We start from the raw sequence: 57,474 nt of genomic DNA on the forward strand, positions 1-57,474 counted from the left end.
CAGGTAGCCGCCTTCCCTCCGTCAGAGTTACCCGACTTCATTGGTACTATGAGGCTATCCGACTTCCTTTAAGCATTTGACAGCCCTTGCTTTGTTATCACTTGTTCGTCATTACTTTTTCCTGTTTCCAGGAGAAGACTTAAAGGATCTCCCGAGTTGCCATAACATATCAATGTGTAACGTGCCGAGGTCATCGACTCCGGGAAGCCGTTTGTTTCTTGCCTTTATCGAAACAGACGGTGTTGCCTTCTGTACTCCTGAACACATCGGCCTTCCAATTGTGCACGAATTTCGGAGCTCAATCCCTTCAACCATACGGCTTACGGCCCATTACCTCGCTGTCTACGCTTAAAGGCAAAGTGTTGCCACTTGCCCTCCAAGACTCGCTACAAGTGAATGGCTAGTTCTTTCTCGACGGGAATCCCACCCGTTATATGTTATGACCTATGCTCGGTCGCTCCAGGAGTCTTCGTGCCTTCTACTCCAATCAACAGGGTTTTAAAACTTTTTGGGCGGATAAAATTCTCCTGAGAAAGACGGGGACACTCCATTTTGATATCTCCGTGTTTAATATTACTATTCCCAAAACATTAGGAAATAAGAATGCTTTCACCCATCCCTTTTAGCTGCAAATAGAAAGAGAGGCATGTCAGGCCTCTCTTGTTATCTTTCTATAAAAACCGAAGCTCCCATGCCTCCGCCGACGCAGAGGGAGGCGATTCCTTTTTTCAGTTCTCTTCTTTTCAGTTCGTGCACCAGGCTGACGATGAGTCTAGCTCCTGTGCAGCCGATCGGGTGTCCGAGGCTGATGCCGCTGCCATTGACGTTTACCTTGCTCCTGTCCAGGCCAAGCTCCTTTTCAACAGCGAGATATTGGGCTGCGAATGCTTCATTCACTTCGATCAGGTCTGCATCCTCCAGAGCCCAGCCAGTCTGCTGCAAGCCTTTCCTGACTGCCGGGACAGGTCCTCTCCCCATGATTTTAGGGTCGACGCCTGACACTGAAAAGCCGGCAATCCGGGCAAGCGGCGTGAGTCCTTTTGCCCTTGCCGTTTCTTCGGACATAAGCACCAGTGCTGCTGCCCCATCATTCAGGCTGGAGGCATTCCCCGCCGTCACGGTTCCATTTTCCCGGAAAACAGGCTTTAGGCCGGCAAGCTTTTCTGCTGTCAGATCAAGCCGCGGGTTCTCATCCCGGGATACAACGGTTTCCCCTTTCCTGTGCTTGACTGTTACAGGGACAATTTCTTCTTCAAAATAACCTTTTTCAATGGCGTTCAGGGCACGCTGGTGGCTCAGCAGTGCCATTTCATCCTGCTCTTCCCTTGTTATCCCATGAAGCTCTGCCAGATTTTCAGCTGTTTCACCCATCATGATATGGTGGATCGGATCCTCGAGGATTTCCCATACAGAATCGGTAATTTTACCATGCTGCATCCTCGCTCCCCAGCGGTGATCCTTCAGGAGGTAAGGGCTTGAACTCATAGCCTCCACACCGCCTGCCACTACGATATCAGATATGCCAGCCTGGATTTGCAGGGCTGCCGAAATGACCGCCTGCATGCCGGATGCACACTGCCTTTGGACAGTGAATCCCGAAGTCTCATCCGGAAGCCCCGCCAGCAGCGCTGCGGTCCTGGCCGTGTTGGGCTGGTCGGTCCGCTGGATGCAATGGCCGAGGATCACCTCATCGATTTCATGGTATTCCAGCCCGCTTCTTTTTACAGTCTCCTTAATGACTGGTACAGCCAGATCGGTTGGCAGGAGATCCTTGAATGCACCTCCAAAGGTTCCGACCGGCGACCTTGCAGCTGATACGATAACCGCAGTCCTCATTTTTCTTTCCCTCCCAGCAGACTTATTCTTACATCATAATGCCGCCGTCCACATGCAGGACGGTTCCATTAATATAATCAGATTCATCGGAGGCAAGGAATAAATAGGCATTGGCAATATCCTCCGGGCTGCCCAGGCGACCAAGCGGCACCATCTGTTTCATTTGCCCGATCACCTTCTCAGGCACCTTTGCTGTCATTCCTGTATGGATGAAACCGGGGGCAACGGCGTTGACGTTGATTCCTTTTCGGCCCAGCTCCTTTGCCCAGGTTTTTGTCATGCCCACAACACCAGCCTTTGCGGCAGCATAATTGGTCTGGCCGATATTGCCATACACGCCTGATACAGATGAAGTGCTGATGATCTTCCCTTTCCCCTGTTCAATCATGCTTGGGACAACAGCCTGGGTGCAATGAAATACACCGGTCAGGTTGACGTCAATCACTTTTTGGAAGTCCTCGGCAGCCATTTTGGACAGCATGCTGTCACGGGTAATCCCTGCGTTATTGATCAGAATGTCGATTCTCCCATACTCCTCAAGCACCTGCCGGACCAGCTCGTCAATGCTTTCCCTTTTGGATACATCTACCTGAATAAACCTGGCATGAAGTCCTTCTCTATTTAACTCCCCTTCTCTTTCCCTGCCGATTTCCTCATTGAAATCGGCCAGGACCACATTGGCCCCTTCTCGTGCAAATCTTTCGGCTGCGGCAAATCCAATTCCGTTGGCCGCCCCGGTAATAATGGCTGTTTTCTCTTTTAGTCTCACTTTAATACCTCCAGCTCTTTATCCAAAAATTCCGACACCGCATCAGTCAGCTGCCCGATATCATCGACAAGCGGTGAATGGCCGCAATCCTTCAATTCTGCAAAGTGTGCATTGCTTCCGATGTCCTCCAGGATTTCCCGGGCCATCCCCGCTGTTATTACCTGATCCCGGTCGCCTCTCAGGACCAGCACCGGCACCTTAATTTTATCCGCGTCCCCTGTTCCGGGTGCTGCACCATTCGGAACGGAACCTATATTGAAAATGTTAAGAGAATGATAGACTTCAGCAAGGTTCCGCTGTGTCAGCATATCATCCAGATACTCTTCATATCTTGCAGGCTCAGGCTGATTTTTATCATAAATAAGGGCATCCCACATCGCTCTTAAAAACATCCTGTCCCCTCTGTCATAAGCCGACTGCACAGGGATCGTCTTGCTTCTATCCGCCTTTACTTGTTCCAGGCTTGTCAGGCGTGCTGATGAATCAGGCACAGCATCCCCTGACGTCCCGTAAAACGGGTATCCCCTTGTGGAAGCTGAGGCCAAAAGAATCAGGCGATTGCATAGACCGGGATTGTCTGCAGCAAGCTGCATAGCAACCGCGCCTCCCGTCGACCAGCCGGCAACGGAAAAATCGGAGAGGCCAATTGCATCGCAAAACAGCTTTACATCATCCGAAAAGTCTTTGATGGAACGGATTGGCTCGAAATAACTGGATTGGCCGAACCCTCTAAGATCGATCGCATACAGCTTATATTTCGGGTCCAGATGTTCAAACACAAGGTCCCAATGCTTCGAGGAAGTCATATTGCCATGGATGAGCAGCAGCTTCTGCCTGCCGCCTTCCCTTTCCCTCCAGCTGATGGTTTCCCCGCTGCTCAAAGCAATCTTTTTCAGTTCTGCATTCCTGCTCACTTTCCATCTTCCCCCCATCTAATGACAGAAGCTCCCCAGGCATAGCCAATGCCTGCACTGACCAGGACAGCTATTTTCCCGGGGGCCAGCCTTCCCTCTTTTTCAGCAAGCTCCAATGACAATATTTGATCAAATTGGCCGATATGCCCAAAATCCTCCAGGTAAATGGATTGCCCCTGTCCAAGGCCAAGCTCCTGAAGGACAAAGTCGTGAGCAGACCTTTTCATATGGAGCATCGCAAGATAATGGATATCATCCTCTGCATAGCCGCTTTTTGCAACCGCTTTCCTTATTACCTTCAGGAAGTTTTCCATGGACTTCTGTTCCAGCCTTTGCTTCATTCCGACTGGATCCATCACATCAAGCTGATAGAGGCCTTGTTCCAGAGCCTCTGCCGTCAACGGGTTCCTGGTTCCTCCGGCCACCACCGCAACATCCTCTGAAAAAGATCCATCTGTTATGATGGCGCTTTCCAGCAGCTTGTTTGAGGATAATCCTTTTTTTAAAAGGATTGCACCGCCTCCTGCTCCCAGATTAAACATAAACCGGGTCCTATCATTTTCGTAATTGATGAAATCCCCGTTTCTGTAGCCGCCGGCAAGCAGGACTGTCGATATGCCGGGATCTGCTGACATCATATCCTTCGCTGTCTTCAGCCCCATTATAGCGGTTCCGCAGCGGAGGGCCATGTCAAATGCATAGGCATTATAGGCCCCGACTTCATGCTGAAGCTTAATGCCTGCGGTCCATAAGGGATATTCTTTATATTCTTCGCCGATATAAATGACCAGGTCGATTTCCAGCGGATCAATTCCAGCTTTTCCGATTGCTTCGCGGGCAGCCCTGATCCCCATCTCGCAGGTATGATCTTCTGCGCCTGGAACCGGCTTCTTTTTGATACCCATTTTATTTTCAACAATATCAAGCGGGATTCCTGCTTTTTTGGCAATTTCTGCACCAGTTATATATGTTTCCGGCAAATAAATGCCTGTTGCTGCTATTCCGATATCCAGATTTTCCGCCTCCTTATTGCACCGGCCCCATCACCCCGGCTGCCAATTTCATATAATCATTGGCTTCTTCCAGCGTTTCAAAGAATGTTTCCCTGTCTTCCTGCACATGCGTCACCTTAATCCTCCAATTTCTTTTGCCTGGTGTTCCTTCCTGATCACTCAGATAAATCCGGATAATGAACGAGGCAACCTGGCCATGAACCATCTTCTCCCCCCTAGCCGGCAATCTTTTCTTCTTTTTTGTCTGCTTCTTTTTCAGTGCGTTTCCACCTCTTCCCTTTAAGCGTCCCGAGAATCCCTTTCGGAAAGAACATCACGGCCAGTATATATATGATTCCAAAGAAGATGATCCACCGTTCAAAAATCCAATGGACCTTTGCCAGTTCTGTCAGCCAGTGGTGGGCAAATTCAATGATCCCCGCCCCGATGATGGCCCCCGCCAATGTTCCGACCCCGCCTATAATCGTCATCAGCAGGGCATCAAGAGTGATATCCATCGTAAATACGCTCGTGTTGACGAAGCGGAGGGATATGCTGTACAGCATCCCGGCAATCCCTGCTATAACACCGGCTGCAACACTTGCGGCAATTTTGTACTGAATCACATTATAGCCAAGGGACTCTGTGCGCTGTTCATTTTCACGGATGGCTTGGAGCACCTTTCCGAGCGGAGAATGGGTGAACCGCGACAATATCATAAAAACGAGAATCATAGCCGCCAGGCAGATAAAGTAGAAGTCTGTCCGGTCTTTCAATAGATCCGGGACCCGGAAGGTAAATCCGTCGTTTCCGTACGTAACAGTTCTCCACTTCTCGGCAAGAACCAGGAAAAGGCCGGCAAATGCCAGGGTCAGCATGGCATAAAAATGGCTTTTCAGCCTTAGTGTCAGAAGGCCGACTGCATAACTGAGGACAGCGGTAAGAACAATTGTCAGCAGCACAGCCAATAGAAGGTTCACCATTGTCGGTTCAAGCCTTTTCATCATCACGCCTGCTGTATAGGCGCCGATCCCGAAAAACATGGCATGGCCGAAGGAAACGATCCCTGTATATCCAAGCAGGATATCGTAGCTCATGGCAAAAATGGCAAAAATAAAAATTTGTGTAAACAAGATCAGCATTGTCCTTGATTCATATACAAATGGCAGCAGCATCAATGCCGCTGCTATAAACGTGTAGATCACGGCCTTTTTATTATCAATGGTATGCTTCATACTCCCCGCCCCTTCAATCTGAATAGCCCCTGCGGCCTGAAGATAAGCACAGCAGCCATCAGCAGCATGTTAACAGCCAGGGAAAGGGATGGAACATAGTAGGACATGAAAGCTCCCGCAAGCCCTACCAGAATGGCAGCAAGAATGGATCCCGAGAAGCTGCCCATCCCTCCAATTACAACAACGATGAAAGCAAGGATGGCAAACTCCATCCCCATCTCCGCATGGATGACACCCGAATACGGTCCTAAAAGCACCCCGCCCAATGCGGCCATTCCCGATCCTGCCATGAAAACAATCATAAAGACTCTTTTAATATTGATCCCCAGGGACTGGACCATCTCTTTATCCATGACACCGGCCCGTACAACGAGTCCGATTTTGGTGTTGCGCAAGATATATTGCACCCCGAGGAAAACGAGCAGGCCGACGATGATGATGAATACCCTGTATTTAATGATGATCACTCCGCCAAGCTCCCAGCTGCCGGCCAGGTAGGATGGCGGGGAGGCGGACAGCTGATTGGGGCCCCAGACAACTTTAAGAAGCTCGGATAATACAAGCATCAGTCCAAGTGTGATTAATATCTGCTGGACATGATTCCCGTATACCGGCTTGATGATCCACCGTTCCGTTAAAAAACCCAGTATAAGCCCGGTCACGACTGCCCCGATGATCCCGGCAGCAAAACTGCCTGTCTGGGCAAATATCCATGTCCCGCTGTAGGCTCCCCATGCAAACAGCCCGCCATGGGCAAAATTAAGGACATCCATCAGTCCGAATATGAGCGTCAGTCCTGCCGCCAGCAAAAAAATCAGCATACCGGTCGCAAGTCCGTTTATGCTAAGGTTAATAAGCACCTCCATCTTATACTCTCCTTTCTAGGCAATGCCCAAATATTTTTTCCTCATAGATTCATCTTCCTTCAGCACGGACATCGGCCCGCCCCCCACCGTTCTTCCATCATCAATAATATAGAAGCGGTCGCCAACCGCGCTCGCCATCATGAAGTTCTGTTCAACAAGGACGATCGTAGTTTTTTCCTTCATTTGCATGATAGAATCCATCACTTTTTCAACCATGATCGGTGCCAGCCCTTTGCTGGGCTCATCGATCAGCATTAAAACATTATCATTCACATAAGCCCTTGCGATGGAAAGCATCTGTTTCTGCCCTCCGCTTAAAAGGCCGCCCGGCTTTTTCCAGAAACGCTTCAAGTCCGGGAAAAGGTCCAGCGTCCAATCCAGCTTTTCCAAAGCGGAAGGAGTCTCTTTCCGCATGGCCACCTTCATATTTTCTTCAACCGTCAGCCCTGCAAATATCCCCTGGTCCTCCGGCACATAGCCAAGTCCTTTTCTCGCAATCTCATAGGGAGGCAGGCCGCCGATTTCTGTCCCTTTCCACTCTATGCTCCCTTTGCTCAGGACATTGTGCCCCATGATGGTTCTGAGGGTGGAAGTCTTCCCTGCACCGTTGCGGCCCAGAAGCACGGTGACTTCCCCTTTTGCCACTTCCAGCGAGACTCCCTGCAGGATATGGTACTGGCCTATATACGTTTCTACATCTGTCAGCTTAAGCTGAGCCTGCATGCTCAAAACCTCCCAGATATGCGGATTGCACCGTTTCATTTTCCATGATTTCCCGAGGGGTCCCCTTAGCCAGCAGGGAGCCATTGAACAGCACCATGACGCTGTCTGATAAATCAAGGATCATATCCATTTTGTGTTCAATCAGAATGATGGTCCTGCCGCTTTCCTGTTTAATTTTCCTGATGACTTCAAGAATGGCCGGAACCTCTTCCAGTGACATCCCTGCTGTCGGCTCATCCAGCAGAAGAACCTCGGTATTCAGGGCGAGGAGCATGGCAATTTCCAGCTTTCTTTTCTCGCCGTGCGCCAGATTGGCGGCGGCTGCATCCTGTTTTTTATCAAGCAATACCAGCTTCAGCCATTCAGACGCTTTTTCTTCAAGCTCTTTGTACCTTTTGAAATGGCGCAGCATTTGATAGCGGATGCCCGCCTGGGACTGGACCGCAAGCCTTACATTCTCCAATACAGTCAAACTTGGAAATACATTCGTAATTTGAAAACTTCTGCCGATCCCCCTTCTCGTCCTTTCAACAGAAGAAAGCTTTGTGATGTCTTCCCCCCGCAAATAGATCGATCCCCCTGTAGGGGCGAGCTGGCCGCTCAGCAGGTTGAAAAAAGTTGTTTTGCCTGCTCCATTTGGACCGATGATCGATAAAAATTCATTTTCCGGGACAGCAAGCGAGACAGAATCCACTGCTTTATGGCCTCCGAATGATATAGATAAATCTTTTGTTTCTATGATTGGACCCATTTGCCCACCTCCACTTTTATATTCAGCTGCCCGCAGCATACTAAAGGATGCCTGGGCATTGCCCGGACCCGCTTTGCAGCAATGGACCCAGGCCTGCTGCCGGAGTCCATCGCCATTACTCATTTTATAATCCGGTTTTCACTTACTTGTTCAGGACAGGAGGCGCTGTCTCTTCAGGAGACAGTTCCCTCACCAGCACCGGGACAGGGTATGGAACACCATCCTTTTTCTCCAGCTTGATTGCGTACAATGCCTGAAGGGCCTGGTGGTCTTCTGCCCTGAATGTCATCTTCCCCTTCGGCGTCTCGAAGCTCATTCCTTCCATTGTCTCAATGAGCGTGTCTGCATCTGTACTGCCCTCGGTTTTCTTCAGAGCTTCCACGATGGAGATCGCGGCGCTCATGCCTCCTGGAGTGAAGAGATCCGGCACATCCCCGTCAAACCGCTTTTTATGCTCCTCTACCAGCCAGCTGTTGATTTCGTTATCCGGAAGATCGTGATAATAGACAGAGAACCCTTCCATCCCGATCAATGGCTCCATTGTCGCTAGGGCAGCAATATCCGGCGCGCCTGTGGAAATTTTGATGCCTTTATCCTGGACCTTCATATCAGCGATCTGATTCCAGGGTGAGTTGGCCCCCGCCCAGATGACAAACAGATAATCCGGCTTGGAATCAATCACTTTCTGGATGTTTGCAGTAAAATCGGTTGCGGCAGGATCTGCGTACTCTTCATGGACAATTTCAGCGCCAAGCTTCACCGCTGCATCCCGGAATGCAGCCACACCGTCGCGCCCGAAAGAATAATCAGGGGCTAGCGTCGCTATTTTCACACCGTCACCCGCGATGGCTGCAGCACCAGCGACTGCATCCTGAGAAGAGTTGCGCGCGGTCCGGAATATATAAGGATTGAACTCTGATCCTGTGATGCTGTCAGCGACCGCCGGCTCGACGACCATGATTTTCTCATATTCTTCCGCCAGGGGAAGAACAGCCAATGTATCACCGGAGCTGGAGGATCCGACCAGGAAATCAACTTCATCTTCCTCAAGCAGCTTTGTCGCCTTTTGGACAGCCACTTCCGGCTTTGTTTCAGTATCCTCTACGATGAACTCAATCTTCCTTCCAGCCACTTCATTTTTGCCGTCTGTTGCATATTCCAGGCCCAGCTCAAAGCCGCGCAGTGTCTGTTCCCCATATGACTCGAGCCCGCCTGTCTGCGAGGCCAGCACGCCGATTTTGATCGGATCGCTCTTCTCATCCCCGCTGCCTCCCGATTCTTCTGAACTGCAGGCACTCGAAAAGACCACCATCAGCGACATCAGGCAGCCCAATGCCATTTTCCTTGTATTCTTTTTCATCCTTTCTCCCCCTTGAAATCAATTGTTTGCTGCAAATCTTCCTGCCTTCATCCTAATCAGCCCCAGTTACAAATCGGTTACAGCCAAGATATATTCTTAATTTCTATTGCCGGATGAAATAGACCTGCCCGATCTGGAAATTCCTGCAAATGGTTTAATACTTAAGAAAAGCGGAAAAGAGATAAGAAATCTATTGATCTTAATTTCCGTCTGAGAGGAGACGAAAGATAATGAAAACAGTTTATGGATTGATGACACAGGATGGAAGCGCAAATGAACTGCTGTGGGATTTAGGCTTTTGGGAAACAGAAGAGGCAGCCAATGAATATTTAAAGACCAATCTTCCGCTTTCAAAAGGCATCTGGGTGGAGCTTATCAAGGTAAATGACCCTATTCCTGAAACTGTTGAAGCATTCGAAGAAGACAAAATGGTTGCCTGCTCATTCTGTGATATTGAATACAATGCCGCCGACATCCTCATTGCCGACGTCAATGTCCACATCTGTGTATACTGCCAGCCTGCTTATAAGGCGCAGCTTGTTAAATAGAAAAGCGGAGGCGGCTTGCCCAGAGCCGACAAGCATAAGACGCGCAAGAATAAAAGGCGCTCTTTGCCTTTAATTCTTGCGTGGCTTATGACTCGAGGCTCTAGCCGCTGGAGCTGGACAAATAGAAAAGCGGAAAAGCCTTGCTCAGCCCCGACAAGCTTAAGGCGAGCAGAGCGAAAGGTTGGCTCTTTAACCTTTTGATCTGCTTGACTTAAGACCTCGAGGGGCTAGGCTTTGGAGCTGGACAATTAGAAAAGCGGAGGCGGCTGTTAAGGTGCGACAATCATAAGACGCTTTGGAATTGAAGGCGTTCTTTGCCTTCGGTTCCAAAGTGGCTTATGACTCGAGCACCTAGGAGCCGCAGCTGGACAACTAGAAATGCGGAAAAGCCTTGCTCAGCCCCGACAAGCTTAAGGCGAGCAGAGCGAAAGGTTGGCTCTTTAACCTTTTGATCTGCTTGCCTTAAGACCTCGAGGGGCTAGGCTTTGGAGCTGGACAAATAAAAATGCGGAAAACACACCGATTAAATTCTCTAATGCTAAAATGCGCCGGAGCAAAGGCTCCGGCGCAGGCAGATGCAGGTTAGAACAGCGCCCCGAAGCGGGCCGCTGGCATTATTCATTCTAAAATTAAATCTTTTCTACCCAAATTGGCTGTTATTCGTCCAAGAATTAGAATGATTCACCCCAGTTTTTCATTTATTCGCCCTAGAATTGGCGATATTCATTCCGCTTTACATTTTTTTCCACAAATCACCACTGCGCATGTCCCGCCACATTCCCCGATTCCATGATCATTTCATGCATATGGAGCGTAGGCTCCAAAGGCGCAACGCCCAGCTCTTCCTCAAGAACCTCACAGCATTTCTGAAACCATCTGATTGCCCGGGGGCGATTATTTTTGCTGTAATAACAGTACATCAGGAGCCTGTAAGCCTCCTCCCACGTCCGGTCCTTTTCTATTATTCTTTCGCACCATTCAATCGCCATGTCATAGTCTTCTTTCCTGACACAAAGCTGCGCGAGCTTTTCAGCACCTCTCAGAAAGTAGACCTGCAGCCTTTCTTTTTCACTGATGCACCAATCTTCATAGCGCCGCTCAGGCAGATAGTCCCCGGCATACAGTTTCAGGGCTCTTTCAAGTCTGTGGATGCTTTTCCCATGGTCTTTCTCTTCCAGCCCATCTTTGATCCACTCCTCAAAAAGGATGGAGTCCAAATCTATGACAGCTTTTGGATTTATCCCATAGGAGGTGCCTTCCCTGCTGATGAAGAATGGGTTCTTCCTTGGCTTGCGGTTTGGTTCAAGTACGTTATTGAGTGCGTTCAGGGCAACCTTAAAGTCTCTATCCGCACTCGCGGCATCCTGCTCCGGCCAAAGCATATCAAATATATCCTCTTTCCGGATAAGCTGGTGGAGGTGGGTGAGAAAAAGCTGGAGGAGCTCTTTGGCTTTTCCCCGCTGCCATCCCCCTTCGTCGATTTCTTTATCGCCCAGCCATACTCGGAACTGCCCGAGTGTTTTCACTTTGAGGGTGAATCCCGGGTGGGAATGAAGGTTGCCAAGATTCATTTCTTTTAGCAGCCTTGCAGTATAATCAGGCATAATGCTGCTTTTTTCTGCTTCAATTAGAATGGGTGCAAACATCTGCAGGTCCCTTGGGCCGAACAATGTCCTTCTGAACAGGAAAAACTCATAGTCCCCCCATTGCATCTGGCTGAGGAAAGACTTAAATGAGTGTTCAAAATCTTCCTGAAGCCCCTGCTGATGAGCAGAATAGGCTTTCCAGAATAAAGCCAGCATACAGCCGTAATCATCCCCGCACTGCTGAAGCATGCTTGATGCAAGGTCAAAATGCTTATCTGCTTCACCGAAGCGCCTTCCATAAGCAGAGCTGATGCCCATACTGATGAGGATCAGGGAAGACAGCCACATATCTTTCACTCTCTCGGTTTCCTGCAATCCTGCCTTCCCGGCATCCATCGATTTGCTGTAGTCATTCCGTTCTCCGTATAAAATGCATAATCCCATTAAAGGCTCTGCTTTTCCTCTTTCAATTTCAAGCCGGTCCATTATGTCCAAGGAAGTCCTGTAGCATTTTTCCGCAAGGGCAGAATCATATTCCCCCAGCAGCTGTGCCGCATGCCCAAGCCTGATCCAGCCGCAGGCTTCTACAAACGGTGCCTTTGTACTGATTCCCTGCTGGATGCCTTCCTGGGACAACTTTTTCGCTTCTGCCCCATTGCCTGTAAATGCCTCGATAAGGGCCAGCAGCAGATCTGTCTCCCGGTGCGATTTCGGGAGCGGTTTGCCCTCACTCTCTGTTTTGCGGCCGGACATCAAAATTTTCCGGCTTTCTGTCAATTTACCCGTTCTTAAATAAAGCCGGGCCAGAAGGCTTTTATCCAGCATTTGATGCCCCATGGATTCTGCCCTCTCCATCCATTTTTCTGCTTTGGCGGCCTGCCCGGCATTTATAAGGTTTTCCGCAAGCAAATGATACAGTCTCGCCGGCTCATCCCTTCCCCCGCGGATATTCCCTTCCTTCAGCTGTATTGCCTGGGATAAAATGCGCTCTGCTTTATGCGGCTGAATCGTGTCCAGATAGATCCTTGCCTTCCCTTCAAGTGCACGCGCCTTCCAAATCAGGTCCTTCTTACCGTCAGCCCCTGTTGCCGCCCTGTCATAGGCAAGCTCTGCTTCCTGGTACGAAGATCTGTAGCGCAATACTTCCCCTTCAAGGAACCAGACGGGATAAAATCTGTCCTTTGTCTGACCGGGGATGCCCGCAATCCTGTCTGACAGGCTTCCCAGCTTACCGGTTTCAAGCATCCTTAGCCCCTGGTCGCTTAATATAGACGCTATCTCTTCTGTTGAACCAATCTTCTCAAAATGCTTAAGGGCATCATCCCACTGAAGGCTCCGTACGAAATGGCGTGCACACCGCTCATTTAAAAGGCGGTAGCTATTCGGCTGGCCGGCTTTCAGCTGCTTTTCAAGGAATTCCTTAAACAGGGCATGGTATCTGTATACCTTTTCCCCTATCTTATGGATAAAAAGGTTCTTCTCTGTCAGCTGCTGAAGCATTGCCCCTGCCCCGGCGATCCCCATGACCTCATTGCAGAGCTCTTCTGTCATATCATCAAAAATACTTGTTTGTTCAAGGAATTGCTGGATAAGCGGCGGCTGCTTGGCAAATACCTCTGTGACCAGATATTGAAAAAGGTCTGCCAGGGAGCCGGACGATGCTCCGAATAAATTAGAAATGCTTTTTTTGTCTGTCAGCTGCTGTCCAATCATGCCCACAGCAATGACCCATCCTTCTGTAGCAAGGCAAATTCTGTCCAAATCCCCCTGCTTAATGGAAATTCCGTATAATTCATTCAAGAGCAGCTCCACTTCATCCCGGGAAAGGACCAGGTCCTCTTTCTTTATTTCAAGGAGCTTGTCTGTGACCCTCATCTTTTTCAGCAGCTTCCATCCCGGCCTGCTCCTGCTTGAAATAATAAGATGAAGATTCGGCGGAATATGTTCAAGTAGGGTTTCCATCCAGCAGTTGATCGTATAGGAGTGCTCAACCTGATGAAAGTCATCAAGGATCAGCAGTATATTTTCCCTATGAAGGGCTGCTTCATTTATAAATAAAGAGGCGAGTGAACGAATCTCTTCTTCTTTTACATACCGGTCCAGCTGCTCCAGGATGCTTAAGATCTCAGTCCCGAAATCAGGATGTGCCAACCGGACCGATGCCACAAGGCAGGATAAAAAAGGAATGATGTCATCATCCTCGGATGATATGGAATACCAGCTGCAAGGGAGCTTTTCATCGTGGACGAACAGGGCCAGGGCCGTACTTTTTCCATACCCGGCCCCTGACTCGACAATGCACAGCGGATATTCAGCAACCGCTTTCATTTTTGCCGAAAGCCTTGCTCTCCTTATATATCCTTCTTTGACTGGGGGCACCATCAGCTTGGTTTTGATGACAGGCATTTTTATCCCCCCTTTCCATTTTTATAATTTTTAGACTATTTTAGCATATTTGCATGCAAAAAGGACTTGAATTCTCCAAGTCCTTAGAATTTAATATCCATTTCATCTATCGGCCAGTAGCGAAGATTCACCTTTCCTACCACCTGGTCAGCATCAATGCAGCCGAAATGCCGGCCATCCCAGCTTTCCAGTCTATTGTCCCCAAGGACGAACAGCTGTCCTTCAGGCACTGTTTCGGTATGGGCCACTTCCTCCAGGGTAAAATCTCCGGTCAGGCGGCCGCCGAGCGTTTCTTTTCTGTATTTTTCAAGGAAAGGCTCCTCCACAAGCTTGCCGTTGATATACAGATGGTCATCTTTATAATCGACCCTGTCACCCGGCAGTCCGATGATCCTTTTAACAAAATCCTCTTTTTCATTTGCATGGAAGACTATGACATCAAATCTTTGCAGCTCCCCGATCTGGTAGCCGATTTTATTGACTACCAGTTTGTTTCCATCCTGCAGCGTCGGCATCATGGACCCGCCTTCAACCACATAATTTGAAAAGAAAAACATACGGATAAATACAAAAATGATGATTCCGATCGCGAAGGCCTTTATCCACTCAAGACCCTCCCGCTTAACCTCTTCTTTCACGCGGTCCCCCACCTCCCTGGTTTATTTGCTGCTGTCTTTATCTGCTCCCATATTTATCTTTACTTCAATCCTTTTCCCGACATACCAAAGAATAAAAATAACAGCAAGGACAATCACTGTCCTGATGGGCTGGGTAATCAATGACCTTATATCGTAGCCAATAAAGCTCATGGTAAAAATCATGACCATTTTGCCTGTCAGCACGGCAAGCATATACTGAGCAAAGCTGATTTTAGATAGGCCGGCCACTATATTCACAATGGCCGATGGCGTAAAGGGAAAACAAAGCAGGATGAACAGAGGGCCAAAGCCATGGCGCTCAATCCAGCTCATCAGCTGCTGCACCTTTGCATGTTTTCTCAAAAAAGTTAATATCCTCTTCTGCCCGTATGTACGGACCAGATAAAAAACAAGCATGGCCCCTGCACATGCACCTGCCCAGGATATCAGAAAGCCGAGCCACAATCCAAAGGCATTGGCATTTGCCATGACGAACAGGAACAGCGGCAGAAAAGGCAGGAAAGCTTCAAGCATTGGCAGCAATATTCCAGGCAGCGGCCCAAAAGAACGGTAGCGTTCAATAAGATCCATTATATTTTCCAGTGTCAGCCAATCCTTGAGCAAGTCAAAATCCATTGAAAAATCTCCTTAGTAAAAACAATTCGGTATTTATTCTTACCTCTGGCAAGGCGTCTTTACACCACAAATTGCTCCCTGTGCCTATTATTTCGACAAAAACTCACTGACCGCCTGCCGGTTTTGTTCCAGATTGACCCCGAGAACATCCGCCCCTCCCGGAGTTGTTTCATCCCAATAGGAACCTTCAACAGGGACCCTTAATGTCTCAATCTGCCTGCCTTCTTTAGACAGCAGGCTTTTGCCCATATATAAAATGTCTCCGGTATCCATATTTGTATTGATATACGGGGTGACGACACCTACCAGTTTAGGAAGCTTCGGCAATGTCTGGATGCTGGTGAACTGATCGGCAATTTCTGTCATCACCTTCTGCTGTCTTTCCACCCTGCCGAAATCGCCTACAGCATCATGCCGGAAGCGCACATATCCGAGCAAGTGCTCTCCGTCCAGCCCTTGAAGCCCCGGCTTCAGCGTTACACCTATATTATCCGACATCTCCTTTTCAACGTCCACTTCGACACCATTCGGAAATGCTTCATCTATAAGCTGAACAAATCCCTGAAAATCGACGATTGAATAATACTGGATATCAATATCAAAGTTCTCTTTGATCGTCTGCCTCAATAACTCCGGGCCTCCATACGCAAACGCAGCATTAATCCTGTTTTTCCCGTGGCCCGGAATGTCCACATAAGAATCCCTCATGATGGAAATGATTTTATAGGTTCCTTTATCAGGATGATATTGCCCCACCATGATTGTATCGGTCCGCGGCGTTTCTTCCCCGCGTGCATCGCTTCCAAGCAGCAGTACGTTCGTGCCTCCATATTTGTCTGTTTCGCCATTGAATTCATATTTTACTTCATTAGTATTTTTCACTTTATCTTCAGACTGGGCCACACCCTGATTAAACTGGTAGTATGCATAAGCAAGTGTGCCGGCAATAATCAAAAGCAGGAACAACACAGCCAGCTTCCATTTGCGCTTCTTCTTTTTCTGCTTTTTTTCGTATCGATCCGATCTCATCACAATTATCCTTCCATCATATAGTCAGGTCCGCAGCAGCTGTTATTTCCAGCAAGCCTGCAGAACCGCATTTTCAAAGCTCCGGTTTATAAAAAGAATAACCACTTTATATGACTCTGTCTGCGTGCAAAAGGTTTCGTTTGTCCTTCTGGCATTTTCTATTTTTCCTTGGCCGCTTGGCATTCTGAAGGACTGGCCTTTATTTTATTGTACACAAAAAACCGCAAAGACTCACAGCTTTGCGGTTGTTTTTCTGGATTATCCTGCTATTTACTGATAAAAAATTACAAATGCTTGTCAAACCAGCCTGAGATATAATCAAGGCGGCTGATCCGGAGCGAAGGTTTCCCGCTCCTGGAGAGCTCATGGTTGGATTCAGGGAACCGGACAAAGCTCGTTTCTTTTTTGCGGTGCTTCAGGCTGATGAACAGCTGCTCTGCCTGTTCAATCGGACAGCGGAAATCTTTTTCGCCATGAAGGATCAGCAATGGCGTATTCATCTGATCAACATATGCAAGCGGCGAGTGCTTCCAAAGCTTTTCGATATCATCAAGCCCCGCTTGGATCTGCCAATCTGTGAAATAATAGCCGATGTCGCTTACTCCATAGAAGCTGATCCAGTTTGAGATCGAACGCTGGGTGACGGCTGCCTTGAACCTGTCTGTGTGGCCGATGATCCAATTGGTCATGAAGCCGCCATAGCTTCCTCCCGTCACCCCGAGCCTGTCCTGGTCGATGAACGGATATTCTTTCAGCACATAATCTACTGCATCCATCAAATCCTCGTAATCCCTGCCCCCGTAGTCACCGCGGACGGCATCCACAAATTTCTGCCCGTACCCATGGCTGCCCCTCGGATTGATATAGAGTACAGCATAGCCTTTAGCTGCAAGGACCTGGAACTCATGGAAATAGGAATTGGCATACATTGCATGCGGTCCGCCATGGATTTCAAGGACCAGCGGATATTTCTTTCCTTCCTCAAAACCGGCAGGCTTCATCAGCCAGCCATGGAGATCCCATCCGTCAGCAGAAGTAAATTCAATCGGCTCTGCTGCGGAAAGGCCGGTTTTCTCCAGAAACTCAGAGTTGACAGCGGTCAGCTGCTCCAGCTTTCCTGTAGTGATTTCCAGCAGGAACAGGTCACCCGGATGGTCAGGCTTGCTTATAGCGACTACAGCCTTATCATTATTCCCTCCGGTTGAAAGGCCATAGACATGCTGCCTGTCCAGCAGTGCAGGGAACAGCTCTCCTTCAACCGTCCCGTAGTAGACTGCAGTGCTGCCATTATCAGTAGCAAGGAAATAGAAGCTTCGATTATCATTTGACCAGAGAAGGCCTGGGGAAACGGCTCCCTGCTGGAAGTCGCCGATCGCATAATCCCCGATCAGCAGGTCTGTATCTGCAGTCAGGCAGCGGAGTTCTCCCTGCTCACGGTCATACACCCATGCTTTTGAAAGAGTAGCATTTTCAAACTCCCTTTCATGTCCGATCAAACCAAGATAGCGGCTGTCAGGCGACCAGGTGATATTGCCGAAATAGCCTGTACCCTGGGTGATTTTCTCCTGCTCTTTCGTTTCAAGATTAATCAGGTAGGCATCGCTGCCATATGAAAAATCCTTGTCCTCGCTCAGGTCTGCTGTCACAGCCAAATGCTTTCCGTCCGGCGACCAGCTTTGAAGGCTGTAATCATTTTCCCCCTCTGTCACTTGCTCGATATTGCCGGTATCTGTGTCAGCAATGGCAATATGAGTGAATGTTCCGTTCCAGAAGCCCTGGGCATCTGATTTATACCTCATTTTATTCACTTCAAGCGGAACAGGCTTTTCATCCTTTTCCTCCCCGCCTTCGCGGTCATCAACCGTTTCTCCCTCTCCAAGGGAAACAGTAAAGGCGATTCTGGAGCCGTCTGGCGACCATACCGGATTGCCAGCCCCGTTCTTGCAGTATGTAAGCTGGCGGGACTCGCCGCCGGCTGCGGAAAGGATGTGGATTTGATTTTTCCCGCTGCGGTTCGATACGAATGCCACCCTGCTGCCATCCTGTGACCAGCGCGGCGAATGATTGCGCCATGTGCCGAATGTCCATTGGACAGGAGCGCTTTGTTCTTCCGTGTTTATGTAATAAAGATTGGAGCTGTATGCATCCTTTTCCTCCAGGATAACGGTTTCCGTATAGACACAATCCTTGCCGTTCGGCGCCAGCTGGGGGTCGGCCGCTGATTTTAAATGATGCAGATCTGTTGATGCAATGGTGTTTTTTGCCATGATAATCATCTCCCCTTTATATGTAAAACCATTCTACTTATTTCGACAACAGAAATACTTTTCCTGCCTGACTGGCATTTTTTCAGGAAAAATATTTTTTTTCTGCTCCAAATGAGCTCTATGCCCCAATCTGAGGAAGACTGTTATTGAGGGATGCTAAATTCGACTTGCATAGAAAGCAGGGATTCAGTAAAATAATAACGAACAAACGTTCTATTTCTGTTCGGAGGAGCAAGCTGATATGACAAGAATTCCAGAGGATGACCGAAATATTATGGAGCAGGCAATCTATCTTCCTATGGTATTGGTTGTGCTGAACAGGGACATAGGTGTGATTAATAATAGTCCCTTTAAACTCAAAAAGCCTTACCTGAATTTAATTGAAGATACGATGAAATTCATCCAGGCAGAGCTGGCAGGCGTAAAGCGCTATATGAAGGATAACCGCCTCCAGGTCCAGGAGATCAAGCGTGATGATGCATTTACGATGTTCATGTTCCTTTATAAAGGGTATGAAGAGCACCATAACTATTTTAATCCGAGGATCCGCAACAGGGTACAGGAGCTGATGGAATATTACTTGTTCAAACGCTGGACGATGCAGGAAGAAAGCCGCCTCCGTCTGAAGAGGCCAGGCCAGCCTCTGTAATTTACCGCATAGGCGCATGCCGGAGATCACTCGAGCTTCCTGTTCCGGTAGCTCCCGACGGGTTCTGAAGCCCTGTTGGGCCTCTGATTATCTGTGAAATAGAACATCTTCCTGCCATGCCCTTCGATCCGCTGATGAAGCTTTGTCCTTAGATGAGCTGTCCGGAGGAGCTGATTTTCAAATGAGCTGGATGATACAGGGAGGATCAGTGTATGTTTGTTTCCGAATACGACCTTGGTATGTGAGGGATCTGTACGATGGTGGGCTGCAATATGCTCATAAGAGATCCAGATGCAGTCGGGGTTGTTCGGGGAAGTTGTCGGAAAAAAATACAGCAGGTTTGTCGGGTCGATGACAATTGGGACTTTATGCGTCACGCCAATGATATCCTTGGTCGCATCCTTCCGTCCCTCATAAGAGGAGCCGAAGTAGCCGCAGCTTTTTTTGACGATATCAAACGGTTTGAACGGGGACAGGAATTCATCTTCAACCTCAAAGATCCGCGAGTAAATTTTTTTGCCGTATATCTGCGGCATGATGATCATCGTAGAAGGATTTATTTCGTATTCCTCCACCAATCTTTTTTTATGCATATCCAAGTGATTCATCTCCTTTGCTCTTCGTTTCATTTTATTATACCATCTTTATTCCAGATAATTGCAAATTTTTAGTCAATTATTGTCAAATGCCAAAAGCGCGGAATTAATTTTCTAAAAATTTAAATAATTTAGTTGAATTTTCCCCTGTTCCTCCATATAATATTAAAAAGCAGCAGGGGTGATTTTCATGAAAGAGAAGTCATATGCAGAGTCGATGAAAAAGAACACGATGAACCGCAAACAGCTCAAGGACACGTACGTCTTACACCTCTACATTGAAATGCTCTTGTCGGAAGTCCAGCTGATATCCGAAAAAGAAAAATTGGCCCAAAAAATCGATCAAGCCCTCGATGACCGCAACAAGGCCCTATTCACCCAGCTATCAAAAGAGTACAAAGAATTGAACGAACGATTTGGACACTAGAACACTGTAAACCCTCCGGCCCGGCCGGAGGGTCTTCTTAATTATCCACGGACCGTTCAGTGGCCCAAATACTCTACTCTTTTCTCTTTTAAGCTCTCAATCTCCCGTTCTGCAGCATCTTTCTCCGTTCTGAGTTCGTTTTCGAGGTCCTCAAGCACATTCAGGCATTCCTTCACTTTATCAGCAGAGGCATTGATTTTCTCCTGGACCATCCAATCGGAAAAGATATTATCAAAGAAAAGATCGGCAATGCCCAAAAAGCTTCCTACCTCAAGCTCGGCGGAAATGGAGCGGCCAAGGTCATCGAGCTCCTTCTGCAGCTTTTTCAGGTTGTGCTGTGCATCATGCAAGGACTCTTTTGCCTTGTCCATATATGACCTTTTCGCCATGGTCGAGAGGAAGTCGCCTCCCGCAAGGTCGAGAAAACCCCAATTCTTTGCGCTCGAAAGCTCGCCATCAGCTTTGCGCAAGGCTTCCCTTGCCTCCACTAAGGCACTCTCAGCTTCCCGTATTTCCTGAATCATCGCTCTCCTTTCCTCCAGCTGGTCTGATAAATGAAAAAGCATATCGCTGACAGCCCCGCCTTCCTGCAGGATCAGACGCTCTTTTTCCATCAGCAGCTCTTTGTACTCTGCCCCAGCCGTTTCCAGCCCTGCAGCTCTTTCTTTGTACGTACTGATGTCAGCTTCAAGATCATTCAGCTTTTTCAGGGACTCATCATACAGAATCCTTGCTTTATACGCTTCCTCTTTTTCTTTTTGCAGCCTTTCTTCCTTCTTGCCGCTGAGCATCAGAAAAAATCCTGACAATGATGGGCCTTCGAGCTTATCTGCTTCCTTCAGTTCTTTCTCCCAAGTTTTCTTCAGTCTATCTGACGAAGCCTTTTCCTGATCTTTTTCAGTCTTCAGCGCATCAAGGCGCCTGTTATATTTCACGTATTGCTGTTCCCGCTGTCTTGCTTCAGCAATTCTTTGATCCAGATTCATCACCAGGTCCCCTTTTTTTGGTTTGTATAATAATCATACGGATTCGGCTGTGAAAAAGATTCAACAAACAAAGAGGCCCCGGCTCGGCCGGGTGCCCCTCTGCTTAACAGCTGTTATTCGCTGCCGGATCCAGTTCTTTTTTTCATTTCATACTCTTCCAGCATGGAAATACGCTCCAGCATGGTCGGATGCCCGTACCGGAAAATTTTCACAAGCAGCGGCGGCTTTACCTGGCTCAAGCCTGCCTTCGTCAATTCCTGGAATGTCCCTATTGCGGCTTCCGGATCATCGGTCATTTCAATGGCATACCGGTCAGCTCTCATTTCCTGATATCTTGAGACAAGGTTGGTAACCGGACTGGCAGCAAACAGCAGTACCGAAAGGAGCGCAAGGAACAGAGGGAGTGAGCGGATGTCGGAAACCTCCTGCAGCTTAAAGGCTCTCCCCCATCTTGCAATCACCAGATTCATCAGCTTCGATATGAGATACAGGCCGATCAAGGAAAGCACTAAATATCCTGCAATCCCTATGTATATATGCTTCTCTACATAGTGGGCCATTTCATGAGCCATGATGAACAGGATCTGGTCATCACTCAGCCGGTTGAGTGTTGTATCCCACAAAACGATCCGTGAGTTTGAACCGATGCCTGTTACATACGCATTAAGCGAGTTGGTTTTCTCTGCCATGTTCACTTCAAACACATGCTCGGCAGGAATATGTGCCTCACCCGCTAATTGAAGGATCTTTCCTTCCAGCTCTTTATTTTTAAGCGGATAGAAATCGTTGTAAAGCGGATCGATCACAACAGGCTGCAGGAACATCATGAACAGTGTGAACGGCACCGATAACAGCCATGCATACAGCCACCATCTTTTTGTGCTTTTTTTCATCAGCCAATACAGCACTGAAACCAGGATGAACATCGTTCCGTAATTGACCCAGAAGTCGATCAGTTCATCTTTCATCCAGGAGCTGAAGGTCTGTGTTGAGATATTATAGCTCTTGGACAGCGAATAGCTGATATAGCTTAAAGGGAAAGTGGCGGCGAACGCAAAGACTGAGAGCCATAGCAGATAGATGGCCGTCTGCAGAGCCTTCGCCCGCGCCGACTTCCCAGCCCACTTCTTCATGGCCGAAGACAGGCCGGTCACAAGGACAAGAACATAAATCACCCATTCAAGGGGGGTGGACAAAAAGAACAGCAGGTTCCTTATCCTGGAATACTCTTCGCTCAGCATGAGCTCCCGCCCGTTCAGAAAAGCTTCCGGGTCTGCCTGTGTTCCCTGATACTCAAAAGGCAGGCTTGTATTCGCAAAATAAAACAGATACCAGTAAAAAAACAGCCCGTAGACTACATATCCAATGACTGTGTAAAAGCCGATTTTCCGAGCCATTTCGATTCCCCCTTTCTTCTTGGCTGCTATTTCCGCAAAAAGCGGGCAGTCTGGACGGGCTTTCTTTGTACAACCTCTCCCTACAGTGTAGTACCGATTGTTTATTTTAGAACAGCAAAATGGAGGAGCCTCAATTATATATTCTCCCAAACCGCTTTCAATCCGCTGCCCTCAATAGAAAAACCAGGCTCAGCAGCTTGAGCCTGGCAGTCACGCTAGAAAAAATAGGAGTATACCGACAGTACAGCGATCGACCCGAGGACGACCACGATGACGTTTGCTCCAAGGTAAGCTGCCAGGAAAGCTGCAGCTGCCCCGAGCAGGCCGTACCAGATATCTTCCTGGATAAAGAGAATTCCAGGGAAAATAAGCGCTCCCAGTGTCGCATAAGGGACATTTCTCAAAACACCCTGCCAGAATGCAGGCAGCTCCTTCCCTCTGAACAGGACGAAGGGAAGCATCCTCGGAATATAGGTGACGGCCGCCATCCCGATGATCATCATAATGATTTGGCTATTCATGCCGCTTAACTCCCCTTCTCTTTTTCAAAGTTTCCACAGCTTCAGTAATCAGTGCTGACAAAAGTGTAGCTGTGACAATGGCCCACCCTGTCGACAGCAGATCTGCCATTGTGAATATCGTATTGAATCCTGCTGCAAGCACAGCAAGGAACACAACCTTTGCACTGCCCTTCATGGAAGGCACGAGCAGTCCCACAAACATGGCATATAATGCGACTGACATGCTTTCCTGAAGAGTCTGGGGAAGACTGGCGCCGATCAGATGGCCGATGCCGGAGCTGACCACCCAGCTTGAGTAGGATACAAAGATGAGGCCGAACATATAGCCTGAAGAAACTTTCTCTCTTTTCATGGAAGCAACTGAAAAGGTCTCATCTGTAATGCCAAAAGCAAATATGATTTTATTTGCCGTATGCTCGTCTTCACACTTTTCATTAAGAGATGCTGACATCAGGAAATGCCTGATGTTAACAATAAAGGTAGTAAGGACGATTTCAAATATCCCTGTACCCAGCGTCAAGAGGCTCAGGGAGATATACTGGGCCGCACCCGCAAAGACGAGCAGGCTCATCAGCACTGTTTCTCCTACTGAAAGCCCTGTGGTCTTTGCCAAGAGCCCGAATGTTATGGCAATCGGAAAATATCCGATCGCGATGCTTATCCCTGCCTGTATCCCTTTGCGGAATTCCCCTGCTGGCCTTTCTGCTGCTAATTCTGCCATTATCCTCACCTGCCGTTATGTATCTAAGGAAATATTATTGGAAAATACTGTGTTTCTTTTATACTTTTGAGTTATATTATACATATGTGCGTTATATTACACAATTCCTTTGGAGGAAAAAATGGAGAATATTCATAAAAATATCGGGGAAAATTTACGGAATATACGAAGGAGCAGAGGGCTCAGCCTGGACATGGCCGCAGAGGCAACCGGTGTAAGCAAGGCAATGCTTGGACAGATAGAAAGGGGAGAATCCAACCCCACCGTCACAACCTTATGGAAAATTGCCAGCGGCCTCCAGATTTCTTTTTCTTCTCTGATGGCAGAAAAATCATCAGAAGTTTCTTTTGCCAGCATCAGTCAGATTAACCCGATCATTGAGAATGAAGGCAAGTATAAAGTGTTCCCGCTGTTCCCCTTTGATCCGCGAAAGAAATTTGAGATTTTTATTGTGGAAATCTCCCCTGGCTGGAAGCAGGCCTCAGATCAGCATAACGAAGGGGTAGAAGAATATATCACAGTCATAAGCGGGGAAATTGAGGTAATCATCGGCGGCCGGCCATACAGGATCCAGGAAGGCTCTGCCCTCCGGTTTGCCGCTGACCAGACCCACAGCTACAGGAATACGGGGGAAGCACCAGCAAAATGCCAGGTAGTCATGTATTACGAATAACAAAATAAAAAGTGCCGCATGGCATGCCATCGGCACCTTTTATTCAGGCAAGGACAGCACGGTCGCTGTTCAATTTCTCACCGCGGATGCGCTGGAATTCCCCGAGCAATTTTTCAACTGTCAGTTCCTGCTTAGCCTTTTCTCCTGCTTCAAAAATGATCTGCCCACTGTCCATCATGATCAGCTTGTTTCCAAGATCGATCGCCTGCTGCATATTATGGGTGACCATCAGGGCTGTCAGGCCGAAAGACTCAACGATCTTTCTGGTCAGTTCAGTGATAAGGGCAGCCCGGGCCGGATCAAGCGCTGCTGTGTGCTCATCAAGCAGCAGGATTTTCGGCTCTGTGAAGGTGGCCATCAATAATGACAGTGCCTGCCTTTCACCTCCCGACAAAAGGCCTGCCTTTGCTTCAAGGCGGTCCTCAAGCCCGAGTTGGAGCATTTCAAGCTGCTCCTTAAAAAAGGCCTTCCGTTTCTTCGTCATTCCCAGCCGCAGGCCGCGTCCCCCTGCCCGCGAAAAGGCAATCGCCAGATTCTCCTCAATGGTTAAATTAGGAGACGTACCTGCCATCGGATCCTGGAATACCCTGCCGATCAGGCGCGACCTTTTGTGCTCTTTCATTTGCGTAACATCTTTGCCGTCAATCAGCACTTCCCCTTCATCAGGATAGAGGCGGCCTGATATGATGTTCATCAAGGTGGACTTGCCTGCCCCATTGCTGCCGATGACAGTGACAAAATCCCCTGGCTGCATGGTTAGGTTAAGATGCTGAAGAGCCTTTTTCTCATCTGGGGTAGCTTCATTGAATACTTTATAAATCTGTTTTAGCTGCAGCAACCTGCCCACCGCCTTCTTCTGCCATTTTTTTCAGCTCTTCCTCGCCAAATCGCCTCTTTTTCCTCCGCCTGCTGTCCCGCTGCCGTTCAATCATCCTTGGGATGATGAGCGCACAGACAACGATCGCAGCCGTAATGAGCTTCATATCTCCTGTTTCAAGAAAATCGGCCCTCAGCGCAAGGGTCACGATGATTCTATAAAGGATGGCTCCCCCAATAACGGCTAAAGTCGCCCTGAAAATCGTTTTTGCCCCAAAGACCGCCTCGCCGATGATGACGGAGGCAAGGCCGATAATGATCATGCCGATCCCCATGCCGACATCGCTGAAGCCATTGTACTGGGCAATAAGGGCGCCCGAAAAAGCAACAAGTCCGTTGGACAATCCCAGACCAAGGATTTTTAAAGTATCAGTATCAGCCGAAAAGCTCCGCACCATTGTCTCATTATCGCCCACTGCCCTGATGGCAAGCCCGATATCCGTTTTCAGGAAAGCATCGAGCAGCAGCTTAATGACCATTGATACAGCAAGCATTACCAGCAGGATCCCCCATGTTTTGGGAACCATCCCCTCGAGCCCCATGCCCGTCAACAGTGATGCCATCCCGCTGTCGAACGGCAGTGACTCCCAAAAACCGGACAGCTTTGTGATGAGAGTCTCCTCTGAGAGGAGGGGGACATTCGATTTTCCCATTATCCTCAGGTTGATGGAGTAAAGGGCAATCATCATTAATATGCCGGACAAAAGGGGATTTATTTTTCCTTTTGTGTGGAGCAGGCCAGTCAGGCACCCTGCAGCAAAGCCGCATATCATTGCCATTATGGTAGCAAGGAACGGATTTGCGCCTGCCGCAATCATCGAAGCAGCAACAGCCGCACCTGTAACAAAACTCCCATCCACTGTCAGGTCCGGGAAATCAAGCACCCGGAATGACAGGTACACACCAAGGGCCATCAACGCATAAATCGCACCCGCCTCCACTGATCCAAATATCGCTGTGAACATATAATCTTCCTTTCTCCGGGAGGGAATTCTACCATTCTATTCGATAAATTCAGCCAAGCTGCCCCATTCCTCTTTAAGCCCGATATTCATTTCCTCTGCAGCCTTCTTATTGATCAGAAGCTTTAGGTTTTGAGGATATTGTACAGGAAGCTCTGATGGCTTCTTCTCTCCTTCAAGGATCTTGGCCGCCATTTCCCCTGCCTCATAACCAATATCTTCATAGTCAAACCCGTAAGCCGCAAACCCTCCGCGCTCGACTGAGTCCAGTTCCCCGACAAACAGCGGGATCTCATTGTCGTTGGCTGTCTGGATGACCGACTCCAGGGCGGAAACAACTGTATTATCCGTAATGATATAAATCATGTCTGCTTTGCCTACAAGGGATTCAGCTGCCTGCTTCACCTCTGAGGAAGCTGATACTGTGGCCTCTTCCAGCTTTAAGTCTGTTCCTTCCATCGCCTTTTTCACAAGATCGATCTGGGCATTGGAATTCTGCTCCCCCGAATTGTAGATGACTCCTACCGTTTTTCCTTCCATCTGCTCAGCCATGAATTTCACCGTATTCGGGATGGCATCCGGATGCGTATCCGTTGTCCCTGTAATATTTTCTCCAGGCTCTTCCATCGAGGCCACGAGCTCAGCTCCAACGGGATCTGTTACAGAGGTGAAAACGATTGGGATATCCTTTGTCGCATTCAGTGCCCCGTAAGCGCTCGGCGTCGAATTGGCAAAGATAAGATCTACACCGTCGCCGGCAAAGTTGTTGGCAATTGCCTGGTTGTTGTTCTGGTCGCCCTGGGCGATCTGGACATCATAGTCAACCTCGAGCCCTTTATCTTCAAGGGCCTTCTTGAACCCCTCAAGCGCTGCATCAAGAGAAGGATGCTCCACAATCTGCGTTACGCCGATTTGATATGTTTTCTTTCCCTCTGCTGCTGTTTTTCCTCCAGCTTCATCTGAACCGCACCCTGACAGCAATCCTGCTGCCAGCAGTCCTGCCGCAGCCAATCCAAACTTTTTCTTTTTCATGAATAATCCCCCATTCTTGTCCCATCAATTGCTATTCCGCTTTCGCACTTTTATGCTTTTATGCTTTTATTCACTAAATTATATAAGGGAATTATACTATATTCAAGCAGTTTTTTGATATTTTAGAAAGTTTATAATATGAAAATCAAAAAACACCCTGTGAACGGCTTTCCATTCACAGGGTGTTTTGTTATCTTCCTTTGAATTCAGGCTTCCTTTTTTCGGAGAACGCCTGAAGGGCTTCCAGCCTGTCTTCTGTCGGAATAGTCACCTCATAGGCTTTTCTCTCAATCTGCAAACCTGTCTGCAGATCCGCATTCATCCCTTGTTTAACAGCAAATTTAGCCTGCTGAAGGGCGACAGGTCCGTTTGCCAGCATTTCTTCTGCGAGTTTCAGACATTCTTCAAGAAGCTGTTCCTGAGGGACTGCTTTTGTCAATAATCCATAATGCAAAGCGTCTTCAGTTGTAAGCCTCCTGGCAGTGAGGATCAGCTCAAGTGCCTTAGCCTGTCCGATCAGCCTCGGAAGACGCTGCGTCCCGCCTGCTCCGGGAATGATGGCAAGGCTTGTTTCAGTCAATCCCATCTTCGTTCCCTGGGCAGCCAGCCTGAAATCACAGGACAGGGCCAGCTCCATCCCCCCGCCAAAAGCAAATCCATTGATGGCTGCAATCGTAGGCTGAGGAAGATGATCAATCAATGAGAATACCTCGCCGATTTTATATACATTCCTTTTGACTTCCGTCTGAGAAAGTGTCTTTCTTTCCTTCAGATCAGCCCCGACACTGAATGCTTTATCGCCTGCTCCTATAAAAATGACAATCCGGACATCCGGATTGATCCTGATATCCTCCACTGTCCGCTGCAGCTCTTCAAGAGTCTCATAATTAAAAGCATTCAGTGCTTCTGGCCTGTTCAGGGTAATAACGGCCGTGTGATTCTCCACCTTAAAATCAATGCTGCTCATATTTCGTTTTCAACTCCTTTTTTATGTCTATCTGCATAATTCGCTTTCCGGATATGAAAACCCTTTCTTTTCACTCATGGTATGAAGCATTTCTATCATATCCACGGCGGAAGATGACAGGATGAAGCAGGCAGCTTCCTGTCAAAAAACCAGGCTGGAAGCGAAATCCGGCCTGGTTTTGAGAACGAAATGTACATGATATTCCACATATCCGCAGAATGGCCCTGGACAAACTGCCATCATAGCTTTATTTGGTCTGAAGCACCTGTTTCTTCAATGCTCTTCTCAATATCTTTCCTGTCGTATTCTTAGGCAGCTCGTCCAGGAATTCAATCGAGGAAGGCAGCTTGTATTTAGCAAGATGCTGTTTACAGTAGGCAATCAGCTCTTCTCCGGTGAGAGAAGGATCAGACAGCACAACATAGCTTCTCACCGCTTCTCCCTGATTCGGATCCGGCACGCCGATTACAGCCGCCTCAACCACGCCCGGATGGCTGTACAGCACTTCCTCCACTTCCCTTGGATAGACATTGTAGCCGCCGACAATGATGATTTCCTTTTTCCTGTCAACAATATAGAAATAGCCTTCTTCATCCATCCTCGCAAGATCTCCTGTAAAAAGCCAGCCGTCCCTGATTGTGGCAGCTGTTTCTTCAGGCATCTTATAATAGCCTTTCATAACATTCGGGCCCCTTACAGCAAGTTCGCCGACTTCACCAGGCGGCACCTCATCACCCAGTTCATTGACAACTCTGTTTTCAACATTAAGGATGCTTGTCCCGATTGAGCCAGGCTTGCGCGGCCGGTCAAGCGGATTGAAGCATGTTACCGGCGAAGCCTCGGACAGCCCGTATCCTTCGGAAATAAGGACATTGAATTTTCTTTCAAAGTTTTCAAGCAGTGCTACCGGCAGTGATGCTCCGCCGGAAATGCAGAGGCGGAGGGACTTTAAATCTTCTGCCTTGCCATCGCTGTATTGCAGCAGGAAATTGTACATGGTCGGCACACCGGCAAAAACAGTTGCCTCATACTCTTTTACCAGCCTGAATACTTCTTTCGGGCTGAATTTAGGATCGATCAGGATGGTCGCTCCATTCATCAGAGGTGCGTTAAGCACAACAGTCAGGCAGAAGACATGGAACATCGGAAGCGACGTAATGACCCTGTCCGATTCATTCATCTTCAAGTAATCGCTTACATCCTTTGCATTGCTGTAAAGGTTTTTATGCGTGAGCATTGCGCCTTTCGGCTTCCCTGTGGTGCCTGATGTATAGAGTATGATAGCTGTCTCCTCTTCCTCGAGCTCCGGTCCCTGGAAGCCGGCATCGCCTGAAGCCAGCACTGATGTAAACGATTTCAGTTTAGGATAGACACTCAGGGCCGAGACATCAGCACCTGCCTGTTTGCCTTGAGGGGTTTCACAAATGATATAGTTTTCAACCGACGGAAGGGCCCTGTGCATTTTCTCTGCCATCGGAACCAGCAAGTCCAGGCTGATGATAGCTTTTACATCACCGTTTTTGACAATATAGCCAATTTCATCCGGCGTATAGATCGGATTGATCGGAATCACGGTCGCCCCCAGGCGCATCGCCCCATACAAGCTGATAATGAAGAATGGAGAATTGCCGAGCAGCAGTGCGACATGATCTCCCTTTTGGATTCCCAGCTTTTCCAAGCCAGAAGCAAACTTTGTAACTGCCTCATCAAGCTCAGCATAAGTGCTCTCCTTGTCCATAAAATAATAGGCTGGCTTTTCACCCAGCTTCTGAGCAGTTTCATGCAGCTGTAAAGATAAGTTCATAATTTTCCCTCCTCCTAAATGAATGAATAATCATTCATTAAATAATAAAAAATTTTCTAAATATATTATATTGAAAGAAATTTATGTATTCAAGTGCACAGTGCCAAAATTTTGTATATATTTGGCCCGCTGTATTGCGTACCCATAAAAAAACCCCGCCGGGGCGGGGCAAAACTCAATAGACAAGATCAATAAAATCCTCTTTTGTGACATTTCCAAAATAATGTTTGATGTTGATATCTGCAAGAGCGTCTTCGATTGCCGCTTTCTCATAGCGCAGACCTGCCAGCTTATCTTCAATTACTGCTACATCTCCGACCCCGAAAAAGTCGCCGAATATTTTGCAATTCTCGATAACCCCTTTATTCACATCCAGACGGACATCGATTTGGCCGACCGGGAAGCGGTGTGAATGCTGGAGATTGAATTTCGGTGATTTCCCATAATTCCAGTCCCAATTCCGGTAGCGCTCTTTTGATAGCTGATGTATCTTTTCCCAATCCTCTTCTGTCAGTACATACTCCGGAATTTCGTCAAGATCCCCAAAGATGTTCTTCAGGAGTGTGCTTCTGAACTGCTCAGTCGAAACCTTTTCTTCCAGGAATTCAGAAATATTCGCAACACGGCTGCGGATGGACTTGATGCCCTTTGACTCAATTTTATCCTTCCTCACCTTAAGGGCCGATACAACACTGTCGATCTCAGAATCAAACAGCAATGTCCCGTGGCTGAACATCCTGCCCCTTGTTGCGAACTGGGCATTACCGGAAATTTTCCTTCCTTCTGCAGTAAGATCGTTCCGTCCGCTCAGCTCAGCTGCCACTCCCATTTTTTTCAAAGCCTCAACAACAGGCTCTGTGAACTTCCTGAAGTTATGGAAGCTGTCCCCATCGTCCTTTGTAATGAATGAAAAATTAAGATTGCCCAAATCGTGGTAGACGGCTCCCCCTCCGGATAAGCGGCGGACCACATGAATGCCGTTTTTCTCAACATATTCTGTATTGATCTCCTCGATGGTGTTCTGGTTTTTGCCGATGATGATGGAAGGCTCATTTATGTAAAAAAGCAGATAGCTTTCCTGGTCAATGTCCAGGTTCTTCAATGCATACTCTTCAATGGCAAGATTTATGCGGGGGTCTGTAATCCCTTTGTTGTCGATAAATAGCATGATGATTCTCCTTTGTTTTAGATAGTGTAGGCATCATTGAATGCTGCCAGGCGGACTGGGCCGCTGTATTCTCTTGCTGACTCCTCAGCCAGCTGTGAAAGCTCCCCATAATGCGGAAGATGGGTCAGGACAAGCTGTTCCGCGCCCGCTTTTTCAGCGAGCTTCCCGGCATCATAGCTGTTCATATGCCCTGCATTCTTTCCATTCTGATTTCCGTAGAAATTGCACTCGCTGACAAGCAGGGAGGCTCCGGATGCAAAAGCAGCCAGCTCTTCTTTATAGGATGTATCAGCTGTATATACCATTGCTTTGCCTTCTGCTTCAAACCGCATCGCATAGCAAGGGGCTGGATGATCCGTTTTTAAAAATGTGATCGTAAAGGGCCCAAGGGCTAATTCCTCGTCCGGCTTATACTCTTTTCCTTCTGTAATATCTTTATAGCTGAGCTTCGAGAACTCCTGAGGGTTTTCCCTGTGGGCATAGATCGGCAGGGTATCCATCTTTTTCCCAAGAAAGCCCTGGATCAGGCGGGCATGCTGCAAAACTCCAATATCAGCGATGTGGTCAGGATGGTAATGGGAGATGATGACCGCATCAAGCTCCTCCGGCTGGATGAGCTGCTGCATTTTCGATAATACTCCGCTGCCGCAGTCCACAAGCAGGCGGAAGCCATTATGTTCAAGAAGATAGCCGGCACTGGCCTCATTGGCCTTCGGATATCCTCCCCAAGGTCCTATGACAGTTAGTTTCATGGAAAGTCCTCCTTTTTTCCGAATCCCTATTATCACTATAATCGATTATGCCTATTTTTTCATTTTTTTAAAATTGTATTGATACAGACATTGACTAATAAATACTGTTATAATACAATATAAATACAGAAACACAAACACATAACCCGGGAGGCTGACAGAATGCTAGAAAATATCGTGGAATTTTTCAGGAATTTGCCAGCAAAACAATGTTCGGAGTGCGGCAGCTCCATTGATGAGCAGCACGAATGCTATGGGACCAAATGTGATAAGTGTCTTGACTTGAACTGACTGGAATTCTATAAAATTATAAGAAAAGCGCAAGCGCCTTGCTCACCCTTAAGGAACGCAGACTAAGAACGCCACGTCCTGTGGCAACGTCTGCATAACCCCCATCCTGGGGGCCTCAAGACGATCATCCCGGAAAGGCGTTCTTTGCCTTTTTGGGATGATTGGCTTGTGACCTCGAGGGGGTAGGCGCTGGAGCTAGACAGTAATCGAAGTTAAAAAAATATACTTTCTTATTTTACCAAAAAGACCCGGCCGCCGGCCGGGTCTTTCTCTGTCTCTATTATTCTGCGATTGCTGCGTACTTTCTTTTGTGAATGATAGTGAAATAAGTGATCGTGCCAGCAATGAATACGAGCATAAAGCCAAGGAGGATGGCTGCATTATGCCACATGAAGGCAAAGTCTCCGCTCGATGCCACAGCCTTCAGGCCTGCCACTGAATAGGTCATCGGCAGCAGGGCATTGAAATGCTGCAGGAATCCCGGAATCAGTTCAAGCGGGAAGGTGCCTGCACTTGTTGTCAGCTGCAGGATGAGTATAAGAATAGCAACAAATCTTCCCGGATCTCCAAGTGCTGTAACAAAGAATTGGATCAGCGCCATGAAGGTCAGGCTTGTAATAATATTGAACAGAAGGAATAATGGGATGCTCTGAACTTCCAGCCCCAGTCCTGAAAGCAGGATCCATGAAGCGATAAGCGCCTGGATGATGCCTGCTGCTGCAAGGACGCCAAATTTGGCTGCAAACCAGCTCAGGCCGTTTCCAGGGACCGATGCCGGCTCCCTGAGCGGGAACACGATGGATAGAAGCAGCGCTCCGACAAACAAGCCCAATGAAAGGAAGTATGGCGTAAAGCCGGTTCCGTAGTTAGGCACTTCATTGATTTTTTCATTTTTCACCTGGACAGGTTCGGCAATCATATTGTAGGTTTTGTCATCCGCACTTACAGATGAAGCTTCCTCAGCTCCGTCCTTCAGTTTGCCTGCAAGCTCTGCTGAGCCTTCGGACAATGCTGAATTCCCTTCTGCCACTTTGCCGGCACCTTCAGACAGCTTTCCTGCACCTTCTTTCAGGGCGCCAGAGCCATCAGCCAGCTTGCCGAGACCGCCGGAAAGCTCTGTGCTCCCTGCTGCCAGCTGTGCTGACCCGGCTTTTGCTGAAGCAAATTGCTGTCCGTATTCATTCATGCCTGCGATAAACTGCTGCTGGCCATCCTGAATCTTGGCTGTACCTTGTGCGAGTGAAGAGCTTCCTGCGGCAAGAGAATCAATTCCCTGCTGCAATTGCTTTTGCCCTTCTGAAAGGCTGCCAATTTTTTCTGACAGCTGCTGTGCTCCGCCGGATATTTGGCCGGCAGATTCGGCAAGCTGTGATGTACCGGCTGCCAGCTGGCCTAAGGCTGCTTCCAGCTCTTTTCTTTCAGGGGAGTCCTCCGGCATCTGCTGCAGGACTGCTTCCAGCTTTTGCTGAAGCTGGGACATTCCGCCGCTGACCTTGGCAGCTTCTGTCTGCCATTGATCAAGTGAGCCTGAAAGTGAGGCAGCACCGCCCTGAAGCTGTTCTCCTCCTTTAACAAGGGCAGGAACTTTTCCCTGGACCTGCTGGATTCCTTCATTCAGCTTTGCAGCTCCAGCAGCGGCTTCCTGATTACCCGCCTGAAGCTCACTGGCCGCAGATTCCAATTTCTGATGGCCGGCTTGAAGCTTTCCAAGACCGGAGTCCAGGTCCTTCGCTCCTGCAGCCAGCTCTGCAGATCCTTTGTTCACCTGGCTGACGCCATTATCAAATTCAACAGACTTCCCGGCCAGTTCTCCGAGCTTATCCTTCAGTTCCTGTGAACCTGACTTAAGCTCCAGGGCTCCTTCGTCAAGCTTACCGGCCCCATCGCTCGCCTGTACCAAACCGTCTGTCATGTCGCCGATTTTATCAAACATCGTCTCAGCATAGGTTTCGGTAATTTTCTCGGAAAGAGAAGCTTTGATTTTTTCAATTGCTGTACCGCCAATCTGTGAAGAAAGGAAGTTATAGCTTTCGTTTGGAACATAAATCAAATTCAGCTTTTTCGGATCTTCATCCAAAAGAGTTGTCGCATTCTCTGAAAAGTCCTCAGGAACCTCCACAAGAATATAATACTTCTCCTTCTCCAGATCTTTATAGCCTTCCTCTTTAGTAACAAACTTAAAATTAAAATCGGCACTATCTTTTAAATTGGATATCAGTTCGTCCCCGAGCTGCAGCTCTTTTCCTTCGAATTCTGCCCCTTTGTCTTCATTGACTACTGCGACAGGCAGATCGGCAAGATGATCATAAGGATCCCAGAATGCCCAAAGGAACATTCCGCTGTAAAGCACAGGAATGAACAGGACAGCAATAATCGGGATCAGCAGTTTTCTGTTTTTAAAGATAGCTGAAAACTCATTCCTGAATAGTCTATTTTTCATTTATATTTCCTCCTGCACGATTGACTGTTTTGTTCAAATGGTCAATTTTATTCATAAAACAAGGATTATCCCTTAAGTCAGTTAGATAATCCTTTAAACAGGTATTGCTCAAACAGCTTTGCAATTTCCTCTTTTTCAAGAGGTTTATGCTGCTTTTCCCAATCAAAGATCAGGGCGATATAGAGCTTGAACATGATGAAGGCAGTCAGCTCAGGATCGCAGTCTGCTATCTCGCCTTTTTTCACAGCTTCGGCAACTTTTTCTTTAATATAAGAAAGAATTGATTTTTCCAGCCTCTCCATTACCTCCATCACTGCAGGAGTGCCCATTTCCTTTTCTTCCTGGAAAAGCTTGATGGTCAGCTGGTGCTTCAGCCTGAACTCAAGGATCCCATATAAGGCGCGATGGACATTTTCGTGGAAAGATAAAGAAGAATCCAGAGATTCGTCAGCTGCAATTTTCATTTCCTTGATGAGCGTTGTGATGATTTCATCGAATAATTCCTCTTTATTCTTAAAAAACGTGTAGATCGTCCCTTTGCCGACATTCGCAATTTTGGCCACCTGATCCATTGTGGTTGCTTTATAGCCAAACAGAGAAAATGATTTATTGGCAGCTTCAATAATTAATTGCTTGCGGTCTACAGCCATCTATACACCTCGATTCACAAAAATGACTGAATGAACATTTTGGTCAATTTGAACAAAAATAATAATAGCATATGTCAGCAGCTCTTGCAATGCTTCCCGGTTAATAATTTATTTACTTTGCCTGACTGAGGGACATAATCAGAACCAAAGAAAGAGCCCTGCCACAAAAGGCAGGTCTCCTTCTCTCTGCTATTCTGAAAGCTTCCTCAGTACAGCCGATGCCATTGCATCAATGAATTCAGGCTGTGAGTTAGGCATTTCCGGACGATAATAGCTTGCACCGATTTCCTCTGTTACGACTTTGCATTCATAGTCATTGTCATATAAAACCTCAAGGTGGTCTGCCACAAATCCTACTGGTGTATAGACGAATGCTTTATAGCCTTTTTCATTATACAAGTCGCGCGTCAGGTCCTGGACATCCGGCCCAAGCCATGGCTCAGGAGTATTCCCGGCACTCTGCCAGCCAACCTCATAATTTTCTACCCCCGCCTGTTCAGCGATCAGATCGGCAGTCTCCTGCAGCTGGTTAGGGTAAGGATCTCCAGACTGGAGAATTTTCTCTGGCAGGCTGTGGGCCGATACGATCAGCACTGCATTGTCTTTTTCATCTGCAGGCATGGATGCGAAGGCTTCCTTCACTTTTTCTGCCCAATAGCCGATGAATTTCGGTTCTCTATACCAGCTTTCTACAGAAGTGATGGCCAGGCCGCCAAGCCTTTCTGCTTCTTCTTTTGCACGGCCATTATATGACTTCACGCTGAAGGTTGAAAAATGGGGAGCCAGCACGATGCTTGCAGCTTCCGTGATTCCATCTTCTTTCATGCTCTTCACTGCATCTTCGACAAAAGGTTCAATATGCTTCAAGCCCAGATACATCTTGAATTCAATTTCATCCTGGATGCTGTTAAGATGCTGCTCAAGCTTTTCACCCTGCTCCTGTGTAATCCTGGCAAGCGGGGAAATCCCTCCGATTGCTTCATAGCGGCTCCGCAGATCTTCAAGCATCTCATCCGAGGGCTTTCTTCCATGGCGGATATGAGTATAATAGCGCTCAATATCTTCTTCTTTATATGGCGTTCCGTAGGCCATGACAAGCAGGCCCATTTTCTTTTTCGGCATTATATTTACACCTCATTTTAATTATGTCTCTAGTCACTTATTGTGCCAAAAACCCGGCTGAATACAAAATCTAATGCTCAGGAATTACTCAGCAAGCTTGAAAGCCGAGTAATCGTGGATAAAGCCAGTCAGTTTTTTCAAAGTATCCGGGTTGACAGACGGGAAGACGCCGTGGCCAAGATTGAAAATATAGCCTGGCTGCTGCATCCCCTGGTCAAGGATGTCCCTGGCTCTCTCTTCAATTACTTCCCATGGAGCAAGCAAAATGGCAGGATCAAGATTGCCCATGACTGTTTTCCTGATGCCCATCTCCCTTGCCTCGCTGATTGGAAGCCTCCAATCCAGTCCGACTACGTCCAGGGGAAGATCATGCCACTCCATGGCGAGGTGGCTTGCGCCCACGCCAAACATGATCAAAGGCACATTTTCTTCTTTAAGGGCTGTGAAGATCCGTTCCATAACCGGCTTGATGAAGCAGCGGTAATCGGCCACATTCAGTGCGCCTACCCATGAATCGAAAAGCTGGATAGCCTTTGCGCCAGCCTTGATCTGTGCTTTTACATAAACGATGATGGTGTCAGCAAGCTTGTCCATCAGCGCGAACCATGCTTGCGGCTCGGAATACATGAAAGCTTTTGTTTTATTGTAATTCTTTGACGGCCCGCCTTCGATCATATAGCTGGCGATTGTGAATGGCGCGCCGGAGAAGCCGATCAAAGGAACTGTCAGCTGTTCTTCCGTTAAGAGCTTGATTGTGTCAAGGACATAGGGAATATCCTGTTCAGGATGAAGTTCCCCCAGTTTCTCAACATCTGAAAGCGAGCGGACCGGATTGGAAATCACCGGACCGATGCCTGTTTTAATATCTACGTCCACTCCGATGGCCGGAAGAGGCGTCATGATGTCTTTATAGAGAATCGCAGCATCCACTCCGTAGTTTTCAACCGGCAGTCTTGTAACATAGGCACATAGTTCAGGCTGATGCGTTATTTCGAATAAGGAGTATTTCTCTTTGATGGCTCGGTATTCGGGCTGGGATCTGCCAGCCTGCCGCATATACCATACAGGGACGCGGTCTGTTTTTTCCCCGCGCGCCGCTTTTAAAAATGTTTCATCTATCTGTTTTGCCATAAAATTGTATCCACCTTTCAGTACTCTTCTGTTTGTTTATTGTAATATATCTTTTTGGAAATTAGAAATTTCGGTATGTATGAAGGCATATTGCCCCTTCCACTATAGCGGTTTCAGGATAGGTTGTATAGATTGCCTGGGGAAATGTCGAAAATTTGCCTTAAAAAGCTGCAGCGGGTTCATATTTTCCTAACGAATACGAAAAAAGAATGGAACGCTGCTTTTGTTTCATTGACCCAGCGGTAGTGGCATAAATACACTTGGTTACAAAGTAATAACCTTAGTGTCATTCTATGAAGTAATTTGGTTATCTATATGGGGGCTGTTGATTTGCGTTCCAGGCACTTCGCTTTCCGCGGGGCGGAGTTGAGTCTCCTCGGAGCAAGCTCCTGTGGGGTCTCAACTCTTCCGCTATCTCCCGCTGGAGTCTTCGTGCCTTGCACTCCAATCAACAGGTTTTCAAATTCGAATGGCAGTACAACCCTGAAAACTTTAACATTCAATTACCATTTTAGAACTCCATCGAAGCAGGTCAATTAATACCTTATAGTTTTATATTTCGTAAAAAACGTTAACGTAAAGTTGGCTTTTCATGACATTGCTTTATTCAATTCTATTATTAGGGTTATTTCCTTTAATTCATTGATTTTGCAAAGGAAAAAACAAACCAAAAAAGGCACGGAACCCTAACATTCCGTACCCCCTTTGGTCTGAAAAATACTGCCTTCATGTAAGCGGGCTTTTATCTCGGCAGTGTAAATTCAGCTGTTCTTCCTTTGAATGCTTTTGTGCCGTCTTCGTTATAGAAGGGGCCGAATTCCAGGTTGAACTTTTTAAATATCTCGAATTCGTCTTTCCTGAATAAGAAGACATGAAGCTTTTCGCCCTGTGCCCCTGCTTCAATTGTCTGGGGGTCGCGCGGTTCGACCATGCCCTGTGCCAGAACCCTTGCACGGTCATCGTCCACAGAAAGGATGGAGCCGATATTCCAGATGCTGAGAGGCTCTGAAGATTGATTGTCAATCTTGAATTTAACTGTCAGGGCCACAATGCCGCTATCGCCAAAATTCTCAAAGCGGGGCTTATTGGCCTCTGTCGGGGTAATTTCTGTATATTGCACCCCTTCAAGTGTTACATTCACATCGCCGATCTTCTGGGTTTCGCCAATTCCCTCTTTTTCAAAGATCATCTTTTTATCTGCCATATTATCGGTCGTCAGCCGATCCTGATAGAAGGAAGGCCCGCTTGCCAGTGCACTCTTCTGGTCATTGCTGTAGACAAAGTCAAAGACGGCATTCCCCTGGATGGAACCCTTGAACTGGTCGTTGTCTGCAGCTCCGCCTTCAATGATGTACTTCGGCTTTACAGTCGAAAGCTTTTCGAATTCGGCATTTGTCAGGGTAAATGAAATCAGCCCCGTTACCTTTTCCCCGGCTGCGAATTTCCCTGTTTCTGATTCTTTTTTCGACTTAACCTTGTCTTCATCAAGGATAAAGGTCGGGTCTGATGGGTACCAGTCCAGCTCATGTGATGTCTGGATCCGGTGCATATTATTGTAATACATTGCTTTGTCAGTGCCATTATCCACTGTAACCTTAGCCGTGATCACATACCCGTCAATCTCATCATTGAACGGGATCGTGACATCTTCGTGCATATCTGTCACTTTAACGATCTGATATTCATCCACAGAGACTTTGAAGCCTTTCATATCGTGGACAAAGCCAGGATCACTGTTCGTATAGATGACTTCAGCATCGCCCTCTGATTCATCGGCAATATTCGGGTTAAGCAGTTCTCCTTCTGCACTTGTTCCTTCAGCCGTTTCTTCAGCTTCTTCCACATTTTCCGACTCATCAGTTTCTCCCTCTGCGTCAGCATGCTCTGTTTCTTCAGCTTCAACCTTCTTTTCCGGCTCTTTATCGTTTGAAGCTTTTTCGTCATTCCCGCATGCCGATAGCAAAAGCATCAGCGACATAAGTGCTGTCCATAAAACATTTTTCTTCACGATTTTACACAACCTTTTATTGGATTATTTTCCCTTCGCCATTATAAATCACGAAATGATAGATTTCCCTGTTTAATAGATAAAAAGGAAAAAATAAGGAAATACTACCATCAATAAGCATGCAGAGGCAGGAGGATGCACACAGATACAGCAGCCTCCGAATAGGAAAATACCACCAATAGTTCCCGGATAAACCAAAATTTTGAAATAAACTTCTATCCGGCAGCTAAGAGCTCTGATTGGGAATCGGCATGCGGAAAAGCTATAATGAGGGAGAGCGCTATCATACAAAGAGAATCATGAGGTGATATGGATGAAGATTTATATGACTAACGGCACTTTTGATTTTTTAAAAACAGTTCAAGATAAGAACAGCGCAGAGAAAATGGTGCTGATGCAGGATGCGGACAATAGCCTGCTCCTCCACGAAACCGGGGGAAAAACTTTATTTAACGAACCAAGGAGCTATGAAGTGCTGGATTCAACAGGTTCACTCGAAAGCCGCGGTTTTATTGTCATGAATAATATCCCCGTAACAGAAGAAGGCAGGCCCTTATTCGAATACCGGTTCAAAAACAGGGCTGGAGCGGTCGAAAACGAGCCTGGCTTCATAAGCATCCGGGTACTTCGTCCGCTTTCCAGCGATACGTATGTCATTCTCACCCAATGGGAGAGCGAAAAGGATTTCAAAAATTGGCAGGATTCCAAAGCCTATGAAAAAGCCCACGAAAAACGGGGAACAGATCAAGGCATTGATGTCCAGCGTCCAAATATCTTTGCACGCCCATCCTTTGTAACAACTTATTATATTCCTGAAGCAGATTGATCTTTAATATCATAAGTGGCCGGAAGATGCGGAGGCCCGCATTTTCCGGCCTTTTCTTCGGGTGGCGGCTGTTTACAGGAAGGATGCAGGAAGAAAAAAAGAACCTGAAGAAATTAACGCCAGATTCTTTCATTCGCCCTATGCAAAATCCCTTCAGGCTTTAGGTCCTTGTTTGATGAGGCCGTTTTGATGGGCATACACAGCTGCCTGGGTGCGGTCGGAAACGGACAGCTTGCTGAGTATGTTGCTGACATGTGTTTTCACCGTTTTTATCCCTATAAAGAGCTGATTGCTGATTTCCTGGTTGGTCATCCCTTCGCCGATGCACAGAAGGACCTCCAGCTCCCTTTCTGTCAGTTCCTCGTGGGGCTTTTTCTCCCTGCCGCGAAGGCGGCCCATCATTTTGGTGGCGACCTTCGGCTCGATCACCGGCTCCCCCCTTGCAGCCTTCAGGATGCAGTCAAGCACTTCATCCGCCGTTGCTGTTTTAAGCATATAGCTGAATGCACCGGCCTCTATTGCAGGAAAGACCTGCTCATCATCATAAAAACTTGTAATAATGATAATCTTGCACTGGGGATAGCTTTTCAATATTTCTTTTGTTGCTTCAATGCCGCTTCCGTTTTCCATTAAAAGATCCATAAGGACGACATCGGGCCTTTCCTTCAGCACGAGGGCAGCTCCCTCATGCCCGCTGGAAGCTTCCCCCACTATTTCTATTTCCGGTTCAGTCAAAAGATACGAGATGATTCCCTTCCTTACCATTTCATGGTCATCCACAACTGCGATCCTGATCACTTTATTCCCTCCCTTTCAGCGGTATCCGTATTTCAATATAAGTCCCTTCTCCCTGTTTGGACCGGATATTGAAAATCCCGCCGATTTCCTCGCATCTTTCCCGCATGGTTTTCAGCCCATAAGAGGCAACCCTTTCAATATGAGGGTCAAATCCCTTTCCGTCATCTCCGATAAATAAATATGTATAATCTTCCTTTTCTGTAAGGGTCAGCTTTATCTTTGATGCATCGGCATGCCTTAGGATATTAGAAAGTGCCTCCTGGACAACTCTGAACAAATGCTCTTCTGCTGCTTTGGAGAGCTCGATTTCATCTATGCTGGCCTGAAAATCGATGGTAGTCTTCCCGCGCAATTCGTGTATGAGCTTGATAATCCCGTCACACAAGGTATCATCGCTCAGCTGGATCGGCCTTAAATGGAGAAGGAGCGCCCTCATTTCCCCCTGCGCTTTGGCGGCGATACCGGAAATTTCCTCGAGCTGTTTCTTCGCTTTCTCAGAATCCCTGTCAAAGACCTTCAGCGCAGCAGATGACATCATGCTGAGAGCAAACAGCTGCTGGCTCACGACATCATGGAGATCCCTTGCAAGTCGCTGCCTTTCCTCCATTACTGCTGCTGCATGAGCCGACTGGGCCAGGGATGAGCGCTCATCAGCAAGCCTCTGGACTGAGTGGACCTGCTCCTGGATATAGTCAGCCAAACCATCAAGCTCATCTGCAATAAGCCCTATTTCATCTTTTTCATAAGAAGATATCCTTCCTCCCAGCTTGCCGGACCGCAGATTGGACACTGCAACCAGGATATCTCCAAGCCTTCCCTTGATTAAGTAACTGCCTTTAATGCCAAAATAGCCTCCGGCAGCCAGCAGGATCAGCAGGCAATAGATAAAGAGCCAGAAAGAGATCGAGATGGTGAGGACCGGTTCATCGGCAAAGAATAAATAAACTTGGATCCCGACAAAGAAGATGAGCGAGCTGATCAGCGCCATCATAATAAAGCTCTGGATAAACCAATACCTGATTCCGAACATTTTTTTCATCAGCAGTATCTCCTATACATGATCAATTCGAATGGAGCCGACTTTGAGCTGGATCGTTATATTCAACTTTCTTGCCGCATCATCGTATCCCGGGGATTTATAATACAGTTTACGGTTAAGGTCTTCAGATTTCAGATCGAAAATGCGGATATCCCCGATATTGATATCGGAGTGGACCATAATCGGGACATCCTCAGGGATAATCATCTTAACATCGCCGACCCATCCCTTGACTGAAATAGGCGTTTCCTTTTCAGGTATATACGCCTTGCTGAAGTCGATAAAATAATCACCGACCGTATTATACAGATCCAAAGGTTCTACAGACCAATTTGCGTTTTTAAAGCTGACGTCGCCTATAGAGAATCCTTTGATGTTTGCTAATGGGGCATGCCGGGATCCCTTCTTGATCCTGATGATTTTTTCCTCGCCGGGCTCCTTTCCGCTTTCCTCTATCCCATCATATTTTTTAGCTGGAAACTCCGTTTCAACATGCACCTTAATATGCTCTTTCCTTACGAGAAGCGAGAATCCAAGGTATACGATGGCAAGCGGCCAAAGCTTCCACACATCCCAAAAAGAAAACTGGAGCAGTCCGAATCTGTCAGAGGCCAGCAGCCCGGAGAAAACGAGCAGAAATCCGGCAAAAACTTTGCCCCCTTTTTTTCTGGCCAATGACGAGATCAGCAGAATAAGGCTATAGCCGAAAATCACAAAAGGATATACTGTGACAAAAAAATTCTTTATTTCCAAGGAAATGACACCTATATTTACAAGAAGCAGCAGGACACCTGCAGCCAGAAGGCATAATGCAAACATCATTTGATTGACTGATCGATAACGCAATTGGCTCCCCTTCTTTCTTTCTCTATAAATATTCGCTGCAGAAAATGTTTTTCCCTGCTATTCCATTTTATCAGTCTTCCATCAATCTTTAACTGCCTCTGGAATGCTTTTCCCTCCGCCTTGAGGCGGATGTGTGCCATGCACATCGCCCACAACTGAACATAATCTATAGTACGCTTGAAGGCTATGGCCCAAGCATACTATAGGAGGGATATAAAATGGCGATTGATCTGACTGTCCTTCATGCTATCTATGTTTTCTTCATTGTACTCATCATCGGTTTTATGATAGCGAAACGGGATACGGCCCTTGTGTGCATAGCCGGGATCTTCCTGATTGCCATCACAAGCACCGGCTCGTTGAGCACCTCAGTCAGCAGTGTGTTCAATAGCTTTATATACGCGATAACCGAGCTTCTTTCTACCATTCTCGTCATCTCCATCATCGTCGCCATGAGCAGGGTCCTTGCTGCTGCGGGAGTAAGCGATGCGATGATTGCTCCCTTCTCCAGGCTGATTAAAGGTCCGGCAGGCGCTTATTGGACGATCGGCATTGTTATGATGGTGATATCCTGGTTCTTTTGGCCATCACCAGCAGTTGCCCTTCTTGGAGCAGTCCTTCTGCCGGCAGCTTTGAAGGCAGGGCTTCCTGCCCTGGGAGCAGCTATGGCCATGAACCTCTTCGGGCACGGAATTGCCCTGTCAGGCGACTTCATCATCCAGGCAGCCCCTAAATTGACGGCAGACGCTGCCGGGCTCCCGGCAGGGGAAGTAATAGCTGCCAGCATCCCTCTTGTAGCCGTAATGGGGATTGTCACAGTTGTTGCTGCCTTTATCTTTCTGAAAAGGGATATGAAAAAGGGCCTCCTGCTGCCGGCTGCTCCCCCTGATCAAAGGAATGAGGCTGAATCAGGAGAGCCCGGGCTACTTTCAAGGAGCCAAAGGGGATTTTTTGCTGTCCTTATCCCTGTTTTATTCGCTTTAGATGTAGCAGCTATGTTCTTGCTTGACCTGCAGGGCGGCGATGCAACAGCACTTGTGGGCGGGACATCGATTTTTATTCTGCTGGTGATCACCTTGGCAAGCCACAAAAATAAAGGACTGGAAAAAACAACCTTCTATATGATTGAAGGCTTTCAATTTGGCTTCAAGGTTTTCGGGCCTGTCATCCCTATCGCAGCTTTCTTTTACCTTGGAGATTCCGGCTTTACAAGCATAATCGGCGACTATTTGCCGGAGGGATCACAGGGCATCGTCAATGACCTCGGGGTTGCACTGGCAGGAGCAGTACCGCTGAGCAAGGAAGTGGCAGCTGTTACGCTCACTGTTACAGGTGCAATCACAGGTCTGGATGGTTCCGGCTTTTCCGGCATCTCCCTGGCAGGCTCTGTCGCCAGCCTTTTTGCTTCAGCGATCGGTGCCGGTGCAGCAACTTTGACAGCCCTTGGACAGGTTGCCGCCATCTGGGTTGGCGGGGGGACGCTCGTACCCTGGGCCCTCATCCCTGCAGCCGCCATCTGCAATGTGGATCCTTTTGAGCTTGCAAGGAGGAATCTCCTGCCTGTCATCATTGGGCTTGCAGCCACTACCATTGTCGCCATGTTCCTGATATAAGTGTGAACGGGATAGCAAAAAAAAGAGGCAGCTGCCATCAGCTGCCCCCTCTATTTTTTTATGATTTCTGCCACTCTGCCCACCTGGCCGTCTGTCAGTCTCACCTTGATTCCATGCGGGTGGAAAGAAGAATTGGTCAGAAGATCCTTAATGATCCCCCTTGTCCTTGCCCCTGACCGCTGGTCTTTCTTTAAGATGATATCAGCTTCCATTCCAGGCTTAACATGCTCACGATATTTGCCGCTGTCAGACATGCAATCAGCTCCTTTTCCTTTTGCGCCATCAGGCACGCTTTTTGTTCTTCTATTCTAATGGTATAATAGGCAGAACACAAAATTAACACCTTATCCATTGGAGGAAACATGCTTACTTTTGAAGAAAAATTAGCGATCATCGAGTCATTTCCCGAGCTTGAGAGAAAAGACGTCTCTCTGGGAAGAGTCAACTTCCATTATGAAGAAAGCGCAATAGACAAGAAAAATGTGGTTTACCATCTGCATCCGAACGGCAATGGCTTTGTTTTTGCAGAATATGTACAGAGTTATTCGCCTGACAGCAAAGGCATGGTGAACATCAGGGATTTCTCTGAATCCGAGCTGCGGGATATTATTGAAAAATCGATCCAGTCCCTCTCCGGCCATGATGCCGAAGAAGCCCAGCCTGCTGCAAGGCTGGAAGAAACGTGGAGCAGCCCGAGCGGTGAGACCCTTGTTCTCATAGAGGAAGATGAAATGTGGAATGTATATGCCGGCCTGAACCTGGACGCCGCTTTTCTATCTTATCGGGAAGCAAAAGAATATCTTGAAGAAGAAGGATTTAAACGGAGCTAAAACAAAGAGGCAGCCTCATTGGGCTGCCTCTTTGTTTTCTTAAAAATTGCCATTCTGATTTTCCGGCCGGCTGTTATGGAGATGGGATTCAATATAGACCCTTTCCGAAGGAGAAACATGCTGTTCATTATGTTCGGGGTCTGTATGCTGGATCCCTTTCCTCCGATAGATAACATCAACCAGCACCCCGAATCCAAGGAGCCCGCCTAAAATTATGAGCCATAACATGATTATCACCCTTTCCACTTGCCTCATTTTGTCCAGTTGCTTTTAATAGAATGGATAATACTCTTTTCGGATCTCACTTGAAATGATCTCTGATACAGGGGCGATTCTGATGCCTTTCTCTTCAAAATACCCCTTTTCCTGAAGGATCCCTGCCGAACAGACCTTGCCCGTCACGCCGACATGCCCGATTGCGATCCCTCTGCCCTGCTGCTCCGTGATCAGGGCCAGCTTCTTCATCTGCCGCCTGACATGGGAAACAGAAGAAACGTCATCAAGAAATACATCTCTTTTAATGAGCGGCACACCAAGCTCTTTTGCAATTATGGGAAATTTTGATTCAGGGCTTGTGCCGCTGTCCACAATATACAGCTTCCGTTCTTTCGCTATTTTTACGATTTCCCGCACAATGCCTTCATCTTCCACCGCCCGGGATCCCATATGATTATTGAGCCCCTTTGCATAAGGAACGCTGTCAATGGCTTCATTGACCCTTTTCCTCACTTCTTCAGCAGACAGATTGGTTGTGATCGGTTTTGGCCCGAGCCATGATTTCTTTCCCCTTTTAGGCTCCATTGGCAGGTGGACCATGATTTCAAATCCATTTTCGTGCGCCCATTCGGCATGCTGTGCCGTCTGATCTGTAAATGGCATCACTGCTGCTGTAATCGGGATATCGCCTTCAAGGAAATCTTTTACGCCTCCGATGCCTCCTCCAAAATCATCAATGATGATAGCAGCTTTCCTTTCTTCCTGCTGGGTTTCGGCACTGGCAGATGAGGCAAAGAAAGAACATAAGATAAGCAATACGGCAATCTTTTTCATATTTCCTCCTGCTGATCGTTGTTCCTCTTACATTCCCCTGCGTGATGAGTGTTCATTCATAGCTCATGACAAGAAGCGGTTACTAATTGTATATACGATTAAATTTCACAAAAGTTTCAATATTTAGAAAATATAAGAAAAGCCTGGCAGATGCCAGGCCGGATTATTTTAAAACGCCTTTTTCCCGTGCTTCTTTAATCCATGATGGAAATTCATCAAGAAGATGGTCATACAATTCTTCATCGCTTACCTGCTCGATATCTTTAAAATGATAAAAATTCGCGTTATCAATATAGCGGCCTTCCATTGTATCCAGTTTTTCCAGCACGTCGAAATTCGCATCGCCAATACCGACAAACTGCCAGAAAATAGGCTTGCCTGCCGACTTTACAATCGGTTTCTTGATCGTCTTTTTGCAGCCGCCATCATTGATAAAGACAACGAACGCAGGATCGCTGCTTGGATCTTCCAGTGTGTATTTGCTGATGACATCTTCCATGACAGGAGGTTCGTCATTGCGCCCAAATTTATGGATTAGATCGTTATTCAGGATATACTGATTAACATAGCCTTCAAAGTCCCTTTCCGTTACAGGCTTAAGCCTTGAGAACTCATTGTCATATACCCAGATATCGAGCATGCCGTCATCATCAAATTGGCTCGCCACGGCAAGGATCCGTTCCACTACTTTTTGTACTGTGCCGTTCCGGTACAAGGTGCGCATCGAGCCAGAAATGTCTAAAACCAGCCCGACCCTCGCCTTGACATGTGACAGCTTTTTCTTTTCCAGCACGATCCCGGCTGTTTTTTTCATCAAAGATATACTCATGCTCCGCATCTCCCCGCTATGAATAAATTCTTATACTGCAGCGAACCGCTTCTCAATTATTAATAAATTTCTCAAAAACATATCCAAAATCTTTTACATGATATTTTTTCCTGCTGTTCATCAGCCAGTTGAAAGCTGTTTCGTTCAGCACCCTGAAATCATCCGTTAGGTTTCCTTCCCTAGCGCCTGCAGCCCTGCCCAATGTTGCAGAAGCAACCTCAATGCTCTTTTTTGCAAACTCCATCGAATGCTCATTTTCCGCACAAATTTCGGAGATTTTTATCAAGGCTTTATACAGGTCCTTCAGTTCTTCAATGAAGCGTTTATGTACATCTATGGAGAAAGAGGCAGTGCCTATCACAAATTTGATCTCTACATCCATGTCGACTGTCCCTGCTGTTTCCAGGAACACATTCGAGATTTGATTCTCCCTGAAGCTGTATCTTTTCAGGACTCTCTTCTTGCTCATCGCGCTTGTCCCATCTAAATGGATGACTGCTTTGTTTGTAAAGCAATATTCATCAGATTTAGATTTAATCAAAAAATAGATTTTTTCATTATCTTCATGCATCACATAATCATCAGCATCGACCTTATCATAGTCAGCCGGCGAGATGACACTGCCAATATCGCTGATCCCCAGCACATCTGAAGCAACCCTTTTGAACATATTACTGCCTCCCGTAATAGTAAGATTCTTTTTTATATTCAGATTTATATTAGCATATACGGGCATTTTCTTCACTCTTTGAGGTGTACAGCCATTCTTCTGTATTACATGAAATTCAGGTGGCTGGCCCATACTATTTCAGGGAGGTGTAGGATGAAGCTGTTATTATTTTTCGGCCTTATGGCAGCAGCTGGAGGAATTGGAACGGAACAGTTATCTGTGCTGCAGGAAGGCAAGGATGCAATAAAAGTCCAGAAAGAAGAATTCTCTGCCAATATACCCGGCCTGCCGCTGGCAGATGAAGATAAATTCAAAGCATTCCAGGCTAAAATGAACAGAGTGGCCTATAAAGAGCCGCAGGATGCCAGAATAGGGCCGGGAGAAAGAATCATCCCTGAAAAACCCGGAAGCAAATTGAATCAGGATTTATTTTCATCACGTTTTTATACTACTTACTACCAGTCGGGTTCAGGGAGCATTGAACTGCCTCTTCTCCCTATTTATCCAAGGGTCGACAGTGAGCTCCTTCTGTCTGTTAAAGCACGCCAGATCGGACAATATGTGACCTATTTCAACTCCCATAATAAGGCCAGAACACAGAATATCAGGCTCGCGGCCGGATCGATAGACAGCATTGTTGTATTTCCCGGAGAAGTATTTTCCTTTAATGAAACAGTCGGCAAGAGGACGGCAGCCAAGGGTTATCTCCCAGCTCCGGTAATTGTCAGGGGAGAACTGTCCGAGGGGATCGGGGGCGGGATATGCCAGGTATCTTCAACCCTTTATAATGCTGTCGATAATGCCGGTACAAGCATCATCCAAAGATATTCACACAGCAAGCGTGTCCCGTATGTACCTTCCGGCAGAGATGCAACTGTAAGCTGGTATGGACCTGATTTCACCTTTAAGAATACTTACAATCAGCCGATTCTGATCCGTGCACAGGTTTATGGCGGGACTCTTGCCATCAGGGTCTTTTCTTCGGATGCCATTAAACATGAGCCGCGGAACGTCCCTGGCGCAGCGAAATTCAGCGAAGAAGATGAAAAGGCTGCTGACTGAACGCATACCAGTCAGCAGCGTGAATAAGTTATAGTACTCCGGAAAACAGCCTGGAGAAGGACTCTTTTGTCCTCTCCCAAAGTCCGCGTTTATAATATTGCACAGGTGTAATCCGGACACTATCCCTCATATCTTCTTCATAATGCGCCGACAGATCCCTGATTGAACTGCAGCCAAGCAGGAAGACATTGACTTCGAAATTGAGATGGAAGCTTCTCATATCCATATTGGCTGTTCCGACAGAAGCCATATTTCCATCTGCGATGATGATTTTCTGATGGAGAAAGCCTTTTTGGTAAGAGTAGATTTCAACTCCATATTTAAGCAGCTCGGAAAAATAGGACCTGCTTGCATACTGGGTGAGGAAGCTGTCATTCTTTTCCGGAACCATGATCCTTACCTCCACCCCTTTTGCTGCAGCCACCCGCAGCGCAGTCCTGATTGCTTCGTTCGGGACGAAATAAGGTGTGGCAATCCAAATCGACCTTTCTGCACTGGTGATCATCGAATAAAAGAAATCTCCCATAATCCCCTGCTGTGTATCAGGCCCGCTGGCAACCACCTGGATTGCCCCATTTATTTCATCCTCGCCGGCAGGCCTTTCACTGACCGAATATTTGTCAAGGACCTGTTCCCGGCTGACATACTCCCAGTCCAAAAGGAAGACTGTATGCAGCGTGTATACAGCCTCGCCTTCCAGCACCATATGGGTGTCGCGCCAGAACCCCATCGCTTCATCCTCGCCGAGATATTCAATCCCGACATTGAGCCCGCCGACAAAGCCGGTCTCTCCGTCGATCACGACGATTTTGCGATGGTTCCTGAAATTGATTTTCTGATTGAAGAAGCCGAATTTCAAAGGCAGGAAGCAATGAACCTTGATACCCGCTTCCTCCATCCTTTTAATTTCATGCACAGCCATCTTCATGCTGCCGGCAGCGTCATACATGAAAAGGACTTCGACTCCTGCTTCAGCCTTTTCAATGAGGATATCAATGATCTCTTTTCCGAGCCTGTCCGAGCGGAAGATATAGTATTGTATATGGATGAATTTTTTTGCTTTCTTCAGCCTTGCCTTCAGCTCTTCAAACGTTTCTTCGCCATTTTTCAGCATCTCAGCCCTGGAAGAGGTGCTGATGGGGGTCATGCTGGCATTGGCAGCAAACCTGGCAAAGTTCTGCTGGTTATCCTGCAGAAATGTAAGGTCCGGTGACTCCTTCCTCTTCATCATCCTTTTCCACTGCTCTCTGTCATTGCTCCTTTTTGTGCGGAAAAGATATCCTTTCAGATAAAGCTGCCCTGAATATAAGTAGAACATATAGCCTGCCACCGGAATGAAGATCAGGACATAAATCCAGAGGAGCGTATGGTGGGAGGTGCGGTTTTCAAGAACCAGCGAGTAGATGCTCACCAGTATAATAAAAGCATACAGCCCAGCTGAGGCCAGCTTCCAAAAGTAGCCTGCACCGGTAAAAAACAGGACATACAGGGAAGCAGCCAATATTAGCAAAAAGACAAACTCTATTCTCTGTTTTTTCATAAGATCATTCTCCATGTCTATAGAAAGTTTCCTTTTGTATACCCTTTGTGCCTTGAGAGGGAAACCTGGCTTAGTCTGCACCGGTACATAAAAAAAACGGGCTGTGCCCAGTGGCATGCCCGCTTGCTTTATTCTCCTGAACTATTTTCTCATATTCTCCTGGTCTTTCAGCCTGTTCTGCTGGTCAGGCTTCCTGCCCTCTTTAAGCTTGTCAGGCGCTTCCCCGCCGGAATGCTGCTTCCGTTCATATTCAAGCAGGCTTTCCTGGTTCTGGCCATCCTTGTTATTTTCAGTCATGAGCTGTCCCTCCTAACGGTGTTTTTATCCTTATTCCCGAAAAGAGGCTCCGGAAACGCCAATTTGAACAGCATCAGTAAAATGAATGTCCCCTTTGCTTATGCCTGGGTTTTCGGGAGTATAATTTCAAAAACCGTCCCTTTATTGACCTCGCTGTTGACTTTGACGAGTCCGCTGTGATTTTCAATGATTTTAAAGCTGGTCATCAGGCCAAGGCCAGTCCCCTTTTCTTTTGTTGTATAAAAAGGCTCGCCGAGTGTGTTGATCCGCTCTGGAGGAATGCCTGTCCCTTCGTCTTTAATCATGACAGCCACATGCCCATCCTTCCTGTCCGCTGCCTTGATCGTGATGGTCCCGCCATCCGGCATGGCTTCAGCTGAATTTTTTATCATATTGATAAATACCTGCTTCAGCTGATTCTCTTCACACCATATCTCCGATTCATCCAGATCAAGCCCGGTGATTATCTGGACGTTATGGATCAGGCATTGCGGCTGAATCAGTACAACCACTTCCTGAATCAGCTTCTTAAGATCGCATACCCTGTAAACCGCAGCCGCAGGTTTGGCGAGGACAAGGAACTCGCCAACAATCAAATTGATCCGGTCCAGCTCTGAGATGGCAATATCGGCATACTCCCGATTTCCCTCCGCCTTCAGCAGCTGGATGAATCCTTTAATGCTTGTCAGAGGATTGCGGATTTCATGGGCGATCCCTGCGGCCATCTGCCCGACAAGCGCCAGCTTCTCTGACTTTTGCAGAAGCAGGTCTGCCTGCTCTTTTTTAACCGTAACATCCTGGCCGATTGAAAGCACTGCCTTCCTGCCCTGAAAGCTTGTAAAGAGGGTGGACACTTCAAAATAAATCTTTTTGCCGTCAAGCCTGGTGATTTTCTGTTCCCTCCGGCCTGCCGGAAGTTTTTCTTTATATGTTATATCAAGTATCTTCTTGTATTTGGCGGCATCCGGCGCTTCCATAAAATCAAATACTGACCTGCCGACCATTTCCTCTTTGCTTTCAGCAGCCACCATCTTCTGGGCCGCTTTGTTTGCATAGACAATTTTGTCATAATCCTGGATAATGACAGGCTCAGGCATCGTTTCGATCAGCTGCCTGTAAAATGCTTCGTTCTCTTTCGCTTTCCCTGTAAGATATTTCAATTTGTCATACTGCCAGCCTACAAACCAGGCAATGATAGTGGCAATGGTGAAATCAACGATTTCCTTGTGCCATGGGTCATCGAAAATGAAGGCTTGCGTTAAAGTGAATAAAATAGAAATGCTGACTAAAGCGATTTGGCCTGTTCTCTTCATTTATAACAATCCTCTTTGGTGGATTTAATGGTATCGGCAAAGCTTTCACTGCCTTAGTCAATACATTCTTTTTCCGGGCCAAAATTCCTTCCCATCAGAAAAAATATTAGATGGTTTTCAAATAACTTTCCTGCAAAGCCCCGTTAATAGGCTTTTGCCCAATAAACAAGCTCTTCTGCCTTATTGCCGCAGCAGACACACACATCGGATATATGCTCCTGTTCAAAAGGAATGCAGCGCGAGGTTGCACCGGTCTCCTCCTTGATTCTGTCTTCACATTCCCTGCTGCCGCACCACATAGCTTTGATAAACCCCTGATTGTCCTTCAATGCCTGCTTGAACTCACCCATGCCTGCAGCATTCTCTGTTTTTTGTTCGCGGAGCTCCCTCGCTTTTTCCAGCAAACTTGATTGGATATCTTCCAGCAGCCCGGCGATTGCCTGCTCTGCCCCTTCAGCCGGGACAAACACCTTTTCGCCTGTATCCCTGCGGACAAGCACAACCTGATTTTTCTCGATATCCTTCGGGCCGGCCTCAAGCCTGAGCGGGATTCCTTTCATTTCGTACTCATTGAACTTCCAGCCAGGCTTTTTGTCGCTGCTGTCAATTCCGACCCTGAAAGTCTTGCCGAGTTTCTCTTTCAGCTCATAGCAGAAATCGAGAACCCCTTCTTTATGCTGTGCCACAGGGACGATCATCAGCTGGGCTGGCGCAATCCGCGGCGGGATGATCAGGCCCCTGTTATCGCCGTGGACCATGATCATGGCGCCGATCACCCTAGTCGTAAGACCCCACGACGTCTGATGCACATGCTGAAGTTCCCCTTCTCTGTCCGAATACTGGATGCCGAATGCCTTGGCAAAACCGTCCCCCAGATGGTGTGAGGTTCCTGTCTGGAGTGCTTTTCCGTCATGCATCAGGCTCTCAATCGTGTAGGTGAATTTTGCGCCGGCGAATTTTTCTTTCTCTGTTTTCCGGCCCTTAAGGACCGGTATGGCCAGGACGTTTTCACACAGATCTGCATAGACATCAAGCATCCTTGTCGTTTCTTCATGCGCATCCTCATCTGTCGCATGGCATGTATGCCCTTCCTGCCACAGAAACTCAAGCGTCCTTAGGAAAGGCCGTGTCGTTTTTTCCCATCTGACCACATTGGCCCATTGATTGTACAGCTTAGGAAGATCCCTGTAAGAATGGATGATATTTTTATAATGTTCGCAAAAAAGGACCTCTGATGTCGGCCGGACGACTAGCCGTTCTGCCAGCTCCTCTGACCCGCCATGGGTCACCCATGCCACCTCTGGCGCAAATCCCTCGATATGGTCCTTTTCTTTCTGGAGGAGGCTTTCAGGAATGAACAATGGCATATAAACATTTTCATGCCCTGTTTCCTTGATCCTTCTGTCCAGCTCGTTTTTTATATTGTCCCACAGAGAATATCCGTAAGGGCGGATGATCATCGATCCCCTGACACTTGAATAATCGATCAGTTCCGCCTTGGTCACCACATCTGTATACCATTGGGCAAAATCCTCTTCCATTGCCGTAATTTCTTTTACAAATTCCTTTGCCATGATTGCACCCCATATTCTGATTAAGTGATGAAAAGATGAATGCAACACTCTCATCCTGGCCAGGGAAAGAGCCGCTGAAGCTTCTTGAAGAGTGCAGAAGTGCCGGCAATCTGCTGGAAAAATAAAAAAGCCCCGATTTATAAAATAGGGACCAGATCATGGCGGTACCACCCTAATTTATAAAGCAAGGCTTTATACTCTCTTCATGATAACGGCATGTGCCGCTGCTGCCTTCAAGTATCCGGCAGCGAACTCCGGGGCAGGTTCGGCAGCTGTCTATAGAAGCCTCCCACCGCCGGCTCCCTCTCTTGGATAGACATAGACTGTTTACTGATCCCCTTCATCGTTTCAGTTATTTTTCAGTATTATATACAGCGAAATGTATGATGTCAAACCTGTTTTTTATTAGAATTTCAGCTGTTTTGGTTTTGCTGGGCTTCTTGAGGTTGGATTCGGGCGTTAATTGAGGTGAAAGGATTTGTTTTATGAAGGGTGAAAATAGCCATTCTGGGGAGATTATGAACTTATTCTATATAGAATTTGAAGGATTTCACCTGAATTATGAGTTACTCTATCAAAAATTTGAAGAATCCCACCTGAATTATGAGTTACTCTATCAAAAATTTGAAGGATCCCACCTGAATTATGGGTAACTCTATCAAAAATTTGAAAGATTCTACCTGAATTTTGAGGGATTCTACCCAGTAATCGAATTATTCTACCTAAATTACGAGTGATTCTACCTAAAATCCCGATGATTCTACCAAAAAACAGCTATAATTTTTCCTTTTTACAAATATACCCAAATTCTGCACACACAAAAAAACAGGTGCTCCCTAAAAGAGAGCACCAATTCATATTTTCTGCGCCACTGGCTGTTACAGAGCAGACACATGCCCCGCTGCCGTCCTGCTGACAGCATCCAGCGCCTTTTCTATGTCATTGGCCGACACATCAAAATGAGTGGTGAATCTTACCGAAGACGGCCCGAATGTAACGGCGCGGACTCCTTCCTTCTCCAGCTTTTCTACAAATTGCTCTGAGCTCGGGCCCAGTTCCTTTACGTCTGCAACAATAATATTCGTATCTACCTGATTGACGACAGAAATGCCTTTTATATTTTGAATGCCCTCAGCCAGCTTCCGGGCGTTCTCATGGTCTTCATGAAGCCTGTGCCTCATCTGTGTCAGCGCAATCAGTCCCGGTGCTGCGATGATACCGGCCTGCCTCATGCCTCCGCCCAGCCTTTTCCTCCAGATGCGGGCAGCCTGGATGAATTCCCTGCTTCCGGCGAGGATCGACCCGACTGGTGCCCCAAGGCCCTTGGACAAGCATACCTGGACTGTATCAGCATGCCGGGTGAAATCAGCAACTGGCCTCTCAAGGGCGGCTGCGGCATTGAACAGCCTTGCTCCATCCACATGGACAGGGATATTATAGCGGCGGGCGATTGAATGGATAGCCTCCATATTTTCCACAGAAACGACAGCCCCTCCTGCACGGTTATGCGTATTTTCAAGGCAGATCAGGCCGGTTTCGGGAAAATGCTGATCTTTGCCGCGTATGGCAGCTTCTATTGCGGCGGGAACCATTTCCCCTCTATTCCCTGCAATCGTTCTTGTCTGGACGCCGGCAAAAGCAGAAGCCGCACCTGATTCGTAATAGAAAATATGGGATTCTGCCTCAAGGAGAATTTCGTTCCCTGGCCTTGTATGTGTAAGAATGGCTGCCTGGTTACCCTGTGTCCCGCTTGTTACCAGCAGGGCTGCTTCCTTCCCGAGTATGTCTGCAGCAGTCTCTTCAAGCTTGATGATGGAAGGGTCTTCCGCGTAGACATCATCCCCGACTTCTGCTTCATATGCAGCCTTCCTCATTTCTTCCGTCGGCTTTGTCACTGTATCGCTTCTTAAATCTATCATCCTTATTCCTCCTGTCTTAAATTCGCTGTCCTGCCAAATCTGCTGTTCATAAATACATAGAATATAACCCATATGTAAACCCAAATAAAAGCAAATGCATATCCTCCCGCCACATCGGTTGGATAGTGGACCTGCAGGACAATGCGGCTGATCCCGATCAAAAGAATCCAAAGGGCAAAAGCAGCTGCCGCCATCACCCTGGCTCCTGCAGACTTTAATTCCTTAATGACAAAATAGGCTGTCAGCAGATATAAAATGCCCCCCACCATCGCATGTCCGCTCGGGAAACTGAGGCTATTCACCTCAGTGATATGCTCCAGCTCCGGCCTCTCTCTGCCGAACAGCTCCTTCAGCCGCTTGCTGGCCTCGTTTCCGAGTGCAACGGCGATCACAAGGACTGCCATGCCCAGATAGTCTCTCTTCTTGAACCACAGCCAAGCAAGCACTATAAGCGCTGCCAAACCGATGCCCTGCTTGTCGCCAAACCAGGTAAAAAATTCAAACAGCGGATAGGAAGAGGCTGAAAAAACCCCTGTGACAGCAGAAGAGACAGCTCTGTCAAACCATAAAGATTTTCCCCCTGATACTGAATAGCCTATCAGCACTGCAGCAGCTACTGCTATTATAACAGCCGCCAGCGCCGCTTTTGATTGTTTTGACTGCAAACCAATACCATCTCCCCAGCTCATTTTCATACACTCTTAGAATATTATTCTAAAGTTTTTCAAATTTGAAGGCTTATTATCCTGCAATCCTCAAAAATAATGTTATAATTTTCGAAACAGTAAAAATTAAAGCACAAAGGAGAGTTATTATGATCAGTTCATTATTCAGCAGACTTGAAGATTATTACGAAGAAATGGCAGCGATCCGCCGCTATCTCCATCAGCATCCTGAACTTTCCTTTCAGGAAGAAAATACAGCAAAATACATAAAAGAATATTATGAAAAACTGGGGATCGAAGTAAAAGGGAATGTCGGCGGGAATGGAGTCGTAGCCAAGGTTTACGGAGAGAAGCCAGGGAAGACGATTGCCCTCCGTGCCGATTTCGATGCACTTCCAATCCAGGATGAAAAAGATGTCCCTTATAAATCGCTCGTCCCGGGTGTCATGCATGCCTGCGGCCATGATGGCCATACCGCAACACTGCTTGTGCTCGGCAAGGTCCTTCACGAGCTGCGCTCTGAATTGGAAGGAACATATGTCCTGATTCACCAGCATGCCGAAGAATATGCGCCGGGCGGGGCGGTTTCCATGATCAAGGATGGCTGCCTTGAAGGTGTGGACGTTATTTTCGGCACCCATTTATGGGCTTCCGAACCGACAGGAAAGATCCAATACCGGACCGGTCCTTTCATGGCGGCAGCCGACCGCTTTGAAATCACTGTGCAAGGAAAGGGCGGACACGGAGCCCAGCCTCATAAAACGAAGGATGCAATCGTGACAGCCTCCCAGCTTGTCGTCAACCTCCAGCAGATCGTCAGCCGGAAGGTCGATCCTATTGACTCAGCCGTCGTCACTATCGGTTCATTTGTGGC

At 47.4% G+C, this 57,474-nt stretch carries 56 protein-coding genes and 1 other annotated feature (1 of these 57 only partly in view); of the genes, 10 read left to right on the top strand and 46 right to left on the bottom strand.

All coding sequences use genetic code 11. The features are described 5' to 3' along the window. Positions 1–663 precede the first annotated feature (663 nt). The 10 genes from FZD51_RS21175 to FZD51_RS21220 all read right to left on the bottom strand — a co-directional run bounded on the left by FZD51_RS21175 (position 664) and on the right by FZD51_RS21220 (position 9,446). Entirely contained in the window at positions 664–1,836 is a 1,173-nt protein-coding gene (locus FZD51_RS21175) for a thiolase family protein (RefSeq protein ID WP_148976567.1), read from the bottom strand. A 28-nt stretch (positions 1,837–1,864) separates the two neighbouring features. Further along, a complete protein-coding gene (fabG, locus tag FZD51_RS21180; RefSeq protein WP_148976568.1) occupies positions 1,865–2,605 on the bottom strand; it encodes a 3-oxoacyl-ACP reductase FabG in 741 nt (246 codons plus the stop codon). Further along, a complete protein-coding gene (phaZ, locus tag FZD51_RS21185) occupies positions 2,602–3,537 on the bottom strand; it encodes an intracellular short-chain-length polyhydroxyalkanoate depolymerase (RefSeq protein ID WP_148976569.1) in 936 nt (311 codons plus the stop codon). Before phaZ ends, fabG begins: the two co-directional genes overlap by 4 nt. Further along, the gene (locus tag FZD51_RS21190; protein ID WP_262381041.1) at positions 3,516–4,499 is read right to left on the bottom strand and encodes a 3-oxoacyl-ACP synthase; all 984 of its coding nucleotides are present in this window, start codon (positions 4,497–4,499) and stop codon (positions 3,516–3,518) included. The genes phaZ and FZD51_RS21190 overlap by 22 nt, the downstream gene beginning before the upstream one ends. Before the next feature lie 46 nt (positions 4,500–4,545). Then, a complete protein-coding gene (locus FZD51_RS21195; RefSeq protein WP_148976571.1) occupies positions 4,546–4,737 on the bottom strand; it encodes a hypothetical protein in 192 nt (63 codons plus the stop codon). A gap of 10 nt (positions 4,738–4,747) precedes the next feature. Further along, positions 4,748–5,746: a branched-chain amino acid ABC transporter permease gene (locus FZD51_RS21200; RefSeq protein ID WP_148976572.1), complete on the bottom strand. Its 999-nt coding sequence runs from the start codon at positions 5,744–5,746 to the stop codon at positions 4,748–4,750. Beyond that, the gene (locus FZD51_RS21205) at positions 5,743–6,612 is read right to left on the bottom strand and encodes a branched-chain amino acid ABC transporter permease (RefSeq protein WP_148976573.1); all 870 of its coding nucleotides are present in this window, start codon (positions 6,610–6,612) and stop codon (positions 5,743–5,745) included. The genes FZD51_RS21200 and FZD51_RS21205 overlap by 4 nt, the downstream gene beginning before the upstream one ends. A 15-nt stretch (positions 6,613–6,627) precedes the next feature. Continuing rightward, positions 6,628–7,335, bottom strand: coding sequence for an ABC transporter ATP-binding protein (locus FZD51_RS21210; RefSeq protein ID WP_148976574.1), 708 nt, complete (start codon positions 7,333–7,335; stop codon positions 6,628–6,630). Beyond that, on the bottom strand, positions 7,319–8,086 hold the full coding sequence (locus FZD51_RS21215; protein WP_148976575.1) for an ABC transporter ATP-binding protein: 768 nt from the start codon (positions 8,084–8,086) through the stop codon (positions 7,319–7,321). Before FZD51_RS21215 ends, FZD51_RS21210 begins: the two co-directional genes overlap by 17 nt. Positions 8,087–8,228: 142 nt before the next feature. Continuing rightward, positions 8,229–9,446 (bottom strand): substrate-binding domain-containing protein, encoded by a 1,218-nt coding sequence (locus FZD51_RS21220; RefSeq protein WP_148976576.1) that lies wholly within the window; start codon positions 9,444–9,446, stop codon positions 8,229–8,231. 230 nt (positions 9,447–9,676) lie between these two features. On the opposite strand from FZD51_RS21220, the gene FZD51_RS21225 reads away from it, so the two are divergent. Continuing rightward, complete coding sequence (locus tag FZD51_RS21225; RefSeq protein ID WP_009793998.1) at positions 9,677–9,994, top strand: hypothetical protein; 318 nt, start codon at positions 9,677–9,679, stop codon at positions 9,992–9,994. Between the two features lie 752 nt (positions 9,995–10,746). Here the strand turns inward: FZD51_RS21225 and FZD51_RS21230 are convergent. The 5 genes from FZD51_RS21230 to FZD51_RS21250 all read right to left on the bottom strand — a co-directional run bounded on the left by FZD51_RS21230 (position 10,747) and on the right by FZD51_RS21250 (position 18,565). Further along, entirely contained in the window at positions 10,747–13,986 is a 3,240-nt protein-coding gene (locus FZD51_RS21230; protein ID WP_148976577.1) for an AfsR/SARP family transcriptional regulator, read from the bottom strand. 83 nt (positions 13,987–14,069) lie between these two features. Next, a complete protein-coding gene (lepB, locus tag FZD51_RS21235; RefSeq protein WP_148976578.1) occupies positions 14,070–14,624 on the bottom strand; it encodes a signal peptidase I in 555 nt (184 codons plus the stop codon). Positions 14,625–14,645: 21 nt separating this feature from the next. Next, positions 14,646–15,260, bottom strand: a complete 615-nt coding sequence (locus FZD51_RS21240) for a TVP38/TMEM64 family protein (RefSeq protein WP_148976579.1) — start codon at positions 15,258–15,260, stop codon at positions 14,646–14,648. An 87-nt stretch (positions 15,261–15,347) separates the two neighbouring features. After that, positions 15,348–16,289, bottom strand: a complete 942-nt coding sequence (locus FZD51_RS21245) for an LCP family protein (protein WP_187445851.1) — start codon at positions 16,287–16,289, stop codon at positions 15,348–15,350. A 284-nt stretch (positions 16,290–16,573) separates the two neighbouring features. Beyond that, positions 16,574–18,565 (bottom strand): S9 family peptidase, encoded by a 1,992-nt coding sequence (locus FZD51_RS21250; RefSeq protein WP_187445852.1) that lies wholly within the window; start codon positions 18,563–18,565, stop codon positions 16,574–16,576. Between the two features lie 232 nt (positions 18,566–18,797). Between FZD51_RS21250 and FZD51_RS21255 the strand changes: the two genes are divergently transcribed. Then, positions 18,798–19,205, top strand: a complete 408-nt coding sequence (locus FZD51_RS21255) for a YhjD family protein (protein ID WP_148976581.1) — start codon at positions 18,798–18,800, stop codon at positions 19,203–19,205. Between the two features lie 26 nt (positions 19,206–19,231). On the opposite strand, the gene FZD51_RS21260 is transcribed toward FZD51_RS21255, so the two are convergent. After that, positions 19,232–19,798 (bottom strand): competence protein ComK, encoded by a 567-nt coding sequence (locus tag FZD51_RS21260; RefSeq protein ID WP_253619054.1) that lies wholly within the window; start codon positions 19,796–19,798, stop codon positions 19,232–19,234. Between the two features lie 193 nt (positions 19,799–19,991). Between FZD51_RS21260 and FZD51_RS21265 the strand changes: the two genes are divergently transcribed. Next, positions 19,992–20,228, top strand: coding sequence for an IDEAL domain-containing protein (locus FZD51_RS21265; protein ID WP_148976582.1), 237 nt, complete (start codon positions 19,992–19,994; stop codon positions 20,226–20,228). Between the two features lie 56 nt (positions 20,229–20,284). Here FZD51_RS21265 and FZD51_RS21270 read toward each other — a convergent pair whose 3' ends face one another. The 4 genes from FZD51_RS21270 to FZD51_RS21285 form a co-directional block, all read right to left on the bottom strand. After that, positions 20,285–21,214, bottom strand: coding sequence for a hypothetical protein (locus FZD51_RS21270; RefSeq protein WP_148976583.1), 930 nt, complete (start codon positions 21,212–21,214; stop codon positions 20,285–20,287). A 113-nt stretch (positions 21,215–21,327) separates the two neighbouring features. Beyond that, positions 21,328–22,611, bottom strand: coding sequence for a M48 family metallopeptidase (locus FZD51_RS21275; RefSeq protein ID WP_148976584.1), 1,284 nt, complete (start codon positions 22,609–22,611; stop codon positions 21,328–21,330). Positions 22,612–22,826: 215 nt separating this feature from the next. Then, positions 22,827–23,132, bottom strand: a complete 306-nt coding sequence (locus FZD51_RS21280; RefSeq protein WP_009793986.1) for an AzlD domain-containing protein — start codon at positions 23,130–23,132, stop codon at positions 22,827–22,829. After that, positions 23,125–23,853 carry an AzlC family ABC transporter permease gene (locus FZD51_RS21285; RefSeq protein ID WP_148976585.1) on the bottom strand — a complete coding sequence of 243 codons (729 nt, stop codon included), beginning with the start codon at positions 23,851–23,853 and terminating at the stop codon, positions 23,125–23,127. Before FZD51_RS21285 ends, FZD51_RS21280 begins: the two co-directional genes overlap by 8 nt. Before the next feature lie 121 nt (positions 23,854–23,974). Between FZD51_RS21285 and FZD51_RS21290 the strand changes: the two genes are divergently transcribed. Then, positions 23,975–24,526 carry a helix-turn-helix domain-containing protein gene (locus FZD51_RS21290; protein WP_148976586.1) on the top strand — a complete coding sequence of 184 codons (552 nt, stop codon included), beginning with the start codon at positions 23,975–23,977 and terminating at the stop codon, positions 24,524–24,526. A gap of 43 nt (positions 24,527–24,569) precedes the next feature. Here the strand turns inward: FZD51_RS21290 and FZD51_RS21295 are convergent, their stop codons facing one another. From FZD51_RS21295 to FZD51_RS21325, 7 genes are all read right to left on the bottom strand, one after another. Continuing rightward, a complete protein-coding gene (locus FZD51_RS21295) occupies positions 24,570–25,364 on the bottom strand; it encodes an ABC transporter ATP-binding protein (RefSeq protein ID WP_148976587.1) in 795 nt (264 codons plus the stop codon). After that, a complete protein-coding gene (locus tag FZD51_RS21300) occupies positions 25,339–26,367 on the bottom strand; it encodes an ABC transporter permease (protein WP_101550945.1) in 1,029 nt (342 codons plus the stop codon). Before FZD51_RS21300 ends, FZD51_RS21295 begins: the two co-directional genes overlap by 26 nt. Positions 26,368–26,403: 36 nt before the next feature. Then, positions 26,404–27,396, bottom strand: a complete 993-nt coding sequence (locus FZD51_RS21305) for an ABC transporter substrate-binding protein (protein WP_148976588.1) — start codon at positions 27,394–27,396, stop codon at positions 26,404–26,406. Positions 27,397–27,586: 190 nt separating this feature from the next. Continuing rightward, complete coding sequence (locus tag FZD51_RS21310; RefSeq protein WP_148976589.1) at positions 27,587–28,363, bottom strand: enoyl-CoA hydratase-related protein; 777 nt, start codon at positions 28,361–28,363, stop codon at positions 27,587–27,589. 247 nt (positions 28,364–28,610) lie between these two features. Then, on the bottom strand, positions 28,611–30,167 hold the full coding sequence (locus FZD51_RS21315; RefSeq protein WP_148976590.1) for a fatty acid--CoA ligase family protein: 1,557 nt from the start codon (positions 30,165–30,167) through the stop codon (positions 28,611–28,613). Between the two features lie 175 nt (positions 30,168–30,342). Next, on the bottom strand, positions 30,343–31,335 hold the full coding sequence (locus tag FZD51_RS21320; RefSeq protein ID WP_148976591.1) for a lipoate--protein ligase: 993 nt from the start codon (positions 31,333–31,335) through the stop codon (positions 30,343–30,345). A gap of 17 nt (positions 31,336–31,352) precedes the next feature. Next, a complete protein-coding gene (locus tag FZD51_RS21325) occupies positions 31,353–32,087 on the bottom strand; it encodes an MBL fold metallo-hydrolase (protein ID WP_148976592.1) in 735 nt (244 codons plus the stop codon). 162 nt (positions 32,088–32,249) lie between these two features. Here FZD51_RS21325 and yhfH point away from each other — a divergent pair, with 162 nt between their 5' ends. After that, on the top strand, positions 32,250–32,378 hold the full coding sequence (gene yhfH / locus FZD51_RS21330; RefSeq protein WP_009793941.1) for a protein YhfH: 129 nt from the start codon (positions 32,250–32,252) through the stop codon (positions 32,376–32,378). A 280-nt stretch (positions 32,379–32,658) separates the two neighbouring features. On the opposite strand, the gene FZD51_RS21335 is transcribed toward yhfH, so the two are convergent. The 5 genes from FZD51_RS21335 to FZD51_RS21360 form a co-directional block, all read right to left on the bottom strand. Continuing rightward, positions 32,659–34,818, bottom strand: a complete 2,160-nt coding sequence (locus tag FZD51_RS21335) for a YhgE/Pip domain-containing protein (protein ID WP_148976593.1) — start codon at positions 34,816–34,818, stop codon at positions 32,659–32,661. A gap of 77 nt (positions 34,819–34,895) precedes the next feature. Beyond that, positions 34,896–35,468 (bottom strand): TetR/AcrR family transcriptional regulator, encoded by a 573-nt coding sequence (locus FZD51_RS21340; protein WP_009793943.1) that lies wholly within the window; start codon positions 35,466–35,468, stop codon positions 34,896–34,898. Positions 35,469–35,657: 189 nt separating this feature from the next. Next, positions 35,658–36,590 carry a ferrochelatase gene (gene hemH, locus FZD51_RS21345; RefSeq protein WP_148976594.1) on the bottom strand — a complete coding sequence of 311 codons (933 nt, stop codon included), beginning with the start codon at positions 36,588–36,590 and terminating at the stop codon, positions 35,658–35,660. Between the two features lie 84 nt (positions 36,591–36,674). Continuing rightward, entirely contained in the window at positions 36,675–37,721 is a 1,047-nt protein-coding gene (gene hemE, locus FZD51_RS21350; RefSeq protein WP_148976595.1) for a uroporphyrinogen decarboxylase, read from the bottom strand. A 742-nt stretch (positions 37,722–38,463) separates the two neighbouring features. Further along, the gene (locus tag FZD51_RS21360) at positions 38,464–39,729 is read right to left on the bottom strand and encodes a DUF5068 domain-containing protein (protein ID WP_262381043.1); all 1,266 of its coding nucleotides are present in this window, start codon (positions 39,727–39,729) and stop codon (positions 38,464–38,466) included. Between the two features lie 313 nt (positions 39,730–40,042). On the opposite strand from FZD51_RS21360, the gene FZD51_RS21365 reads away from it, so the two are divergent. Continuing rightward, positions 40,043–40,555 (top strand): antibiotic biosynthesis monooxygenase family protein, encoded by a 513-nt coding sequence (locus tag FZD51_RS21365; RefSeq protein ID WP_148976596.1) that lies wholly within the window; start codon positions 40,043–40,045, stop codon positions 40,553–40,555. Positions 40,556–40,708: 153 nt separating this feature from the next. Here the strand turns inward: FZD51_RS21365 and FZD51_RS21370 are convergent, their stop codons facing one another. From FZD51_RS21370 to liaF, 3 genes are read right to left on the bottom strand one after another with little or no spacing between them, the layout of a single operon-like run. Next, complete coding sequence (locus FZD51_RS21370; protein ID WP_009793950.1) at positions 40,709–41,353, bottom strand: response regulator transcription factor; 645 nt, start codon at positions 41,351–41,353, stop codon at positions 40,709–40,711. 1 nt (position 41,354) lies between these two features. Further along, positions 41,355–42,392, bottom strand: a complete 1,038-nt coding sequence (locus tag FZD51_RS21375; protein ID WP_148976597.1) for a sensor histidine kinase — start codon at positions 42,390–42,392, stop codon at positions 41,355–41,357. 12 nt (positions 42,393–42,404) lie between these two features. After that, positions 42,405–43,238 (bottom strand): cell wall-active antibiotics response protein LiaF, encoded by an 834-nt coding sequence (gene liaF / locus FZD51_RS21380; RefSeq protein ID WP_148976598.1) that lies wholly within the window; start codon positions 43,236–43,238, stop codon positions 42,405–42,407. A 218-nt stretch (positions 43,239–43,456) separates the two neighbouring features. Here liaF and FZD51_RS21385 point away from each other — a divergent pair, with 218 nt between their 5' ends. Beyond that, on the top strand, positions 43,457–44,851 hold the full coding sequence (locus FZD51_RS21385) for a hypothetical protein (RefSeq protein WP_148976599.1): 1,395 nt from the start codon (positions 43,457–43,459) through the stop codon (positions 44,849–44,851). A gap of 50 nt (positions 44,852–44,901) precedes the next feature. Here FZD51_RS21385 and FZD51_RS21390 read toward each other — a convergent pair whose 3' ends face one another. Then, positions 44,902–45,105 (bottom strand): YwbE family protein, encoded by a 204-nt coding sequence (locus FZD51_RS21390; RefSeq protein ID WP_148976600.1) that lies wholly within the window; start codon positions 45,103–45,105, stop codon positions 44,902–44,904. A gap of 108 nt (positions 45,106–45,213) precedes the next feature. Between FZD51_RS21390 and FZD51_RS21395 the strand changes: the two genes are divergently transcribed. Continuing rightward, positions 45,214–45,681, top strand: a complete 468-nt coding sequence (locus FZD51_RS21395) for a hypothetical protein (protein WP_148976601.1) — start codon at positions 45,214–45,216, stop codon at positions 45,679–45,681. A gap of 39 nt (positions 45,682–45,720) precedes the next feature. Here FZD51_RS21395 and FZD51_RS21400 read toward each other — a convergent pair whose 3' ends face one another. From FZD51_RS21400 to FZD51_RS21415, 4 genes are all read right to left on the bottom strand, one after another. Beyond that, entirely contained in the window at positions 45,721–45,909 is a 189-nt protein-coding gene (locus FZD51_RS21400; protein WP_262381044.1) for a hypothetical protein, read from the bottom strand. Between the two features lie 42 nt (positions 45,910–45,951). Continuing rightward, positions 45,952–46,731, bottom strand: coding sequence for a divergent polysaccharide deacetylase family protein (locus tag FZD51_RS21405; protein ID WP_148976603.1), 780 nt, complete (start codon positions 46,729–46,731; stop codon positions 45,952–45,954). A 163-nt stretch (positions 46,732–46,894) separates the two neighbouring features. Then, the gene (locus FZD51_RS21410; protein WP_148976604.1) at positions 46,895–47,560 is read right to left on the bottom strand and encodes a vWA domain-containing protein; all 666 of its coding nucleotides are present in this window, start codon (positions 47,558–47,560) and stop codon (positions 46,895–46,897) included. A gap of 52 nt (positions 47,561–47,612) precedes the next feature. After that, a complete protein-coding gene (locus FZD51_RS21415; RefSeq protein WP_148976605.1) occupies positions 47,613–48,230 on the bottom strand; it encodes a PH domain-containing protein in 618 nt (205 codons plus the stop codon). Between the two features lie 153 nt (positions 48,231–48,383). Here FZD51_RS21415 and FZD51_RS21420 point away from each other — a divergent pair, with 153 nt between their 5' ends. Beyond that, on the top strand, positions 48,384–49,292 hold the full coding sequence (locus tag FZD51_RS21420) for a VanW family protein (protein WP_148976606.1): 909 nt from the start codon (positions 48,384–48,386) through the stop codon (positions 49,290–49,292). Between the two features lie 28 nt (positions 49,293–49,320). Here FZD51_RS21420 and cls read toward each other — a convergent pair whose 3' ends face one another. The 6 genes from cls to FZD51_RS21445 form a co-directional block, all read right to left on the bottom strand. Then, a complete protein-coding gene (cls, locus tag FZD51_RS21425; protein WP_187445853.1) occupies positions 49,321–50,832 on the bottom strand; it encodes a cardiolipin synthase in 1,512 nt (503 codons plus the stop codon). 141 nt (positions 50,833–50,973) lie between these two features. Next, positions 50,974–51,129 (bottom strand): hypothetical protein, encoded by a 156-nt coding sequence (locus FZD51_RS26315; RefSeq protein ID WP_187445854.1) that lies wholly within the window; start codon positions 51,127–51,129, stop codon positions 50,974–50,976. A gap of 98 nt (positions 51,130–51,227) precedes the next feature. Then, the gene (locus FZD51_RS21430; RefSeq protein WP_148976608.1) at positions 51,228–52,442 is read right to left on the bottom strand and encodes an ATP-binding protein; all 1,215 of its coding nucleotides are present in this window, start codon (positions 52,440–52,442) and stop codon (positions 51,228–51,230) included. A 143-nt stretch (positions 52,443–52,585) separates the two neighbouring features. Beyond that, positions 52,586–54,016: a proline--tRNA ligase gene (gene proS / locus FZD51_RS21435; RefSeq protein ID WP_148976609.1), complete on the bottom strand. Its 1,431-nt coding sequence runs from the start codon at positions 54,014–54,016 to the stop codon at positions 52,586–52,588. Between the two features lie 143 nt (positions 54,017–54,159). Then, positions 54,160–54,369: a binding site (T-box leader), on the bottom strand. 525 nt (positions 54,370–54,894) lie between these two features. Then, entirely contained in the window at positions 54,895–55,935 is a 1,041-nt protein-coding gene (locus FZD51_RS21440) for a threonine aldolase family protein (RefSeq protein WP_148976610.1), read from the bottom strand. A 2-nt stretch (positions 55,936–55,937) separates the two neighbouring features. Continuing rightward, a complete protein-coding gene (locus FZD51_RS21445; RefSeq protein ID WP_187445855.1) occupies positions 55,938–56,624 on the bottom strand; it encodes a phosphatase PAP2 family protein in 687 nt (228 codons plus the stop codon). A gap of 125 nt (positions 56,625–56,749) precedes the next feature. Here FZD51_RS21445 and FZD51_RS21450 point away from each other — a divergent pair, with 125 nt between their 5' ends. Next, on the top strand, positions 56,750–57,474 hold the 5' portion of the coding sequence (locus FZD51_RS21450; RefSeq protein ID WP_148976612.1) for a M20 family metallopeptidase. 475 nt of this gene lie beyond the right edge of the window; the window shows 725 of its 1,200 coding nt (coding positions 1–725); its start codon is at positions 56,750–56,752; its stop codon lies beyond the right edge, outside the window.

This window comes from Bacillus infantis, assembly GCF_008180445.1.
Taxonomy (GTDB): Bacteria; Bacillota; Bacilli; order Bacillales; family Cytobacillaceae; genus Bacillus_AB; species Bacillus_AB infantis_B.

Bases quoted from the DNA above. Each gene is read 5' to 3' on its own strand.
- FZD51_RS21325 (WP_148976592.1), bottom strand. From the start codon at position 32,087: ATGAAACTAACTGTCATAGGACCTTGGGGAGGATATCCGAAGGCCAAT.
- FZD51_RS21200 (WP_148976572.1), bottom strand. From the start codon at position 5,746: ATGAAGCATACCATTGATAATAAAAAGGCCGTGATCTACACGTTTATA.
- FZD51_RS21260 (WP_253619054.1), bottom strand. From the start codon at position 19,798: ATGCATAAAAAAAGATTGGTGGAGGAATACGAAATAAATCCTTCTACG.
- FZD51_RS21340 (WP_009793943.1), bottom strand. From the start codon at position 35,468: ATGGCTGTAGACCGCAAGCAATTAATTATTGAAGCTGCCAATAAATCA.
- hemE (WP_148976595.1), bottom strand. From the start codon at position 37,721: ATGGCAAAACAGATAGATGAAACATTTTTAAAAGCGGCGCGCGGGGAA.
- FZD51_RS21255 (WP_148976581.1), top strand. From the start codon at position 18,798: ATGACAAGAATTCCAGAGGATGACCGAAATATTATGGAGCAGGCAATC.
- FZD51_RS21335 (WP_148976593.1), bottom strand. From the start codon at position 34,818: ATGAAAAATAGACTATTCAGGAATGAGTTTTCAGCTATCTTTAAAAAC.
- FZD51_RS21275 (WP_148976584.1), bottom strand. From the start codon at position 22,611: ATGGCTCGGAAAATCGGCTTTTACACAGTCATTGGATATGTAGTCTAC.
- FZD51_RS21225 (WP_009793998.1), top strand. From the start codon at position 9,677: ATGAAAACAGTTTATGGATTGATGACACAGGATGGAAGCGCAAATGAA.
- FZD51_RS26315 (WP_187445854.1), bottom strand. From the start codon at position 51,129: ATGACTGAAAATAACAAGGATGGCCAGAACCAGGAAAGCCTGCTTGAA.
- FZD51_RS21430 (WP_148976608.1), bottom strand. From the start codon at position 52,442: ATGAAGAGAACAGGCCAAATCGCTTTAGTCAGCATTTCTATTTTATTC.
- FZD51_RS21320 (WP_148976591.1), bottom strand. From the start codon at position 31,335: ATGCTATTTATCGACAACAAAGGGATTACAGACCCCCGCATAAATCTT.
- FZD51_RS21375 (WP_148976597.1), bottom strand. From the start codon at position 42,392: ATGAAAAAAATGTTCGGAATCAGGTATTGGTTTATCCAGAGCTTTATT.
- FZD51_RS21230 (WP_148976577.1), bottom strand. From the start codon at position 13,986: ATGCCTGTCATCAAAACCAAGCTGATGGTGCCCCCAGTCAAAGAAGGA.
- FZD51_RS21400 (WP_262381044.1), bottom strand. From the start codon at position 45,909: ATGTTATGGCTCATAATTTTAGGCGGGCTCCTTGGATTCGGGGTGCTG.
- FZD51_RS21240 (WP_148976579.1), bottom strand. From the start codon at position 15,260: ATGGATTTTGACTTGCTCAAGGATTGGCTGACACTGGAAAATATAATG.
- FZD51_RS21280 (WP_009793986.1), bottom strand. From the start codon at position 23,132: ATGAATAGCCAAATCATTATGATGATCATCGGGATGGCGGCCGTCACC.
- FZD51_RS21205 (WP_148976573.1), bottom strand. From the start codon at position 6,612: ATGGAGGTGCTTATTAACCTTAGCATAAACGGACTTGCGACCGGTATG.
- FZD51_RS21215 (WP_148976575.1), bottom strand. From the start codon at position 8,086: ATGGGTCCAATCATAGAAACAAAAGATTTATCTATATCATTCGGAGGC.
- FZD51_RS21245 (WP_187445851.1), bottom strand. From the start codon at position 16,289: ATGAGATCGGATCGATACGAAAAAAAGCAGAAAAAGAAGAAGCGCAAA.
- FZD51_RS21310 (WP_148976589.1), bottom strand. From the start codon at position 28,363: ATGAGCAGCATTGATTTTAAGGTGGAGAATCACACGGCCGTTATTACC.
- FZD51_RS21220 (WP_148976576.1), bottom strand. From the start codon at position 9,446: ATGAAAAAGAATACAAGGAAAATGGCATTGGGCTGCCTGATGTCGCTG.
- FZD51_RS21440 (WP_148976610.1), bottom strand. From the start codon at position 55,935: ATGATAGATTTAAGAAGCGATACAGTGACAAAGCCGACGGAAGAAATG.
- FZD51_RS21395 (WP_148976601.1), top strand. From the start codon at position 45,214: ATGCTTACTTTTGAAGAAAAATTAGCGATCATCGAGTCATTTCCCGAG.
- FZD51_RS21270 (WP_148976583.1), bottom strand. From the start codon at position 21,214: ATGAATCTGGATCAAAGAATTGCTGAAGCAAGACAGCGGGAACAGCAA.
- FZD51_RS21315 (WP_148976590.1), bottom strand. From the start codon at position 30,167: ATGAACTTATCTTTACAGCTGCATGAAACTGCTCAGAAGCTGGGTGAA.
- FZD51_RS21195 (WP_148976571.1), bottom strand. From the start codon at position 4,737: ATGGTTCATGGCCAGGTTGCCTCGTTCATTATCCGGATTTATCTGAGT.
- FZD51_RS21385 (WP_148976599.1), top strand. From the start codon at position 43,457: ATGGCGATTGATCTGACTGTCCTTCATGCTATCTATGTTTTCTTCATT.
- proS (WP_148976609.1), bottom strand. From the start codon at position 54,016: ATGGCAAAGGAATTTGTAAAAGAAATTACGGCAATGGAAGAGGATTTT.
- FZD51_RS21405 (WP_148976603.1), bottom strand. From the start codon at position 46,731: ATGAAAAAGATTGCCGTATTGCTTATCTTATGTTCTTTCTTTGCCTCA.
- FZD51_RS21265 (WP_148976582.1), top strand. From the start codon at position 19,992: ATGAAAGAGAAGTCATATGCAGAGTCGATGAAAAAGAACACGATGAAC.
- FZD51_RS21390 (WP_148976600.1), bottom strand. From the start codon at position 45,105: ATGTCTGACAGCGGCAAATATCGTGAGCATGTTAAGCCTGGAATGGAA.
- FZD51_RS21415 (WP_148976605.1), bottom strand. From the start codon at position 48,230: ATGTTCAAAAGGGTTGCTTCAGATGTGCTGGGGATCAGCGATATTGGC.
- FZD51_RS21365 (WP_148976596.1), top strand. From the start codon at position 40,043: ATGAAGATTTATATGACTAACGGCACTTTTGATTTTTTAAAAACAGTT.
- FZD51_RS21445 (WP_187445855.1), bottom strand. From the start codon at position 56,624: ATGAGCTGGGGAGATGGTATTGGTTTGCAGTCAAAACAATCAAAAGCG.
- FZD51_RS21300 (WP_101550945.1), bottom strand. From the start codon at position 26,367: ATGTTCACAGCGATATTTGGATCAGTGGAGGCGGGTGCGATTTATGCG.
- hemH (WP_148976594.1), bottom strand. From the start codon at position 36,590: ATGCCGAAAAAGAAAATGGGCCTGCTTGTCATGGCCTACGGAACGCCA.
- FZD51_RS21285 (WP_148976585.1), bottom strand. From the start codon at position 23,853: ATGGCAGAATTAGCAGCAGAAAGGCCAGCAGGGGAATTCCGCAAAGGG.
- phaZ (WP_148976569.1), bottom strand. From the start codon at position 3,537: ATGGGGGGAAGATGGAAAGTGAGCAGGAATGCAGAACTGAAAAAGATT.
- FZD51_RS21305 (WP_148976588.1), bottom strand. From the start codon at position 27,396: ATGAAAAAGAAAAAGTTTGGATTGGCTGCGGCAGGACTGCTGGCAGCA.
- yhfH (WP_009793941.1), top strand. From the start codon at position 32,250: ATGCTAGAAAATATCGTGGAATTTTTCAGGAATTTGCCAGCAAAACAA.
- FZD51_RS21210 (WP_148976574.1), bottom strand. From the start codon at position 7,335: ATGCAGGCTCAGCTTAAGCTGACAGATGTAGAAACGTATATAGGCCAG.
- FZD51_RS21250 (WP_187445852.1), bottom strand. From the start codon at position 18,565: ATGATTATCATGGCAAAAAACACCATTGCATCAACAGATCTGCATCAT.
- FZD51_RS21290 (WP_148976586.1), top strand. From the start codon at position 23,975: ATGGAGAATATTCATAAAAATATCGGGGAAAATTTACGGAATATACGA.
- FZD51_RS21420 (WP_148976606.1), top strand. From the start codon at position 48,384: ATGAAGCTGTTATTATTTTTCGGCCTTATGGCAGCAGCTGGAGGAATT.
- FZD51_RS21410 (WP_148976604.1), bottom strand. From the start codon at position 47,560: ATGAGTATATCTTTGATGAAAAAAACAGCCGGGATCGTGCTGGAAAAG.
- cls (WP_187445853.1), bottom strand. From the start codon at position 50,832: ATGAAAAAACAGAGAATAGAGTTTGTCTTTTTGCTAATATTGGCTGCT.
- FZD51_RS21175 (WP_148976567.1), bottom strand. From the start codon at position 1,836: ATGAGGACTGCGGTTATCGTATCAGCTGCAAGGTCGCCGGTCGGAACC.